The organism is Bacillota bacterium, from assembly GCA_018818595.1.
Lineage (GTDB): Bacteria > Bacillota_I > Bacilli_A > Izemoplasmatales > Hujiaoplasmataceae > JAHIRM01.
Map to the genome: position 1 here is coordinate 1 of JAHIRM010000003.1, position 57,671 is coordinate 57,671.

General features: G+C 30.8%; 52 protein-coding genes and 2 tRNA genes (1 of these 54 running past the window's edge). 51 read left to right on the forward strand and 3 right to left on the reverse strand.

Annotated elements, in window-relative coordinates:
* The first annotated feature begins 64 nt into the window (after positions 1-64).
* Positions 65-140 (forward strand) — tRNA-Lys (locus tag KJ971_00395).
* 24 nt (positions 141-164) lie between these two features.
* Positions 165-248, forward strand: a tRNA-Leu gene (locus KJ971_00400).
* 66 nt (positions 249-314) lie between these two features.
* Here the strand turns inward: KJ971_00400 and yidD are convergent.
* A complete protein-coding gene (gene yidD, locus KJ971_00405; GenBank protein MBU1144301.1) occupies positions 315-605 on the reverse strand; it encodes a membrane protein insertion efficiency factor YidD in 291 nt (96 codons plus the stop codon).
* Between the two features lie 237 nt (positions 606-842).
* Between yidD and KJ971_00410 the strand changes: the two genes are divergently transcribed.
* From KJ971_00410 to pfkA, 5 genes are read left to right on the forward strand one after another with little or no spacing between them, the layout of a single operon-like run.
* Positions 843-1,775: an N-6 DNA methylase gene (locus KJ971_00410; protein ID MBU1144302.1), complete on the forward strand. Its 933-nt coding sequence runs from the start codon at positions 843-845 to the stop codon at positions 1,773-1,775.
* A 21-nt stretch (positions 1,776-1,796) separates the two neighbouring features.
* A complete protein-coding gene (locus KJ971_00415) occupies positions 1,797-2,987 on the forward strand; it encodes an acetate kinase (GenBank protein MBU1144303.1) in 1,191 nt (396 codons plus the stop codon).
* A gap of 56 nt (positions 2,988-3,043) precedes the next feature.
* Positions 3,044-4,402, forward strand: coding sequence for a hypothetical protein (locus KJ971_00420; protein MBU1144304.1), 1,359 nt, complete (start codon positions 3,044-3,046; stop codon positions 4,400-4,402).
* Between the two features lie 46 nt (positions 4,403-4,448).
* Complete coding sequence (locus tag KJ971_00425; GenBank protein MBU1144305.1) at positions 4,449-7,508, forward strand: DNA polymerase III subunit alpha; 3,060 nt, start codon at positions 4,449-4,451, stop codon at positions 7,506-7,508.
* A 6-nt stretch (positions 7,509-7,514) separates the two neighbouring features.
* On the forward strand, positions 7,515-8,465 hold the full coding sequence (gene pfkA, locus KJ971_00430; GenBank protein MBU1144306.1) for a 6-phosphofructokinase: 951 nt from the start codon (positions 7,515-7,517) through the stop codon (positions 8,463-8,465).
* Positions 8,466-8,495: 30 nt separating this feature from the next.
* Here the strand turns inward: pfkA and KJ971_00435 are convergent, their stop codons facing one another.
* Positions 8,496-10,130 carry a B12-binding domain-containing radical SAM protein gene (locus KJ971_00435; protein MBU1144307.1) on the reverse strand — a complete coding sequence of 545 codons (1,635 nt, stop codon included), beginning with the start codon at positions 10,128-10,130 and terminating at the stop codon, positions 8,496-8,498.
* Positions 10,131-10,217: 87 nt separating this feature from the next.
* On the opposite strand from KJ971_00435, the gene uvrB reads away from it, so the two are divergent.
* The 43 genes from uvrB to KJ971_00650 all read left to right on the forward strand — a co-directional run bounded on the left by uvrB (position 10,218) and on the right by KJ971_00650 (position 55,602).
* Positions 10,218-12,182, forward strand: a complete 1,965-nt coding sequence (uvrB, locus tag KJ971_00440; protein MBU1144308.1) for an excinuclease ABC subunit UvrB — start codon at positions 10,218-10,220, stop codon at positions 12,180-12,182.
* Positions 12,179-12,622: a VanZ family protein gene (locus KJ971_00445; protein MBU1144309.1), complete on the forward strand. Its 444-nt coding sequence runs from the start codon at positions 12,179-12,181 to the stop codon at positions 12,620-12,622. Before uvrB ends, KJ971_00445 begins: the two co-directional genes overlap by 4 nt.
* A gap of 240 nt (positions 12,623-12,862) precedes the next feature.
* Complete coding sequence (locus KJ971_00450) at positions 12,863-13,033, forward strand: hypothetical protein (GenBank protein MBU1144310.1); 171 nt, start codon at positions 12,863-12,865, stop codon at positions 13,031-13,033.
* An 18-nt stretch (positions 13,034-13,051) separates the two neighbouring features.
* Positions 13,052-13,399, forward strand: a complete 348-nt coding sequence (locus KJ971_00455; GenBank protein ID MBU1144311.1) for a hypothetical protein — start codon at positions 13,052-13,054, stop codon at positions 13,397-13,399.
* A 30-nt stretch (positions 13,400-13,429) separates the two neighbouring features.
* Positions 13,430-13,894 (forward strand): DUF2089 domain-containing protein, encoded by a 465-nt coding sequence (locus tag KJ971_00460; protein MBU1144312.1) that lies wholly within the window; start codon positions 13,430-13,432, stop codon positions 13,892-13,894.
* A gap of 13 nt (positions 13,895-13,907) precedes the next feature.
* The gene (locus tag KJ971_00465; protein MBU1144313.1) at positions 13,908-14,300 is read left to right on the forward strand and encodes a hypothetical protein; all 393 of its coding nucleotides are present in this window, start codon (positions 13,908-13,910) and stop codon (positions 14,298-14,300) included.
* A 170-nt stretch (positions 14,301-14,470) separates the two neighbouring features.
* On the forward strand, positions 14,471-15,685 hold the full coding sequence (locus KJ971_00470) for an L-serine ammonia-lyase, iron-sulfur-dependent, subunit alpha (protein MBU1144314.1): 1,215 nt from the start codon (positions 14,471-14,473) through the stop codon (positions 15,683-15,685).
* A gap of 3 nt (positions 15,686-15,688) precedes the next feature.
* A complete protein-coding gene (rlmD, locus tag KJ971_00475; protein MBU1144315.1) occupies positions 15,689-17,035 on the forward strand; it encodes a 23S rRNA (uracil(1939)-C(5))-methyltransferase RlmD in 1,347 nt (448 codons plus the stop codon).
* Between the two features lie 299 nt (positions 17,036-17,334).
* Positions 17,335-18,723: a tryptophanase gene (locus KJ971_00480; GenBank protein MBU1144316.1), complete on the forward strand. Its 1,389-nt coding sequence runs from the start codon at positions 17,335-17,337 to the stop codon at positions 18,721-18,723.
* A 36-nt stretch (positions 18,724-18,759) separates the two neighbouring features.
* Entirely contained in the window at positions 18,760-19,995 is a 1,236-nt protein-coding gene (gene arcA / locus KJ971_00485) for an arginine deiminase (GenBank protein ID MBU1144317.1), read from the forward strand.
* Positions 19,996-20,081: 86 nt separating this feature from the next.
* Positions 20,082-21,248 (forward strand): diguanylate cyclase, encoded by a 1,167-nt coding sequence (locus KJ971_00490; protein ID MBU1144318.1) that lies wholly within the window; start codon positions 20,082-20,084, stop codon positions 21,246-21,248.
* 156 nt (positions 21,249-21,404) lie between these two features.
* Positions 21,405-21,800 (forward strand): peptide-methionine (R)-S-oxide reductase MsrB, encoded by a 396-nt coding sequence (gene msrB, locus KJ971_00495; GenBank protein ID MBU1144319.1) that lies wholly within the window; start codon positions 21,405-21,407, stop codon positions 21,798-21,800.
* Positions 21,797-22,285, forward strand: a complete 489-nt coding sequence (locus KJ971_00500) for a hypothetical protein (GenBank protein MBU1144320.1) — start codon at positions 21,797-21,799, stop codon at positions 22,283-22,285. Before msrB ends, KJ971_00500 begins: the two co-directional genes overlap by 4 nt.
* A gap of 114 nt (positions 22,286-22,399) precedes the next feature.
* Positions 22,400-23,080: an ABC transporter ATP-binding protein gene (locus KJ971_00505; protein MBU1144321.1), complete on the forward strand. Its 681-nt coding sequence runs from the start codon at positions 22,400-22,402 to the stop codon at positions 23,078-23,080.
* Positions 23,061-25,523, forward strand: coding sequence for an ABC transporter permease (locus tag KJ971_00510; GenBank protein MBU1144322.1), 2,463 nt, complete (start codon positions 23,061-23,063; stop codon positions 25,521-25,523). Before KJ971_00505 ends, KJ971_00510 begins: the two co-directional genes overlap by 20 nt.
* A gap of 10 nt (positions 25,524-25,533) precedes the next feature.
* Positions 25,534-27,783, forward strand: a complete 2,250-nt coding sequence (locus KJ971_00515) for a hypothetical protein (protein MBU1144323.1) — start codon at positions 25,534-25,536, stop codon at positions 27,781-27,783.
* A 159-nt stretch (positions 27,784-27,942) separates the two neighbouring features.
* Positions 27,943-29,043 (forward strand): plasmid pRiA4b ORF-3 family protein, encoded by a 1,101-nt coding sequence (locus KJ971_00520; protein ID MBU1144324.1) that lies wholly within the window; start codon positions 27,943-27,945, stop codon positions 29,041-29,043.
* Positions 29,044-29,193: 150 nt separating this feature from the next.
* The gene (locus KJ971_00525; GenBank protein ID MBU1144325.1) at positions 29,194-30,327 is read left to right on the forward strand and encodes a 1-acyl-sn-glycerol-3-phosphate acyltransferase; all 1,134 of its coding nucleotides are present in this window, start codon (positions 29,194-29,196) and stop codon (positions 30,325-30,327) included.
* A complete protein-coding gene (locus KJ971_00530) occupies positions 30,327-31,697 on the forward strand; it encodes a hypothetical protein (GenBank protein MBU1144326.1) in 1,371 nt (456 codons plus the stop codon). Before KJ971_00525 ends, KJ971_00530 begins: the two co-directional genes overlap by 1 nt.
* Before the next feature lie 140 nt (positions 31,698-31,837).
* Positions 31,838-32,857 (forward strand): DUF2804 domain-containing protein, encoded by a 1,020-nt coding sequence (locus KJ971_00535; GenBank protein ID MBU1144327.1) that lies wholly within the window; start codon positions 31,838-31,840, stop codon positions 32,855-32,857.
* An 11-nt stretch (positions 32,858-32,868) separates the two neighbouring features.
* Entirely contained in the window at positions 32,869-33,189 is a 321-nt protein-coding gene (locus KJ971_00540) for a DUF1292 domain-containing protein (GenBank protein MBU1144328.1), read from the forward strand.
* A gap of 89 nt (positions 33,190-33,278) precedes the next feature.
* Positions 33,279-33,656: a hypothetical protein gene (locus tag KJ971_00545; GenBank protein MBU1144329.1), complete on the forward strand. Its 378-nt coding sequence runs from the start codon at positions 33,279-33,281 to the stop codon at positions 33,654-33,656.
* 109 nt (positions 33,657-33,765) lie between these two features.
* A complete protein-coding gene (locus tag KJ971_00550; protein ID MBU1144330.1) occupies positions 33,766-34,608 on the forward strand; it encodes an undecaprenyl-diphosphate phosphatase in 843 nt (280 codons plus the stop codon).
* Positions 34,609-34,715: 107 nt separating this feature from the next.
* On the forward strand, positions 34,716-35,579 hold the full coding sequence (locus KJ971_00555) for an undecaprenyl-diphosphate phosphatase (GenBank protein ID MBU1144331.1): 864 nt from the start codon (positions 34,716-34,718) through the stop codon (positions 35,577-35,579).
* Between the two features lie 98 nt (positions 35,580-35,677).
* The gene (locus tag KJ971_00560) at positions 35,678-36,421 is read left to right on the forward strand and encodes a hypothetical protein (GenBank protein ID MBU1144332.1); all 744 of its coding nucleotides are present in this window, start codon (positions 35,678-35,680) and stop codon (positions 36,419-36,421) included.
* A complete protein-coding gene (locus tag KJ971_00565) occupies positions 36,422-37,111 on the forward strand; it encodes a CpsD/CapB family tyrosine-protein kinase (protein ID MBU1144333.1) in 690 nt (229 codons plus the stop codon).
* A 17-nt stretch (positions 37,112-37,128) separates the two neighbouring features.
* The gene (locus tag KJ971_00570) at positions 37,129-37,818 is read left to right on the forward strand and encodes a hypothetical protein (GenBank protein MBU1144334.1); all 690 of its coding nucleotides are present in this window, start codon (positions 37,129-37,131) and stop codon (positions 37,816-37,818) included.
* Positions 37,819-38,099: 281 nt separating this feature from the next.
* Positions 38,100-38,795: a response regulator transcription factor gene (locus KJ971_00575; GenBank protein MBU1144335.1), complete on the forward strand. Its 696-nt coding sequence runs from the start codon at positions 38,100-38,102 to the stop codon at positions 38,793-38,795.
* Positions 38,773-40,335: a HAMP domain-containing histidine kinase gene (locus KJ971_00580; GenBank protein ID MBU1144336.1), complete on the forward strand. Its 1,563-nt coding sequence runs from the start codon at positions 38,773-38,775 to the stop codon at positions 40,333-40,335. The genes KJ971_00575 and KJ971_00580 overlap by 23 nt, the downstream gene beginning before the upstream one ends.
* Positions 40,336-40,487: 152 nt before the next feature.
* Positions 40,488-42,356 (forward strand): polysaccharide biosynthesis protein, encoded by a 1,869-nt coding sequence (locus tag KJ971_00585; protein ID MBU1144337.1) that lies wholly within the window; start codon positions 40,488-40,490, stop codon positions 42,354-42,356.
* Positions 42,357-42,420: 64 nt separating this feature from the next.
* Entirely contained in the window at positions 42,421-43,785 is a 1,365-nt protein-coding gene (gene rlmD, locus KJ971_00590) for a 23S rRNA (uracil(1939)-C(5))-methyltransferase RlmD (protein MBU1144338.1), read from the forward strand.
* A 13-nt stretch (positions 43,786-43,798) separates the two neighbouring features.
* The gene (locus KJ971_00595; GenBank protein ID MBU1144339.1) at positions 43,799-45,460 is read left to right on the forward strand and encodes a formate--tetrahydrofolate ligase; all 1,662 of its coding nucleotides are present in this window, start codon (positions 43,799-43,801) and stop codon (positions 45,458-45,460) included.
* A 10-nt stretch (positions 45,461-45,470) separates the two neighbouring features.
* Positions 45,471-45,896, forward strand: a complete 426-nt coding sequence (locus KJ971_00600; GenBank protein ID MBU1144340.1) for a hypothetical protein — start codon at positions 45,471-45,473, stop codon at positions 45,894-45,896.
* A gap of 9 nt (positions 45,897-45,905) precedes the next feature.
* The gene (locus tag KJ971_00605) at positions 45,906-46,490 is read left to right on the forward strand and encodes an HD domain-containing protein (GenBank protein ID MBU1144341.1); all 585 of its coding nucleotides are present in this window, start codon (positions 45,906-45,908) and stop codon (positions 46,488-46,490) included.
* Between the two features lie 86 nt (positions 46,491-46,576).
* Positions 46,577-47,977 (forward strand): MATE family efflux transporter, encoded by a 1,401-nt coding sequence (locus KJ971_00610; GenBank protein ID MBU1144342.1) that lies wholly within the window; start codon positions 46,577-46,579, stop codon positions 47,975-47,977.
* A 179-nt stretch (positions 47,978-48,156) separates the two neighbouring features.
* Positions 48,157-49,077 (forward strand): alpha/beta hydrolase, encoded by a 921-nt coding sequence (locus tag KJ971_00615; protein ID MBU1144343.1) that lies wholly within the window; start codon positions 48,157-48,159, stop codon positions 49,075-49,077.
* Between the two features lie 16 nt (positions 49,078-49,093).
* Entirely contained in the window at positions 49,094-50,527 is a 1,434-nt protein-coding gene (locus tag KJ971_00620) for an NAD(P)/FAD-dependent oxidoreductase (protein ID MBU1144344.1), read from the forward strand.
* A 14-nt stretch (positions 50,528-50,541) separates the two neighbouring features.
* Positions 50,542-51,798: an FAD-dependent oxidoreductase gene (locus KJ971_00625; protein ID MBU1144345.1), complete on the forward strand. Its 1,257-nt coding sequence runs from the start codon at positions 50,542-50,544 to the stop codon at positions 51,796-51,798.
* A 44-nt stretch (positions 51,799-51,842) separates the two neighbouring features.
* A complete protein-coding gene (locus KJ971_00630; GenBank protein ID MBU1144346.1) occupies positions 51,843-52,184 on the forward strand; it encodes a DUF1667 domain-containing protein in 342 nt (113 codons plus the stop codon).
* Positions 52,174-52,623, forward strand: coding sequence for a methylated-DNA--[protein]-cysteine S-methyltransferase (locus KJ971_00635; GenBank protein MBU1144347.1), 450 nt, complete (start codon positions 52,174-52,176; stop codon positions 52,621-52,623). The genes KJ971_00630 and KJ971_00635 overlap by 11 nt, the downstream gene beginning before the upstream one ends.
* A 140-nt stretch (positions 52,624-52,763) precedes the next feature.
* The gene (locus KJ971_00640; protein ID MBU1144348.1) at positions 52,764-53,000 is read left to right on the forward strand and encodes a ferrous iron transport protein A; all 237 of its coding nucleotides are present in this window, start codon (positions 52,764-52,766) and stop codon (positions 52,998-53,000) included.
* Positions 52,997-55,165 (forward strand): ferrous iron transport protein B, encoded by a 2,169-nt coding sequence (gene feoB / locus KJ971_00645; GenBank protein ID MBU1144349.1) that lies wholly within the window; start codon positions 52,997-52,999, stop codon positions 55,163-55,165. Before KJ971_00640 ends, feoB begins: the two co-directional genes overlap by 4 nt.
* Positions 55,166-55,221: 56 nt before the next feature.
* Positions 55,222-55,602 carry a metal-dependent transcriptional regulator gene (locus KJ971_00650; protein MBU1144350.1) on the forward strand — a complete coding sequence of 127 codons (381 nt, stop codon included), beginning with the start codon at positions 55,222-55,224 and terminating at the stop codon, positions 55,600-55,602.
* A gap of 15 nt (positions 55,603-55,617) precedes the next feature.
* Here KJ971_00650 and KJ971_00655 read toward each other — a convergent pair whose 3' ends face one another.
* Positions 55,618-56,595: a LacI family transcriptional regulator gene (locus KJ971_00655; GenBank protein MBU1144351.1), complete on the reverse strand. Its 978-nt coding sequence runs from the start codon at positions 56,593-56,595 to the stop codon at positions 55,618-55,620.
* A gap of 247 nt (positions 56,596-56,842) precedes the next feature.
* Between KJ971_00655 and KJ971_00660 the strand changes: the two genes are divergently transcribed.
* Positions 56,843-57,671: the 5' portion of an alpha-amylase gene (locus tag KJ971_00660; GenBank protein MBU1144352.1), read on the forward strand. It continues 461 nt past the right edge of the window; 829 of the gene's 1,290 nt are visible here — the first part of the coding sequence; the start codon lies at positions 56,843-56,845; the stop codon falls past the right edge of the window.

The following is a 57,671-nucleotide window of genomic DNA, read 5'->3' on the forward strand; positions in this document are numbered from 1 at the left end:
AAGGCATCGGACTTTGACTCCGAGATCGGTAGTTCAAATCTACCTAGCCCAGCCAGTTTTTTTTGACCCGCTAGCTCAGCTGGTAGAGCATTTGACTTTTAATCAAAGGGTCAGGCGTTCGAATCGCCTGCGGGTCACCATTTTTTTATTTATCATTATTTACTGCGGGTATGGCGAAATTGGCAGACGCGCTAGACTTAGGATCTAGTTCCCAGTGAGTGCAGGTTCAAGTCCTGTTACCCGCACCAAACATTCGTTTTGATAAGTAAAAAAAATAAATCAGTCAGAATTTCTGACTGATTTTTCTTTTTAAGTTAACTATCTTTATGTTTTTCATTTTCTTCTTTTAATGCGGCTTCTTTTTCCTCTTTGAGTTGTCTTTTAAGTTCCTTCTTATATTTAGGAATAGGATCATAGCCTCCTTTTGATAAAGGATTACAGCGAAGAATTCTCCAAATAGTTAAAAAAGTAGCTGAAAAGATATTATAATTTTGAAAAGCATCGATTGCATAGTTCGAACAAGAAGGACGATACCTACAAGTTGGATTTTTATTTGAAGTGGCGTTTTGATAGCTTTTAATTAATTTTATGATTAATTTTTTCATATTTCTCACCGATATTATTGTACCAGTAAAACAAAAAAATCACAATGATAATGGAATAATAAGTTTCATTTGACACAAATGATTTTTCTTACAATATGAATAAATATTCATGTTGTGATAAGAATCAAATACTATTTCGATATGTAAGGATTATTCAAACAATAGCTTTATTGAAAACAGGCATAATTTTGTTGTTAAAATAAAGCAAATGTGTTAGAATAATTAAATGGTGAGATTATGTTAAATCAAACAAATATTGAATTAATTTATGAAGTTATCGATGAATCAAGTATGATTTTTTTTGAGACAATAAACACAACCTATTTAGCGGGAATTGTTTTTACATGCGAAAACATTTTATCTCAAGAAATTTTACAAGATATAAACGAAGATGCAAAATTAAAATTATTCGCTTTAATACATAAAATTTATTCGATTGATTTTAAAAAAGAAGAAGTTCGAAAAGCGCTTCAACTTAGTATTTTAAAAGGATTAAAACATTCAAATAGAAACAATCAAGACATAACACCTGATACAATAGGAATCTTTATCGCTTATCTAGTTGATAAGTTATATCATAACCAAACATTAAAACTTATATTTGATCCTTTAATTGGTACAGGGAATTTACTTACCTGTATTGGGAATCACATCGAAGCTGAAGTAGAATTAATTGGAGTTGAACACAACGAAGAAAGTTATAAATTAGCAAGAGCTTTGTTTGATATGATGGACTACAAAGATAATTTATTTTTTCAAGACACACTTACTTTTAATAATATAGCTTCTGATTTAATTGTGACAGATTTTCCTACATTAGATAAAATTAATGAACCATATTTTCCTTATGAAGTCATTAAACATCATTATCATAATTTAAGGAATGATGGCTATTTTATCGGTATTATTCCGAATGATTTTTTTACCGTTTCAGGAAGTGTTGCTTTTAAAGAATCGATTATCGACATGTGGAAAGTTCTTGGGTTAATTCAGTTGCCAATATCCATGTTTAAAGGAATTGGTAAAAGCGTTTTAATTCTTCAAAAATGCACGAAAGAAGAGTTGAAAAATGATGTAGTTTTATTAGCAGAAATTCCTTCTTTTGAAGATCAAGAAGGTGTACAAATAGCAATAAAAAAAATAAATAAATGGTTTGAAGAAAGAACCTAATAAGGCAGGAGAATACAAAGAATGTTAAAAATTATCGCAGTAAATGCAGGAAGTTCATCCCTTAAATTTCAACTTTTAGAAATGCCTTCTGAAAAAATAATTACAAGTGGGATTGTCGAAAGAATTGGAATGAAAGATTCCGTTTTTTCCATTAAGTTAAATGGAGAAAAAATTGAAGAAATTAAAGATATTGAGGATCATAGTGAAGCTGTAAAAATGTTATTGGAGCGCTTAATCGACTTCAACATTATTTCTTCTTTTGATGAAATCAATGGGATAGGACACAGAGTGGTTCATGGCGCGAGCGTCATAACTGATTCTTGCATTATTACTGAAAAGGAAATAGAAATACTTGAAAGCATTATCGATTTAGGCCCTCTACACTTGGTTCCAAATTTAACAGGGATTAAAGCATTTAAGAAAATTTTGCCAGATGTAAAACAAGTTGCTGTTTTTGATACGGCTTTTCATCAAACAATGCCAGAAGAAGCTTTCTTATATGCAGTTCCTTATGATTGGTATGAACATTATCAAGTTAGAAAATACGGTTTTCATGGAACTTCGCATAAATATGTTTCGATTAGAGCAGCTGAATTACTTGGAAAGAAACCAGAAGATGTGAATGTTATTGTAGCTCACATCGGAAATGGCGCGTCTATCTGTGCTGTAAAAGCTGGAAAATCAGTCGATACTTCAATGGGATTCACTCCACTTGAAGGAATTCCAATGGGGACAAGATCGGGAAATATTGATCCTGCTATTATTGAATACATGATGAATAAAAAACATAAATCCGTAAAAGAGATTACGAATATTTTAAATAAATTTTCAGGATATATCGGAGTTTCTGGACTTTCATCTGATTCTAGAGATTTAGTAAAAGCCAGTGAAGAAGGGAATCATAGAGCTTCTTTAGCTATTAACATTCAAGCGAAAAGAATCGCAGACTACATTGCAAGTTACTATGTATACATGGGCGGAGCAGATGCCATAATCTTTACGGCAGGAATTGGTGAAAACGCACCGACAACCAGAGAAAACATTATAGATAGATTAAGTGTTTTAGGAGTTAAAATCGATCTAATCAAAAACAATTGTAGAGGCGTTGAAAAACTTGTTTCAACTGATGATTCTAAAGTTAAAGTATTTGTAATTCCAACCAATGAAGAAGTAATGATTGCAAGAGACACCGTAAAACTCATTTCTTTATAAACAGAAAACAAACCTCCAAGGCGTAGTATTTTAAAAAGGCTTAGGAGGTTTTTTATATGAAAAAAATAGGACTTATTTCTTTTCTTGCTTTTTGTTTCTTTCATTTCAATTGGATAAACGCCGAATCCATTGATATTCCTATCTTAACTCCAAATTCAGGATTCACTTACACCATTAATGGAGCCATTCAAAAAGAAGAGTATTTATATATCTATGGATTTCAAAGAGAAACTGAAAGAGACGATGTGAACGGACTTTTAATTGTCTATAACACGACGACGTCCACAGAAGAACATATTGTATTATATGAAATGGGCTATATAGAATCCTTTGAACTTGGAATCGTTTTTTCAAATGATTCAATTGGAATTATCAATAAAAATTATGGAATTTTGTATCCTTATCAAACTTATCGATATCGTTCAACTGAAATACTTCGATTTGACTTAGATGGAAATTTACTTGAAAAAGTCATTCTATATGATGAATTTTCCAATTATAATATTATCGAAAATCAATTTGTACTAACAACAATATTTAATGAGCACATCTGTGTAAACGAACAACTTGAAGTGAATGATTTAATCCCTCCAAATTACAATCAAATAGGAGAATTTAGATATCTATATGAAGGAGTGATTGTTGTAAATGACGCGTTTGTAAGTGAAATATTAATTGATACCCCTGGTATATACCACATTGAATTGAGAAATCTTGATTTTTCATTTGACATATCGCTTGAGCCCCTCATAGAAGGGGTCATTGATTATTCAGAATATAATGAAGACGTCATTATTCATTCATTAGGTGAATTGTGGCTTAATAACGAACTATATAATTCAGGGGATACAATATCTTCTCCGGGGAATTATCAATTAGAAGTGAAAGGAGTCAATGGATTTACAAAACAAATTCATTTTAGTATTCATCCTCAAGTTCTTCCTGTTTTTGAAGGATATCAAGAATCACAATCTATTCGTATTTATACGAATGCCGTATATGTAGAAATTAATGAAAAAATATATACTGGAGAACTTTTGACTGTTCCGGGAGACTATCTTTTAAAACTTTTCGGAGTTGAAAACTATGAAAAACAGATTCATTTTGAAATTCTACCTAGTTTATCCGGAATTGAAGATGGGATAAGTTATGAAGAAAATGTTTTGATTCAAGTAAACGGAGAAGCTTATATTAATGGCGAATATATTTTAAATTCGTATTTTGTGGATTCTCCTGGAGAGTATGAAGTGATACTTATGTATAAAGAAGAAACGTATCAAATGTATCATTTTTCAGTTTTTGAATCTCAAGAAGATTCTATAGAAGAAGAAAATGTACAACCGTTTAATGAACTTCAATATTTATTAGGTGGGTTAATTCTTTTAGGATTGTTTCTGATTTTCCGCAAGAAATAAGATTTCATTAAGTTTATAGATGTGATATAATCAAATTGGTGATAATGTGATAAATTTTAACTTATTTATTCAAACAGGATACTCGTTTAATGGTAGTTTAATTGACATTGAAAAGCTTGTTTTAAAATCAAAAGAACTTGGATATCTTACGCTAGGAATTGGAGATGTCAATAACCTTTACGGCGCAGTAAAGTTCTATCAGCTTTGCAAAAAGTCAGGAATTAAGCCACTCATTGGTATGCAAATTTATCTTAAAAATAACGAGTTAGTTCAAACTCCATTTTTACTTTATGCCAAAAATCAACAAGGATATTTAAATCTAATTAAAATAAGCACTTATTTAGGAACAATAGATAAAGTAATTCCGTTAGAAGAACTCCAAAAATATCAACATGGCTTAATCATCATTTCCATGACTTCACAAGGTGATATATATCAAGCCTTGTTATCAAATGATTTAGGAAAAGCAAATGATTTGGTTCGAAATTACGAAAAAATATTTGATGATTATTTTTTAGGGCTTGATTTAAATAATTTTACAATAGAAATGAAAATCGCACCAGAATTAAAAAACCTAGGAAAAATGATTGTCATAAATCAAGTCAATTATCTTGAAAAAGAAGATCGTTACGCAGCTACAATTTTGAAAAGCATTTTAAAAGAACAACATCAAATTCAAGATGGTTTGTTTGTTAATGAAGAAAGCATATTTGATTTAAAATCACTAGATGTTTTGACACAAATGTATCAAGATTATTCTAAAGCCATTCAAAACACATATGACTTAATCGATTCCATTGATTTTAATTTTGATTTTACAAAACGACATCTTCCAAAATTTCTTGTTCCTAATAACCATGAGGCACACCATTATTTAAAGGCACTTGCAGAAAATGGGTTAAAGAGAAGACTTCAAACAAAAAAATCCACAAAATATGGCTTTATAACTTATCAAGAACGTTTAAATTATGAACTAAATGTAATTCATCAAATGAATTATGATGATTATTTCTTAATCGTATGGGATTTTGTTTTGTATGCGAAAAAAAATCATATTTTAGTAGGACCAGGAAGAGGTTCTGCTGCAGGATCTCTTGTTTCTTATGTGTTAGGGATTGTTGACGTCGATCCACTAGAATTTGATTTATACTTTGAACGCTTTTTAAATCCAGAACGTATCACAATGCCTGATATTGACATGGACTTTCCGGATGATAAAAGAGACGAAGTCATCAGATATGTTGTTAATAAGTATGGAAAAGATCATGTTACTTCCATTATTACGTTTGGGACATTTCAAGGAAAAAGCGCGCTAAGAGACACAGCAAGAATACTAAACATTAGCGACACGATCGTAAGCGAAGTAACCACTTATGTTGGTGAAAGCGATAATTCTATTTTTGAATTTATCAAAGATCAACCACAAAAATATAGTTATTTAATGGAAATCCCAGAAGTGAACCAACTCTTTCAAGTAGCGACAAAACTAGTAGGATTACCACGTCACATTTCTACTCACGCTGCAGGAATTATCATAACGGATCAAGAAATTACAAATTATGTTCCGGTACAAAATGGATTAATGGATATGTACCAAACCCAATTTGAAGCCTCAGATCTAGAAGAACTGGGATTACTTAAAATTGATTTTTTAGGTCTTAGAAACTTAACTACAATTGACAAAGTATTAGATTTAATTTTTAAAGAATCTGGAGAAGTACTCGATATCTATAAAATACCGATGGACGACCAGTTGACTTTTCAATTATTAAAGAACGTCAATACGTTAGGAATCTTTCAATTAGAATCAAAAGGAATGATGAGTTTACTTCGTCAAATGCAAATTGAAAATTTTGAAGATATTTCAACTTGCATAGCGCTTTTTAGACCAGGACCAATGGAAAATATTCCTACTTTCTTAAAAAGAAGATTGCATCAAGAAGAAGTGCATTATCCTCATCCGGACTTAGAATCTATTTTAAAATCCACTCAAGGAATTATCGTTTATCAAGAACAAATTATGAAAATCGCGAATTCTTTTGCAGGATATTCTCTTGGAGAAGCCGATGTATTAAGAAGAGCGGTCAGCAAGAAAAAAGAATCCATTTTAATTGAAGAAAGAGATAAATTTATACGTAAATCCAAAGAAAAGAATCAATCAGAAGTGATAAGCAATGAAATTTATGATTATATTGTTAAGTTCGCAAATTACGGATTTAATAAAAGTCATTCCGTTGTCTATAGCCTAATTGCTTACTGGATGGCTTATTTAAAAGCTAATTATCCTACCTATTTTATGGCAGTATTGTTAGACGCATCCATCGGGTCTCAAACTGCTACAGCGGATTATATTCGAGACTGTCGGAAATTAGGCATTAAAGTCTATCCTCCAAGAATTAATGAATCTGAGAAACGATATAAGTTAGAAAACAACCACTTGCGATTTCCGTATTTAGGCATACGAAACATAGGGACAATTATTGGTGCCCGTCTTGAAGAAATGAAAGAAGTAAGACCGTTTAATAGTTTTATTGATTTTATGTCTCGAGCAAAAGATATTAATATAAGGGTTATTGAATCAATGATTTTAATTGGAATGTTTGACGAATTCCCTCAAACAAAAAAAACTTTGATTGAAAACATAAAACAAATTTCTGGGTTCTTAAGTTTGGGATTAGTCGCAAAAGAAGAAGATTTTGTATACATTGAGTTTTTAGAATATGATTATGAATATCTTCAAAAACAAGAAAAAGAATTAATCGGGATTAATTTGAGTTATCACGCAATCAATCAATACATTGATTTGTTGGAAAAAGAACAAATTCCTTTAGTGAGCGATATCATCGATCAAACTATAGGTCACATCGAATTTGCGGGGGTTATTCGTAAGATAAAACCAATTAAAACTAAAAAAGGAGATTTAATGGCCTTTTTATGGATTGAAGACCAATTTTCAGAAATTGAAGGAGTATTATTTCCTGAAGATTATGAACAATGCAAAAAGGATTTAATTATTAATGATGCGTTACTGATTCAAGGTACTTTAGATATGAGAAACAAAGGCAAACAAGTAATTATCAAACAAATCAAAAAAATAGGAAGGTGAAAAATTATGAATATTGGAGTATTAACATCAGGTGGAGATGCGCCTGGTATGAACGCCGCCATTAGAGCGGTTGTTAGAACTGCAATTCATTGTGGAATGGGTGCTTATGGCATATATGATGGCTATAAAGGGTTAGTTGAAGGCAAAATAAAAAAATTAGAACGAAACGATGTTGGACAAATACTGAATCGGGGAGGCACCATATTGGGATCTTCTAGATTAAATGAGTTTAAAGAATATTCAGTTCGTGAAATAGCCGTTAATAATTTAAAACAAAACGGAATTGATGCGTTAGTAGTCATTGGTGGAGATGGTACATACAGAGGTGCCATGGCTTTAACAGAAATGGGAATAAATTGCATTGCTTTACCTGGAACCATTGATAATGACATTGCATCAACAGAATATACCATTGGATTTTTTACGGCATTAGATACTGCAATTGGAGCAATCGATAAATTAAGAGATACATCCTTTTCTCACCAAAGATGTACAGTGGTAGAAGTCATGGGAAGAGATTGTGGCGATTTAGCCATTTTTTCAGGAATTGCATGTGGCGCAGAAATTGTAATTACAAAAGAAACAGGATTTAACAAAGAAGACGTTCTAAAACAAGTACATTATGCCAAATCAATTGGGAAAAGGCATTTAATTATCGTAGCAGCTGAAAATATAACGGATGTAGGTGTTTTAGCAAGAGATATTCAAGCAAGTTCGGATTATGAATCTAGAGCGACCGTTTTAGGTCACATCCAAAGAGGTGGAACACCTAGTGCGTTTGATCGTGTTCTTGCAAGTAAAATGGGCTCCTTTGCAGTTGAATTATTAGAAAAGGGTCTTGGTGGGAAAGCTGTTTTCTCAAAAGGAATCGAAATTGATTATTGTGATATTTTTGATGCATTAAGTAAAGAAAAGAAAATAACAGACTTATATTCTTATCTACCAAAATTAAATTAAAAAGAACTCAAATTGAGCTCTTTTTTTATCTTAAAACATAAAATGTAAGGTTTGATTTGGAAAATATACAAAAAGCAAATATTGATTAAGAAAAGTTGTAACAATCCCATATTTATACAAATCATCTATCTTAATAGTTTGATTTTTAGAAAAGAAATCTCGAATTAATTGGTTTTTGTTAATCTTTGATTGATTCCACCAAATTTGTGGTTTAATGCGAAAGTGATTTAAATAATCAAATTTTAAATTTGCTAAAACAGTTTCGCTTTCTTCTAAATAAAATTTTAAAATAAAAAGATAAAACCATTTAAACAAATCACTTAATTGATATCGATGAAGATTATAATTATTTTGCTTATAGTACGTCCCGAGTTGTAAGAAAAAAGCAAAAGAAGAAGGAAGGCAATTCGTTAAAGATTTAATAGTATGGTTCATAAAGCCTTTGTTCCAATAGAGTTCAAGCATAGATTCTACAATATGTATTTTGTTTAAATCTTCTTTGGTTAATTCATGAGTTTTGGTGATTTCATAAGGGGCAAAAAAATCAAATTCATACCCGTATTGCAAGGCTTCTTTTCTAATTTTAGTTCCTCTAAGCATTTTTAAAAAACCTAATTGGAGTTCTTTTGCATAAAGAGAAAAGACTTCATTAAATGTTTTTTCAAAACAAACTAGATTTTCATAAGGCAATCCTGCAATTAAATCAAGATGCAAGTCAATAATAGCCCCTTTTTGTATCAAAGAAATTGTATCAAATAATTTTAAAGTATCTTGATGTCTATCCACTGCCAAATTTGACAATAGATTTGTAGACTGAATACCAATTTCAAAGCGAATTAAATTTTTTGGAGCATTCGAATTGATATATTCAATTAGTTCTTTTGGTAAGATATCTCCTGTTATTTCGAATTGAAAACTAGTGTTTGGGAGTGAATGCTTTATAATGAAATCAAAGATTTCTTTAGCATAGATTGGATTGGTATTAAAAGTTCGATCTAAAAACTTAAATGTTTTTGCTCCTTTTTCAATTAGATATTCGATATCATTTTTTACTCGCTCAATATTAAAAAAACGAACTTTATTATCAAGAGAAGCTAAACAGTAAGAACAGTGAAAAGGACAACCTCTTGATGTTTCGATATATTGAATTTTGTTAGGAATGGATGAAACATCTTCTTCAAAATAATATGGAGTTTTAAGGGAATTTAAATCTTTAATTAACTCTTGTCTGTTATGAATAATTTTGCCGCTTTCTTTATAAACAAGATTGGGAACATCCCTTAGTGGCAAGTGATTTTCAAGAGCTAATACGTACTCGTTGAAGGCGATTTCTCCTTCTTGAGAAATAATAGCATCTACTAAAAAATGTTCTAAAAAATAATCGGGGTCATAACTGACTTCAGGGCCACCCCACAATATGATGCAATCACTGTTTTGTTTTAATTTTTGTGTTAATGTTTGAATGATTTCAATATTCCAAATATAAGCACTAAATGCGATAACATCAAAAGTCTCATTTAAAATTTTTTGGTACATAACCTCAAGAGAATCTTTAATAGTAAATTCTATAATTGTTGAATAAGAAGAGCAGTTCGCTTTTAAATAACGAACCGCAAGATTTGTGTGTATATATTTTGAATCAATTGAAACGAAAAGGATTTTCATCTTATCACCAATTCTATTTTAACAGATAACAACATTTTAACCAATTTAAATTTAGATTATGGTATACTTTTAAGTGTGGTGATATAGATGGATCGATTTAAATTAGTCTCAGATTATTCCCCCACAGGAGACCAACCCAAAGCAATAGTAGAGCTCGTTCGAAATTTAAATTTAGGCGTAAAAGAACAGGTTCTATTGGGTGCGACTGGCACGGGAAAAACATATACAATTAGTCAGGTAATTGAACAAGTCAATCGACCTGTTTTAGTGCTCGCTCACAACAAAACATTAGCAGGGCAATTGTATTCAGAATTTAAAAACTTTTTTCCTGAAAATAGAGTAGAATACTTTATTTCTTATTATGATTATTATCAGCCAGAAGCTTATATGCCTGGAGCGGATTTATACATTGAAAAGGACTCTCAAATCAATGATGAGATTGATGAAATGAGACATGCAGCAACCTCTTCTTTATTAGAAAGAAGAGATGTCATTGTTGTTGCATCGGTTTCTTGTATTTATGGAATTGGAGATCCAGAAGAATATAAAAAAGGAATGGCAACTTTAAGAGTAGGAGATTCTTCAGGAAGAGATGCACTTTTAAATAAACTTGTAAATATTTTGTATGTCAGAAACGACATTGACTTTGTAAGAGGTAGTTTTCGGGTTAGAGGAGACGTGGTAGAAATTTTACCTCCTTATGAAAAAACAAATGGAATACGAGTTGAGTTTGATTTTGATAAAATTTCAAGAATTCGTGAATTTAACATCGTTACAGGAGAAATCTATCAAGATTTTACAGTCTTGTCTTTGTTTCCAGCATCACACTTTCTGACGGATAAAACCAAATTAGATGAAGCAATTGCGCGTATTAAAGCTGAATTAATAGAAAGAACTAAATATTTTAAAGAACAAAACCATCTTCTTGAAGCAGAAAGAATTACCCAAAGGACTATGTATGATTTAGAAATGCTAAAAGAAATGGGTTCATGTAGTGGAGTCGAAAATTATTCAAGGCATCTTTCGTTAAGAAACGAAGGAGAGACTCCGTCAGTCTTAATTGATTTTTTTCCAGATGATTTTTTACTCATTGTCGACGAATCTCATGTGACGCTTCCGCAAGTTAGGGGAATGTATAATGGAGATCGTTCTAGAAAACAGACTTTGGTCGAATATGGGTTTAGATTACCGAGCGCTCTGGATAATCGCCCATTGAATTTTGAAGAATTTTTAAATAAAATTAATCAAGTTATTTATGTATCCGCAACTCCGGGTGATTTTGAAACCGAAAGAGCCGAAAAAATCATAGAACAAATCATTCGACCAACAGGATTAATTGACCCAGAAGTCATTGTAAGATCTTCTTTAAATCAAATAGATGATTTGATTGGTGAAATAGAAAGCACTATTTTGAGAAAAGAAAGAATATTAATTACAACCTTAACAATAAAGATGAGTGAAGATTTGACCGAATATCTCAAAAATCTAGGATACAAAGTAGCTTATCTTCATTCGGAAATTAAAACACTCGAAAGAATGGAAATTATTCGGAATTTAAGGTTGGGAGTTTTTGATATTCTAGTTGGAATTAATCTTTTAAGAGAAGGTTTGGATTTACCTGAAGTTTCTTTTATTGCTATTTTAGACGCTGACAAAGAAGGCTTTTTGAGAAGCGCAAGAGCCTTGGTTCAAATCATTGGTAGGGCGGCAAGAAATGTAAATGGAAAAGTCGTTTTATATGCAGATCGAATTACGGACTCTATGAATTATGCAATAAATGAAACAAATCGTAGAAGAAGTATACAAGAAGAATATAATGAAAAATATCATATAGAACCAAAAACAATCCTAAAACCAATACACGAATCGATTTCGCTTAAAGTTGATGAAAAATCAAAAGACATTGATTATAAACATCTTTCAAAAAAAGAAATTGAAAAAAGTATATCCATCTTAGAAAAACAAATGCTTTTAGCGGCTAAAGAATTAGACTTTGAACGCGCAGCAGAACTAAGAGATATTATTTTTGACTTAAGAGGGCATATAAAGTGAAGTACTTATCGCTTTTACTTTCAATCGTTTTAACAATGTTTGTATTTTCGATGTCTTTCGTTTCTGGAGAAGAATCTACCTCTCTAAGCTTATCGATAACCACAAAAATGTACGATTTCTTTCTTTCCGTTTTTCCGAATAGTTTGCTTGACATTGATACACTTCATTTAGTTATTCGGAAGTTAGCTCATTTTACAGAATTTTTTCTCTTAGGCATCACTTGGAGTATAACCTTTATATTTTTTCGCATTTCAATTTGGAAATTAATTATTTTTGGATTATTTATTGCACTTTTTGATGAATTCATTCAATTCTTTAGTGAAAATAGAGGGCCGAGCATAATTGACTCCTTAATCTTTGATTTTCCAGGGTTTGTGCTTGGAAGCCTAATTTTTCAGCTAATATCAAAAAAAAATACAAAAGAAACGTCTCATTTATGAGACGTTTTAAATTATTTTAAAATTATTTTAAAAAAACACTTGCTTTTTTATTAAAAAGTTAATATAATTAAGGTGCAAGTTAAAAAAGTTAATATTTTACTTGAAAATCAACAGATTAAATGAAATCATAATTAAGAAAGCGAAATAAAAAGTTTTATAGCACTTTAAAAAAACTAGTAACCCAAAACAAAGAAGAATAATTAAAATTACCTAGACATCCATTTAAAAAGGAGTGATAATATGAAACGCACAAAATTCAATCATCTAGTTATCCCAGAATATCTTGTCTTTAATCAAGACTATGCAATTGAAAAATTTCAAAGCATCGATAATGACAGATTGCATTATGAAAAAATTAGATATGCAAATTTAAATTACTTAGATATTAACGCTATTCAAAAAAATTGTTAAGAATGTTGAGGAAGAATAATGGTAAACAATGTATTGTTTCAATTGCGTGAAAATGAAATAAGCCCTAAAGAGGCTTATAAAGAATTGTATCCAAAAGGAACTAAGACAAAAATGAGGCGAGCTCATTTTGTGAAACTAAAAATACGCATTCCAGAAGAAAAAGGAGTTAATCGTTTTTTGGGAGTTTTGTTTTTACTGCCACTTCCTTTATTTCTTGTTAAATTTGGATTGCGATTAGCAAAAAACATTGATGAAGATACACTTCCTATGCCAAAAGATGAATTGCTTCGGATGATATCTTATCGAGGAATTAAACTGTCTGTAAATGCCAAATCTGGCGAAAAAATAATTATTAAAACTATATAAAAATCAGAGGAGAAATGAGTAATGGAAAAAATGGACAAATTAAAGTTTAAAAGAGAAGGATTAAACATTTTCAAAGAAGTAACAAAAGCTAAAGCATCATACCCCGTAATTTCTGAGTGCCCTGTATGCCATAATGATTTTGTAGTAGAGAGATTACACTGCGAAAATTGTGGCTCGGCTTTAGAAGGCAAGTTTACACTTTCCAAATTTAATTACTTAGATACAGATAAACTTTATTTCATTGAAATATTCGTGAAAAATCGCGGAAATATTAAAGCCATTGAAAAAGAGATGGATCTAAGTTACCCAACCATCAAAAAAATGTTGGATGATGTTATTTTAGAATTAGGCTATTCACCTGATGCAAGTGCGCCAGAAGAACCAGTAGTAGAAGAAAAAGGACCTAAGATGTCAAAGTTTGAAATTTTAGAAAAAATTAATAGCGGAGAATTAAGCGTAGAAGCTGCCTCTGCATTGCTAAAGAAAATTAAATAAGGAGGATAAAACAATGGGAAAAGATGAACTAAAACAAGAAAGAATGAAAATATTAGAATTGCTTACGAAAGGAATTATTACTCCTGAGGATGCAGAAAAGTTACTCTCTGCAATTGGAGATGCAAAAGAACAAGAGCAAGAAGTAATCACAACTCAAAAAAAGAATCAATTTAGAATGTTAAAAGTATATGTAGATTCAGCTGATGGAGACGAAGTTCGAATTGAATTACCAATTGAATTTGCTAAGTTATTAAAAAGCAAAAAATTCAATTTAGGATCAGTGGAACTAAACGATATGGACATTGATGTAGATATGTTAATCCAAATGATTAATAGTGGTGCAATTGGTGAAATTGTAAATGTAAAATCTGCAGATGGAGATATCGTAAGAATTTTAGTTGAATAGGAATATTTCTTATAACTCTTTCTAAATCACAGAAATGAATTAAGTAATTATTTGAATCAAAAAGACTTGTGTAAATAACGCAAGTCTTTTTTGATTTCGCAAAACGACTCTTATATTTTTCCACTAAATATGGTATAATAATTACAAGCGGTTTTTTTGTGGAGGAATGTATGAATTCAATAAAGGAACTGTATAAGATTGGATACGGACCTTCTAGCTCGCATACGATGGGGCCTCAAAAAGCTTGTTTACAATTTAAAGAAAAACATCCTGATGCAAGTACTTTTAAAGTCATATTATATGGCTCACTTGCATTAACTGGAAAAGGTCACTTAACCGATTACGTTATTAAAAAAACTTTAAATGACGTCGAAGTCGTTTTTGATGAATCCTTTCATCAAAGTCACCCGAATACACTAGAAATTTATGGGTATTCTAAAACGGGAAAAACATATTTTTCTAGAGTTTTTAGCGTTGGTGGGGGATCGGTTTTAATTGAAGGTGAAGAAGATTATATTTCAAAAGAAGTATATCCTCATCAAACCTTTGATGAAATAAAAAAACACTGCCAAGAATTTAATTTGACATTATATGAATACGTTGAGAAATTTGAAGGACCAGACATTTGGAACTTTCTTCATACGATTTATCAAGTGATGAATGATTCCATTGATAGAGGTCTTCGAAATGAAGGTATTTTACCAGGCGTTTTAGGAATTCGTCGTAAAGCAAAACAATTATTAAACAAGGTATTTGAAAATGAGCCTTCTGAAATAACAGAAAGTAGATTAGTGAGCGCTTATGCTTACGCCGTTGCAGAAGAAAACGCAAGCGGAAATCTTGTTGTTACAGCCCCGACTTGTGGATCTTCAGGAGTTCTGCCTTCAGTACTTCGATATATGAAAGAAAAACATCACTTTAAGAAAGAAACATGCATTAAAGCTTTAGCGACTGCCGGTTTAATTGGTAATTTAATTAAACACAACGCTTCTATAAGCGGCGCAATTGCGGGATGCCAAGCAGAAATCGGAAGTGCATCAGCTATGGCGGCTTCTATGCATGCTCAATTATTTAATTTATCAATTAATCAAATAGAATATGCTGCAGAAATTTCTTTAGAACATCATTTAGGATTGACTTGTGATCCCGTTCTAGGGTATGTGCAAATTCCTTGTATTGAAAGAAACGCAGTTGGTGCTTTAAGAGCTATCGATGCTTGCGGATTAGCGTTTTTCCTATCAAAATCAAGAAAAATTTCATTAGATATGGTTATTGAAACCATGTATTTAACTGGAAAAGACATTCATACAAAATACCGAGAAACGGGTATTGGCGGATTAGCATTATTGTACACAAAAATCAAAGGCGAGGAAGGAACGAATTAATTTATGGAAGATTTAACACCAACCACAATTGTAAAAGCCATTGATTTAACACATGATGCGCTAGGAGTATGCAAATTAGAAGACGGATATACCGTATTTGTGGAAGATTTATTAAAAGGCGAAAGAGCAGAAATTTTAGTCACAGAACGAAGAAAAAATTATGGGTTTGGCAAGGTAATTGAAAGGCTTGAACGAAGCCCTTATCGGGTAGCGCCTAAATGCAAGCATTTTTATGAATGCGGTGGGTGTGGATTAATGCACATGGATTATGATGTTCAACTAAGTTTTAAAAAATATCGTGTTGAAGCAGCTTTAAAACATGTTGGACTCGAAGAAACAGAAGTTAAAGAAATGTCAGGGATGATTAATCCTTATTTTTATCGCAATAAAGTTGAAATAAAGTTTAGACAATCTGAAAAAGGAATAGAAGCGGGATTTTTTAAAGCTAAATCACATCATTTGGTAAATTTAGAAGAATGTTATATCATGTCAAAAAAATCTTTTGAACTATTAACGCTACTTAAAAATGTTTGTAATGAACTTTCTATTTTTGCATATGACGATGTATCTAAAATTGGGATTCTTAAGTCTGCTGTTATTCGTGAGTCGGCTTTAAATAAGGAGATTGTTTTATTATTACACTTAGCAAAAGATACAATTTCTTATCAAGATATGTTTGTAAAAAAATTAATCACTAAAATTCCTGAGATTGTTGGAATCGCTTATACAGTGACAAAAGATGAGTCGCCACTTTCTACAGATAAAATAAATGTATTATATGGAAAAGATTTTTTAACGGATCAAATAAACGAAATCACTTATGAAATTGGATATCGTTCTTTTTTCCAAACTAATACGTATCAAGCTGAAAAATTATATATAAAAGCACTAGAATATGCCGGACTTACAGGAAAAAATAAAGTAATCGATGCATATTGTGGTATTGGAGCTATTGGCTTAAATGCAGCTAAAAATTCATATAAAATTTTTGGAATTGATGTTGTAAAACAAGCAATCGCAGATGCGAGAAAAAATGCAGAAAAAAACAATATTCAAAATGCTTTTTTTGAAGTTGGAGATGCCGAAACGGTTATTACAAAATGGAAAAAGTTTAATTTTGACGTAATATTTATTGATCCTCCAAGAAAAGGATGCGACAAAAAATTCCTTGATATGATTTTATCCATGAAGATACCAAAAGTAGTTTATGTATCTTGTGACCAAGCAACCCTTGGAAGAGATCTGCGTTTCTTAGTTAATGGTGGATATACTGTAAAAGAGATTACACCATTTGATATGTTTCCACAAACCATACATGTTGAGTCGGTAACTTTACTTGAATTAAAGTAACCAGTTATTGGCTATGAGAAAATCTTCATGTTTAAAAGCAGAAGACGATTAAATGCATTTTTAAAATTAAATCAAATTAAAATTTGATAAAAACATCTATTTAAATTTAAGAAATTTATGTTTTTATACATAATCAATTTTAAAGCGAAATATAACCGTTTTTGTCTTTGGGTGTGAGATCATTTTCTAATTCTCAACTCGATTCAGTATCGGTTGTTTTCGTTTGTTGACTTCCATACCCCTATGTCAGAAAGCGCTAGATGATTCTAGCTAAAAAAATATAGATTAGAAAGGATGAAATGATGCAAAAGAGTTATGCTATTCCTCCATATAAGATTAAAATGGTGGAACCGATTCATTTGATTACACACGAAAAAAGAAAAATCAAATTAAAAGAGGCTGGTTACAATCCCTTTCAACTTCGAAGTGAAGATATTTTTATTGATCTTCTTACAGATTCTGGAACAGGCGCAATGAGCCATTTTCAATGGGCAGCATTAATGCAAGGAGATGAATCCTATGCGGGATCATCTAGTTACTATCGTCTAGAGAAAGTAGTAAAAGAAATTACGGGCTATAAGTATATTATGCCTGCTCACCAAGGCAGAGGGGCAGAACAAGTAGTGATACCCGAATTAATAAAACATCCGGGCATGTATTTTATTAGTAATATTCACTTTGATACGACAAGGGCACACGTTGAAATGGCGGGAGCTAGAGCCATTGATTGTGTTTGTAAAGAGTGTTTTGACTTAGAACATTATGCTCCTTTTAAAGGTAATTTTGATATAGTAAAATTGGAACAAATTATTGAAAAATATCAAGCCCAAAATATTGCTGGCATTATTATGACTATCACAAATAACTCCGCAGGAGGACAACCAGTAAGTATCTCAAATATGAAACAAGTTTCAGAAATAGCTTCTCATTATCGCATTCCAGTTATAATTGATGGGGCCAGATATGCAGAAAACTCTTATTTTATAAAACAAAGAGAAGAAGGATATCAAGATACTAAAATTATAGATATCGCCAAAGAAACATTTGCATTAGCTGACATTTTTTTAATGAGCGCTAAAAAGGATGGACTCGTTAATATTGGCGGATTAATTGCAATTAAATCTAATGAAGAATTATTCAAAAGATGTCAAACTAGAATTGTTCTTATGGAAGGATTTCCAACTTATGGTGGCTTAGCAGGAAGAGACATGGATGCGTTAGCGGTTGGATTAGAAGAGGCCTTAGAAGAAGATTATTTGGCTTACCGCATTGATGAAGTCAAATACTTAGGAGACAAATTACTTTCTGCAGGAATTCCTATTCAATATCCTACTGGAGGACATGCGGTTTTTGTGGATTGTGGAAAAATGTGCCCACAAATACCTTATCATCAATTTCCAGCTCACGCTGTTTGTAATGAATTATATTTAGAAGGCGGAATACGCGCTGTTGAAATCGGATCTTTGCTTTTAGGAAGAAATCCGGATTCGCTGAAAAATATGAAAGCAGATATCGAATTTTTGAGACTTACAATACCAAGAAGAACCTATACATTTCAACACTTAGATTATGTTGCAGAATGTTTGATAAAAGTATATCTTAGGCGAGATACTATCAAAGGTGTTGAATTTATTTATGAATCACCAATTTTAAGACATTTTACCGCTAGATTTAAGCCCATTCAATAACGTTAATTAAATTGTATATTTAAGGAGGAATATTTTATGAGTGTTTTACAAGTAAATTCTGAAATAGGGAATCTAAAAAAAGTACTTCTGCATCGACCAGGAGGAGAACTTGAAAACTTAACTCCTAAGTGGTTAGAACAACTGCTTTTTGATGATATTCCTTGGTTAGATTTAGCAAAGAAAGAACATGACCAATTCGCTGAAGTATTCAGAAAAAATGGAGTAGAAGTTCTGTATCTTTCTGATTTGGTTTCAGAAGCTCTCGATTCATCTGAAAGCATTAAAAATCAATTTATTGAACAATTTATTGAAGAGGCACATGTAACAAGTGATACTTTAAAAATTGTTTTATCAGATTATTTACACGCATGTACAACAACAAAAAAAATGGTCGAAAAAACGATGTCTGGTATTCGAAAATCTGAAGTACCTAATTTTACAAAAAGAACGTTAACAGACTATATAAGAGATTATCCGTTTGTGACAGATCCAATGCCAAATTTATATTTCACTAGAGACCCATTTTCAGTTATCGGAAACGGAGTTTCAATCAGTAAAATGTATACATTTACAAGAAGTAGAGAAACCATATACGGAGAATTCATCTTTAAATATCATCCCATTTATGGAAACGATACGATTCCACTTTATTACAACCGAACATATTTGTCTTCTATTGAAGGCGGAGATATTGTCGTGCTGAATGATAAAATATTAGCAGTTGGAGTAAGCCAAAGAACACATCCTGCAGCTATTGAGAAATTAGCAAAAAATCTATTTTATAATTATAAAACCACGTTCGAGACAATTCTTGCTTTTGATATTCCAAAAAGCAGATCTTTTATGCATCTTGACACTATTTTTACTCAAGTAGATTATGGTAAATTTTTAATTCATAACGAATTAAGACACGATATTAAAGTATTTGAATTAACTAGAAGTAAAACACATAAAAATAAATTAACTGTATTACCAATTGAAGGTAAAATTGATATGATTTTAGAAAAATATCTAAATCAAAAAATTACCTTAATTCCTTGTGGTGGCGACGATGTTGTGTCTTCTGATAGAGAACAATGGAATGATGGAGCAAATACCATAGTTATTCGACCAGGAGAAGTCATTGTTTATGAAAGAAATCACATCACAAACGATTTGTTAACCAAGCACGGTATCAAAGTCCACCCCATTCTTTCAGGGGAATTATCGAGGGGTAGAGGCGGACCAAGGTGTATGAGCATGCCTCTTTATCGAGAAAATATTCAAGAATAATCAGATTCATTTTTCAGCAAAGGATTGACTTGTTTTATTCATTAGGTATAATGAAAGACATATACTTTAAAAAAAGGAGCTAAACAATGCTTTCATCCATTAAAAATAGATTTGTGATAATATTAATTATATTTAGTTTTAGTGCAATTGTTTGCTCGATTCCGGGATATATTTTATACGCAAATATAAAAACGCTTATTGTAGAAGAATTGGGTAGAAATGCCGAAAATGTAGCTATTTCAGTGGCGGAATTAGTGGAGCAAGATATTGATTCCTATCAAGAACTATTCGAAATTGAAGACTATTCAGAAGGAACTTACGACGAAGTATATTATCAAAAAATGTTAACCATTTTTTATAACTTAAGAACACAAACTGGTGCAGATTATATCTATACTGAAAAAATGATTGATGATGCTACCATTGTTTATCTTATCGATGGAGAAGATCAAGAAAGTGAGTTTTTTTCACCAATTGGATCGGAAGATGTAATGTATGAATTAGAACGCCAAGCTTTTGTCGAAGGAATCCCTGTAGCAACTAGTATTGAAACTTACCCAGTGTGGGGAGAGTGTTTATCAGGATTTGCCCCTATTATTAATCATGAAACCGATGAGATTATTGGAGTAGTTGGTGTCGATTTTTCTTTATCTTATGTACAAGGATTGATTACTTCTGTGCGAATTGTGATTGCAATAGGACTTATGTGTTTGACAGGCTTAGCAACCTATGTATTATACCAGTTAGTCAATATTCGTTCTGAAGCATTGGATAAAGATTACTTAACAAGTCTTTATAGCAAACGTTACCAAGACTTAAAGCTTAGAAAAGCATTAAGAGAAGCAAAATTTAGAAATAATCCTTTATCTCTTGTGATGCTTGATGTAGATTACTTTAAAGAAATAAACGATAACTATGGCCACAATACGGGAGATAAAGTTCTTAAAGCTGTTGCTGAGGTTATCCTTTATAATACTAGAAATATCGACATCTGCTCAAGATATGGCGGAGATGAATTTTTAATTATTTTTCCTAATACAACACCAAAAGAGGCAGAGGCTATTAGTGAGAAAATCAAACAAAACATTTTAAAAATTTCTCTTCCCGAAGAGCTTGAAATGCAAATTTCAGTGAGCATTGGACTTTCTGAATGGAATCGAGTATGCGATGCGGAGGAATTAATTATACAAGCCGATAAAGCAATGTATGTTTCAAAAAACACTGGAAAAAATAAAATTACAATTTATAAATAATCAGGAAAGCAATTGAAATTCAATTGCTTTTTTTATGGTGTAATTTCACCAAGCATCTATCACTCTTGAAGAACGTTCATATGGTATACTATTTTTAAAGCGGTGAGAGAAGTGACAATCAAAAGTAAGAATGATTTAAAAATAAAATTAACAAAAATGCAATATGAAGTGACACAAAACAAAGCAACTGAACCACCTTTTGACAATCTATATTGGAATAACAAACATTCAGGAATATATTTAGATGTAATTTCAAAAACTCCATTGTTTTCAACGCTAGACCAATTTGATTCAATGTGTGGATGGCCAAGTTTTTCCAAGTCACTTGGAAAAGTAGAACTTAAGAAAGACGTAAGTCATCATCTACTTCGAATTGAAGTAACAAGCGAGGACTCTCATTCTCATTTGGGACATCTTTTTGATGACGGGCCAAAAGAAACAGGTGGAGTGAGATATTGTATTAATTCTGCATCTTTAGAATTTGTTCCTTTGGAAAAATTAATAGGGTCAGAATACGAAGAATATCTGTCTTTGTTTGAAAGGGAGAAATGATGTTAAAACTTATACTAAATATGCAAAAACAAAAACGGTTTATTGTACAAGGGATGATTATTGCAAGCTTTTTTTTAACACTTTATTTTTTATTAGATTATTTAAATGGTGGATATCTGTTAATGGTAGAAGAATATGGGACTTACTTGGTGGTAATTAATATTTTACTAAACATTATAATGTCTTTTTTAAGTGCTTTTATGATGAATTTAAGTTCAGCTTTGGTTAAATTTACAGGCAAAGAAGGAAAAGGAACTTTTTTAAGTAGTGTTGCAGTTTTTTTTGGAATCATGACTTATGGATGTACTCCATGTGTAATAGCATTTTTTGCAACAATTGGCATCACCTTATCAGTGGCCGCTTTACCGCTGGCTGGGCTTCCGTATAAATTTATTTCTTTTGGAATATTGTTAATAGGTATGCTTTGGTTATTTCATGAGATCAATCACTCTAAGTGTAAATTGCCAAATCCTAAATCAGAATAACGACTAATTGTCGTTTTTCTTTTAGGTATATTGAATCTGTTTTTTTAAAATGGTATAATAATCATAACTTATCGACATCACAATAAAAACAGATTTTTAAAAGGCGGAAAAAGAATGGTCTTAATTCAAACGAAAGATGTTGTAAAAGATTATAATAGCAGTCAAGTGGTAACTCACGTCCTAAAAAAAATTAATATAGAAATTATGCAAGATGATTTCTGTGGAATTGTAGGCCCATCTGGATCTGGGAAAACCACGTTATTATATGTGCTTAGTGGTTTAGAAAAAGCAACTTCTGGAAATGTATTCTTATTTGATAGAGACCTAACTTCTTTTAAAGAATCTGAAATGCAAAACTTGAGAAAAAATGACATCGGATTTGTATTTCAATTTTATAATTTATTGCCCAATCTTACTGTTTACGAAAATATTTTATTGTCCAGAATCATAGCTAAAAAAGAAGATAATTCTGAAATCGAAGAAGTTTTAGAGTTGGTTGGAATGAGTAAATTTGCGCATTATTACCCTAATCAATTATCCGGAGGAATGCAACAAAGAGTAGCAATTGCCAGAGCAATTGTCAATCAACCAAAGCTCATTTTCGCAGATGAACCAACAGGAAATTTGGATCAAAAAAATGGGTTAGAGATAATGAAAATATTACAGGACTTAAACACCATGAAACATATAACGATTGTTATGGTTACTCATAACGAAGATAATCTTTCTTTTTGTAACAGAAAGATACAGTTATTGGATGGGGTTGTAGAAAAAGATGAACTCATTTCCTTATAAAATTAGATTTGCTTATAAAAACATTATTAAGAATAAAGGAAATTCTTTTGTAATTTTTCTTTCTCTTAGCATTTTAATGACATTATTTATTTTATCATTTAGTATGTTTTCCGCTTTAAAACAAGTTTTGTATTATGAAGGGCAACAGGTATACCAACAATTTGATTTGGTAATGACTTATGATGAAAATTCTTCAGCTAGAATCATCAATAAAAGGACCATTGAAGAAGAATACCAAGATTATTTTAAATCCATTTGTGTTTTTTTTAATTTTTATACTTTAGTTGAAACAGATCAATCTCTTTTTTATACCGAAGTATTATCCTCTACAGAATACGAACTAGAACGTTTAATTGATAAGGACGTTCCAACTCTAGGAGAAAGAGAAGTCATTATTACAAAATCATCTCAAGAGAACAATCTTTTAGAAATTGGCGATACATTACAGCTTTCAATTAATGGAATGCTATTTGATTACCAGGTAAGTCAGATTATCGATGATTTTGGAGTTTTTTCAGGAGAAAAAATATTTTTAAGAAAAGACACTATTTTAGAAGATATTTATGGAATGACTATTTTTAATAATTTTGGAAACACTGTATATTTTGATGTAAAAGATGATCAATCCATTGATGAAATCATTTCTCTTTTCGAACAAAATGAAGATTTTGCTGATTATTATCTATTTAAAACCATTGATGAAACTGAAATTATTAGAGAAGCAACATATAACGCAACTCTTTTCGCGGGTGTTGGGTTATTAATGATTATCGCGTTTGTAATGGTTTTACATTCTTTATTACCTTTGTTATTTAAAGATTATTCGAAACAGTTAGGAGTCATCGATTCTCTTGGAGGAGACAAATTTTTTCTTATTGAAATTTGGTCAATACAGTTAATCATCTATTTAATTGTTTCTTCAATAGTTGGCATCATTTCAGTGCTTTTTTTATTAAATCAAGGAGCTTTAATTTATGGTATTACTCATTCCATTTATTTAGATGGTTTGATGACAATTCTCGCAATTTTAATCATAACGATTCTTGTGTTTTTGGACATGTTATTCTTTATTAAAAAAATGAATAAGAAAACCATTGTTGAATTAAGCACGGATTATCGATATGAAAAGCAAACATTTTACTATTTTTTCACTCTTTTTATCTTTTCCTTTTTAGCAATATTAATTTTCATTCACCCTTTTAAAGAAGAATTCAATGCTTTTTTTACAACAATCATATCCATTTTGTGTTTTATAAATTTATTTAGTATTACATTGAATTTGATTTCAAAACAGAATAGACTAAAGAAAAAGACTCTATTTTCTTTATTCTCTTTAAAACATTTGCACGATAACAAATACATTCACAACTCGATGAAAGTATTATTTGTTGCATTTCAAGTTATTTTAACGACACTGGCAGTAAGAAGTTATATAGTAAATGAAATTGAGGTTGTTAAAAATCAGCTTCAAGTAGATTATGCTGTTTTAAATATTTTTAATTATAACGAATCAATGAAAACTGAAATTGAAACAGCTTATGTAGTAGAATCGGTTGATGAAGCAATCATCTTTCAAGAAACGGTTTTAACTTTCGATACCGGAAATACAAATAATAGAAAAAATGTTCACTTTTTTGTTTCAATGGAATATAATAAATTTGAAAACTATTTTGTTTTTCATTTAAAGAACGAAATTGAAGAACAATATCTTAACAATACTTTGCCATACATTGTACTTCCTGAAAATTTACATTATATTTATGGAGCAAATCTTGGCGATGTTATTTATGTAGATATTTCAAGCGAATTATCAAATATAGCTTTTGTGGTTGGAGGGTTTTTTGAGACAAATTACGACAATGTAGTTTATTCAAATTTGTTCGAAAGTGAATTGTATCAAGGAATTGTAAGCAGTAATACAATATTAATAAATTCAAATCAAGAAGGAATATATGAAGAATTAATCAGAGATTACTCAGCAAAAATGTATTATATTCTCGATATGGATATTTTGATTTCAAGTATTTCTGGGATAGTTCTTAATGTAAACAATTTATTTGAATTTCTAAGTACTATTATTGTTTTGTGCTTTATTGTCGTAATTATAAACAATATTACTTTGATGTTTTATACTATGAAATCTGATTTCGCCAAGTTAAAATCATTGGGATTGGATTCGGTTCGAATTGCAAAGAATTTGTTTTTAGAAGGGTTAATATTATTCGTCATTGTAATTGCTTTTGCGAGCATTGAAGCGATAATATTAATTCCTAATCTTCCAAAAGTTATGATAATATTTGGGTATTATAAATCTATTATTCCAAGTTTTTCATTATTTTTAATTTCCATAGGAATTGTATTTATTGTTTATTGTTTGAGTTATTTTATTTATTTTTTAAGGATTAAAAGATTACAAATTATAGAAGAAATTAAAAAATATTAAGGAGAAAAAAATGAAGAAAAAAATGATGTTTATGCTTTTATTAATGTTTTCCGTTTTTGGATTTATTGGTTGTACATCAGGAGGATCTGATGTAGATATCGATTACACTGAATTTTATGGCATTCCAACGAATTTGACCATTACTAATACAATATTAACATGGGATGAAGTAGTTGGTGCAAAAGGATACATCGTATATGTGGATGGAGTTAAGGCCGCGACTGTTAGCACAAATCGATATGATTTTACTTCACGTATTGGAGATAAATTTATTTTTCAAGTTCAAACTGAAGCTCCAAGAGGATATCAAGATTCTCCGTTAAGTGCAAGCATTGCTTACGTGGTGCATCGAGCTACTGAAATAAACGCAATTTCTGCTTTGATGGAAGATTCATTAGGCGGACTCATCGAAATACCAGATGGCGTTGCGGAAGCTTTGGTCGATAAAGGAATGATTTCAGACGATTTTGAAGATATGCAAACGGCTCTAACTGCTTTTTTAGAAGCGGTTGGTGACTCTGGCAATGATATTACATTAATTAATTCAGCTTTTACAGATTTAGTTGATTCAGGAATTAACATAGAAGCTCTTCTTAGTGGAATGTTATTATTTATGCCTAATCTTATGCAAAGTAAAATTGATTTACTTGAATCTGATATTGAATATTATCAAGGGATGATTGCCTACTTTGGAGGCGATGAATATTATGAAAATTTAATGGATGAAGCTAATGTTGAATTAGATATGTATAACAATCTATTGGATTCAATAGAAGAATCTAGTGAAGAAATAGTAGTATCGTTATTACATGTTGTAAATTATTTTCTTTCTATTCATGAACAAATCAGCGAAAATCTGGTTAGTCAAATTGTTGATTTATCGAATGTGGATAATCCAAATTTATTAGTAACTAATGAAGTCATTTTAGTAAAAGAAGAAATCGTAAGTTTGATGCTAGATAACTTACCATCCATGGAAGACATGGTGCTTTTATATGAAATGGCTGGAATATTTGGAGAAATTTTAGCTGATGGAACGGCGCCTACACAATATATAATGCAAAGCGCTGCACAAACGATTTTATCTTTGGAAGCATTCGCAAAATTCATTGATACATTCGATGACGATTTTGTAGATGAAATGAAGTCTCTTTCACAATCAGAGACCGCAGAAATGTTCCAAGCTGAAATGATGATTTTAGCAATTAAATATTTTGATCGTTTCCAAAATGATAATGAGGGGCTCATTGAAGAGATTAGAAATGTATATAGCCTTGAACAACAAGAAGCTATGTTTGATTCCTATATTGACTATATTATTGAGTCCGCTTCAGATACGTTGGTTCCTGCGCTTGCATTGGATTATTCCAATATTCTATTTACAAATTTTAAAGATGTTTCCGAGTATACATATGATTTAATGGACCCTGTTTTAAAATGGTTTGTGAAATCAGATGGAGAAGTATTAAGACAATCTGTTATCCTATCTTCTTACATTGTTGACGATTTCTTTGCTTTCCCTTACTCAAACACAGCATTAGATATTACTTATGATAATTATACGGATTACTATTTAGCGAAAATGGAGACACAACGAAATGTCGTTCAATATATTACGGAAATGATATATATTGTTTTGGGCGAAACAACTGACGCTGATACATTAGCAATCACTGAATTGATTTTATCGGTCATACCATTTGATTCGCTTTTAGATACGGGAGAGTTATCTACTTCACAAAGAGATACTTTGAAAACAGCAATTGAAACTACGGCTTTGGATGAAGCCGTGACACTCGTTGATTTATTAACCGCATTATTAAAATACGAAGATGACAATGATTTATTTGAAGATTTAAATCAAGTTCAAGAGAATATTGCAAATTACTATATGGATGAATATGGAAGTGATTACTTAGAATATGACTCATATGAATCAGATGATTATTCAAGTTATGCTTTAGCAATTCTGTTTGCAAAGAATTTTGATTCTTTTATGAATTCTACAAATAAAAATAGAGTGAATGAATTAGTTACTGCTGTATTTGCTATTGCTAAAACTGCAGAATACAGAGATATTTCCGGAATGACTTTAAGTGAAATTGAAGTAATCGAAACTGCATTAGTAACTGATTTTCTAGATTATTTAATTGATAATTCTGACGTAGTTAAAGGGTACAATGTAAATTCGTTAACCAATGCTCAAAAAGCCATTTTAGATGATTATGTTGATGTTCTTAATTCAGGACCGCTATCATAAAGATTAATAATCATAATTTAAAAAGCAGACCATATTTCTTGGCTGCTTTTTTTTGAAAACTCCTCAAATTTTTCCTGTAAATTACAAAAAATGACTTGATTTATTTAAGAAAAAATGGTTTGATGTATGTGATAAACACCAGAGGAAGGAATCTGCATTATGAGAATTGGGTGCACAAAAAAACTAGTAAATCAACTAAATATTCAAACGAGTGATTTTTTTGAAGAAAATCCCTTTTTTTCATGGCATGCAAATATCATTAAAGTGAACGGAAAGAATTCAATTCTGTTGTTAAATAATCAAACAAAATATGCGATTTTACTTTATCAAGTATATGGAAAGGATTTTAAAAAATTAACTTTTCTTATTCAAAATGCAATTCGAGCAGCTTGGAAAAGAGAGGGAGTAAAAAATGAAATTATTAATCAGTATTTAATTCTTGCAAAAGAAATTATTTATACTCCTTCATCTAGCAGATCAGTTTTATCTTCGATGCATCAAGTGAAGTGGATCGCTGAAAATCTTGAATTTGATATGAATGTAAATACCATTGAACAAGTAAGTTTTAGTCTTGAGGCTGCCTATTATATGGTAAAATTTGGAAACAATCATTTTTTTCCTCATGATTTGCTTTATACGGAATTATTAATTATGACTAATCTTAAAGACAGTGTGGAAATTACATCATCAGTTTTTAGGGAAGCTTTTGAGATGAAGGTTTCATTAATCTATAAAAAGAAAAACATTTGGCGAAAATTAGTTGTTCCTTCCTATATTAATTTTGAACAATTGCACTTTATTCTTCAAGTAGCTTTCGGATGGGAAAATAGAAATGATCACAGCTTTTTAATTTTTGATCAAAATGCTGTTATTGCTGTTATAACGGCAGAAGGAATTTCCATACAAGATACTAGAGATGAAAAAGATACCTATCATCATTTAATAGATTACAAAACAGGTATTAAAGAGTATTTTTCTTTGTTTGAAGAAATTCAATATATGTATGATTTTGAAATTGATTTTGTTCACATTATTCAAATTGAAAAAACTGTTCAAGACATGGATTATGTTTTTCCCTTCTGCAAGGATGGATTTGGAACTACGCCCGAAGAAGAAAATGATATGAGCCAAGAACTTTCTTTTAATTTAGATAAGTTAGTTGAAGGTCATAAAAATCGAATTAATTCTACCAGAATGTTTAATAAAGATATTATTAATAAAAGACTGAAAGAAACCTTTAAAGAAGTAAGACGATTTTAATAGGTATAAAAAACTTTCTTCTTTTTGAAAGGATTTTGATTTTATAACACAAAAACGAAAAATTTAACTAAATTCTTATAAAAAAAACAAAAAACTAAAAAAAAATATAAATAAACTATGATATAATCGATATCAAGGCGAGTGATGAAGATGAATGTAAAAGAGTCAATTTTACACGTATTACTAAGAGCGTATTATTATTCAAAGTTTCGGTTTGTTATCAATTATATTAATTTTAACCCTAAAAGAGTTGATCCATATATTTTAATAGGTAATCATGTAAGTTTGCATGATGGGCTCTACACTTCCATACACTTAAAAAAATATCCTTATCCAGTTATAAATGTTTTTATGTACACTAGTTGGTTTATGAGATTTTTACTCACAAAAATCCTTTATTCCATTCCAAAGCGCAAAGGACAAAGCGATATATCGACTGTTAAAAGTATGATGAATGTGATTTATAATCATAATCGCGGGGTAATGCTTTTTCCAGAAGGGAATTCATCTTTCTTTGGGAAAGAAAGCGACTTTCCTTACAGTACAGTTAAGTTCTTAAAAAAGATGAAATTAGATATCGTTGTATGTAAAGCAAACGGAGGATACCTCTCCGCTCCAAGATGGGGAAAGAAAGTTGTTAATAAAGGTAAGATTGAATTAAACTTTTATACATTATTTAAAGGCAAAGAGTTAGAAACGTTAAGCCTTGATGAAATATACCTAGCAGTTAAAGAAGCTCTAAAATTTAATGATTTTGATTGGAACAGAAAAAACAAATATATTTATAATTCCAAATCAAAAGCAGAAGGATTAGAGTCTTATATTTATGTGTGTCCTAATTGCTTAAATCATCAAACAATCTATACAAAAGAAAATAAAATCTATTGTAATCATTGTGGCGAAATTGCGCACTTTAATCAATATGGATTGATTGAAGGACTCAAATTTGACAATTTAGTTGAGTGGAGTTCCCTTCAAAAATCAATTATTCCAACAATTGTAGAATCTTCTGTCAAGTCAAAAGGCAATCTATTTGAAGTGAATTTAGATACTTATAAAAACAAAAAACTTGGAAAAGTAGTAGTAGTTTTAGAAAACCAAATTTTGTTTATTCAAAACGAAAAGATACATTTAGAATTTAATGTAGAATCAATCAATGGATTGGTTTTGACAAAAAAAACGAATTTATCATTTGATTACGAGAATAAAACTTATTATATTTCTTTAAAAGACCCAATGCTATTTTTAGATATGATTAATCATCTCAAAGGAGGAGAATTTTAATGGAAAAGTGGGACATTATCATTTATTTTTTACTGATTGGTATTTTATTATTTGTAGGAAAAGTATTGAAAACAAAATTTAAAGCATTAAATCGAATAGTACTTCCAACCGCACTACTTGGAGGATTGATAGGACTTTTATTTTCAAATGAAATAATTTCTCGTTTAGGGCTAGGAATTACAACTTATACGATTGATGTTGTAACGATGCAAGCAATTGTATATCATGCATTAGCTCTTGGGTTTATTTCGCTTACGTTAAGACAAGGAGAAAGCAAGAGCAAACGAAAAGTTTGGTCTACTGGAATGATTATCACTAGTACATACGCTCTTCAAGGCTTTTTAGGGATATTGCTTGTATTATTATTCTTTAGTGATAAATTTGTAGGAGCAGGCATGTTACTTCCTCTTGGATTTGGTCAAGGGCCTGGGCTAGCAATGAGTTTTGGATCTATGTGGAACACCATGCTAGAAGGACAAGGAATTGCTTTAGGGGCCTCATATGCCTTCTTAGGATTCGTCTTTGGAGGAACCATAGGAGTTGTTGCAATTAACGTATTGTCAAGAAGAAAAGGCGAAAAAAAGCCTGGTCATTATGAAGACTCATCTCTTCAAACAACAACAATTCAAATTGATACCGTACGTGAAGTAAGTGTACTTGATGGGTTAACAATTCAAATTGTTATTATTTCGATTATATATGGTTTGGTATGGCTCACCCTCTTTTTACTACAAAAGGTATTGGTTAATCTAGGTAGCATAGGAGGCACTATTTTTGGACTTCTCGAAGGCTTTAATTTTATCATAGGTATCGCATATGCATTAATTTACAAGATTATTTTAAAAGTAGTACAGAAAAAAGGAAAGAATATCAATTTTATGAAAAACGATTATGTTCTTTCTAACATCAGTTCTCTATGTTTTAATTATATGATTGCTGGAGCTGTATTAACAATTACAATTGATTTCTTAAAAGATTATGGAATATTGCTTGGAGTTGTTTCTTTGGTTGGTGGAATTTCTACTTTATTTTATATTCGGTATATTACAAAAAAAGTATATGCAGAATATAAAGATGAATATTTCGTTGGATTATTTGGAATGTTAACCGGAGTTGCTTCTACCGGAATTGCTTTGCTGAAAGGATTGGATCGCAATTTAGAATCTCCAGTAGCGGAAGAAATGGTTCTAGGTTCAGGAACTGCAATCACAATTGCGCTACCTTTATTTGGATTTTTAATGTTACCTTCTCTAGGGTATCAGAAATCGTATGAAACACTTTTTGAATACATTGCTTTGTTTGGTTGTTTGCTTTATGTTGTTGTTATATTTCTTATTTTGCATTTTAGAGCAAAGAAAAAACCTTCGTAATCTTTATTAAAAGTCTTCACAACTAAATAAAAAATAAAAAGAAAAGATAAGATAAAGTTAACTAATCTTTTCTTTTTTATAGAATATTACTTGAATTCGACGTATAATAAAGATTGTAATATATTGGGGGTGAAAACAACATGCAACACGTTATTACAGAAAAGCAAAATTTACTTAATGAATTAGGACATTTAAATAATCCAGGATATGCACTAAGCCCTTTGTTTGTTTATAATAGAAAAGACATAAAGGCATCTATATGGAGAGTAAAAGAATGGGATTATTATGCAACATTAACACAAGATTTTGGTGTTTCATTTACGGTAGCGGATTTAGGTTATTCTGCGTTAGTAAGCGCAGTATTCTTAGATTTTAAATCAAAGAAAGTATGGAGTAAGATTAAAACTCTTTGGTTTCCGTTTGGGAAGATGAATCTTCCAACTACTTCCGAGAATGGCAACGTTCAATATCACAATCAAGGGTTTGATTTTGATTTTATCAAAGAAAAAGATCAAAGAATTATTAAAGTAAAAATTAGTAATTTCTTACCTCAAAAAGATTTTGAAGCAGAGCTTTTCATTAAAGATTTACATGATGACTCTATGGTAATAGCTACACCTTGGAAAGAAAACATCAAAGCTTTTTACTATAATCAAAAAATCAATTGTATGCCAACTATTGGAAAAGTTAAAATCGGAAATGAAATATTTGATTTTAAAGAAGATGCCAGTTTCTCAGTATTAGATTGGGGAAGAGGTGTTTGGACTTATAAAAATACGTGGTATTGGTCTAACGCTTCTGGTATTATTGATGGTCACCGATTTGGGTTTAATTTAGGTTACGGGTTTGGGGATACTTCAAAAGCTTCAGAAAACATGTTGTTTTACGATGGAAAAGCACACAAACTTGATCGAGTATCTTTTGTAGTAGATAACAAAGATTTCATGAAACCTTGGAAATTCAGTTCTAATGATGGTAGATTAGAATTAATAATGGAACCAATTGTCGATCGAAAAGATGCTTTAAATTATGGCATTATTAAAAATATTGGAGATCAAGTATTTGGAATTTTTTCTGGGACAGTAAAATTAGATGATGGAACAATAATTGAAGTAAAGAAATTATTAGGGTTTGCTGAAAAAATCACAAACCATTATTAGGAGAAAAAACAATGACAGATAAAGAGATTTATGAAATTATTTTAGATGAAACAAAAATGGATAACATTATTATGGTGGATGATGAAAACAAAACATTTGAAATGGCACAAATTGGAGTTATCCCAATGCATGGAGTAATCTATGCCGTTTTAGATTTATTAAAAATTGATGGAATTGAAATGGCAGAAGATGATCAAGGAATTGTCTTGTTGGAATTAGATTTCGATGAAGAGACAAATGAATATTTTGTTTCTACAGTTGAAGACGATGATTTGTTTGATGAAGTACTTGATGCTTTCGAAGAATTGCCAATTGAAGAAATTGAAATATAGTAGATTTTTGGTCGATATGCTTTATCTTTTTAATGTAGTATGATATCATAAAATCAAATTAAAAAATAAATTTAAAGGAGCGTTATGTTATGAACATATATTACTGTAAACATTGCAAGAGAATTTGTTATACATATCCAGTTGATAGCACATTGGTTTGTTGTGGTGATGAAATGACCTTGCTTCAACCAAAGTCTAAAGATCAAGGAAATGAAAAACATTTGCCAGTTGTCGAAAGAATTTCAAAAAATGTAATTAAAGTTACAGTTGGAAGCGTCCTTCATCCTATGCTCGCAGAACATTACATTCAATGGATATTTATTGCACAAGAAGATACCTACCAAATAAAAACTTTTGTTCCAGGAGAACTTCCTGAGACAACATTTCATGTTTTGCCAGATCAAGACATTAAAGTGTTTGAATTTTGCAATCTCCATGGTTTGTGGATGACCGAAGTTAAAAAATAATTTTCTTTATTATTTAAAGCTGATTTATGCAAAAAATCAGCTTTTTCTTTTTCGCTGTTGAAAAACAAACCCACTTATAGTAAAATTCTATAAAAGGGGTTGAATTGATGTGAACTTACTTGAAGCAATTAAATATATTATTTTAGGACTTATTCAAGGAATTACTGAAGTGTTGCCCATTTCTTCAAGCGGACATGTAGAAATTGCTAAGGCACTAATCAGCTTGAATGCTGATGAAGGATTACTTTTTCTTATTATTGTCAATTCAGGCTCCTTAATTACATTTTTGGCAATTTATTATAAAAAAGTTATTCAAATGGTGAAAGACTTTTTTCTTTTTGTTTTTAAGAAGAATTCAAGAGAAGTAACTCGAAATGGATTTTTGAGTGCGATTAAACTCTTGATAGCTTGTATTCCTGCTGCGATTGTTGGATTTTTGTTTAAAGATTTGATTAATCAATGGTTAATACAATATAATGTTTTATTGTCAGGAGTAGGCTTATTGTTTACAGGAACAATTTTATTATTGGTTAGCACCAAAAAAATCCGGAAGGGATTTACTCAAATTACTTTTGTTGACGCCTTCTTTATTGGTATTGCTCAATCAGTTGCTTTACTTCCGGGCATTTCAAGATCGGGAATGACAACTTCGACTGGTATAAAACGAGGCGTAGGAATCGATTCGGCATTAGATTTTTCTTTTATGATGTATATTCCGATTTCTATTGGATCCACCCTTATATATTTAAAAGATATATTACAAGAAGGAATTATTATAACCGGCACTGAATATTATTTTTATTACTTTCTAGCCTTTTTAACGGCCGTTATCTCGACGTATATTGCATTTAAACTAGTATTTAATATTTTTAAATCAGGGAAATTAAAATATTTTGGGATATATTGTTTGCTAATTGGTATGATTTCCATTATTATATTTATTGCTAGATAAATTATTAATTAATTGAGTTTATTAAAATTTCGTTTTTAAAGATATAGACTTATAGATACTTCTCATTTATTAATTAATGAAAAGCATCATAAAGGTAGGTGACTATATTGTCATTTTTAGAATTACTTAAATACATTTTTTTAGGGTTGATTCAGGGGCTTACAGAAGTATTGCCAATTTCTTCAAGCGGGCATGTAGAAATTGCTAAAGCATTTTTACAAATTAACGCTGATGAAGGAATTCTCTTTTTAACTTTAGTTAATTTAGGGTCATTAATAGCTATTGTATATCATTTTCGCAAATTAATTATTTCTGTGATTTCTGAAACATGGAACTTTATTTTTTTCCCTTCCTTGCGGGAACAAAGTAAAGAAGGGTTTTATTATGGCATGAAAATTTTGGTAGCGGCTATACCAACAGCGATTATAGGACTCCTGTTTAAAAATTCTATTGAACAATTTTATACACAATATATTATGTTTGTTGTAGCGATTGGTTTATTAATTACTTCAACCCTTCTATATATTGTCAGAAATTCTCCTAATAAACATGTGGATCAGAATCTTTCATTTAAAGATTCAATCATTATTGGGCTAGTTCAACCTTTTTCGATTTTTCCAGGACTTTCAAGAAGCGGAATAACAACTTCTACCGGGTTATTAAGAAAAGTATCAATGGATACCGCTTTATCTTTTTCGTTTATGTTATATATTCCGGTATCATTTGGGTCCTTTTTAATCTTCTTTTTTCAATGGATATTAAATCCAACAGAATTTAATTTAGGATTTGACATCACAAATAAATATCAATATGTATACTATGGATTTGCTTTTCTTGCTAGTTTAATTGCAACAAGACTTTCTTTAAAATATATTTTTTCATGGTTTAGACAAGGAAAACTTATTTGGTTTTCAGTCTATACGATGTTTTTAGGTATATTTGCTTTGATTTTTGCCGTGATTACGTACTAAATGATTTTTTGGTGTGTGATTGTTTTTCTTGGAGAATTGGTGTAAAATAATAAAGATGTTATAAGAATCTTATTGCATAAAGATGGGAGAATATAGATATGGATGAAATGAATCAACAAGAAATGGTTGTAGAAGAAGGAATTACTCTTTCAGAGCTATTAAAAATCGTTTGGAACAATATTGTGCTAATTTTCCTTGTAACATTATGGGTTACTGTTATTGGAATTGTATACACTTTTGTTGTTGTTACGCCTAAATATACTGCTCAAACTTCAATTATGGTACAAGTAGATGTATCTTCAACATCAACTTCAGAGCAATCTGCAATTTATGTTGCTCAAAATTTAATTGCTACATACAAAGAATTTGTTGTGTCAGATCGAGTTTTAAATACGGTTGTTTCTGATATTGCTGATTTAGGTACAAACTATAGTATTTCTTCTTTAAAAAATAGTATCACAGTTTCAAGTTCAACGAGTGTTTTAATTATCTATATAGAAGTTGAAAATGAATCAGCAATTCTTGCAACTGAGATTGCAAACCAACTTGTTGAAAACAGTATAGAAATCGCAAACGATCCAGAAAATGCATATGTATTACTACAAAACAAACTTAAAGTTTTAGATAGCGCAGTTGAACCTAATTATCCAAGTTCTCCTAATAAAATGTTAAATGTGGTTATAAGCGTTCTTTTGGGAGGAATTCTTTCTCTTGGAATTGTATTTGTAAAAGAATTATTTAACAATAAATTCCAAAGCGCTTCTGATTTAGAAAAATACTTGAAAATTAATGTAATTGCAGCTGTTCCAGGAACAATCAAAGAAAGAAAGTTGGTGGATTAGATGGAATTTTTTGAATATAGAAACGTTGTGATAGAATCACCGAATTCCATGGAAGCCGAAGCTTACAGAAAACTACAATTAAACATCTCAATTACATCTCTTGATAAAAAAATGCAAGTTATCCAATGTACTTCCGCGACTCCTGAAGATGGAAAAACAACAACCTCTATAAATCTTGCTGCCGTTTACGCTGAAAAAGGAAAGAAAGTTATTATTTTAGATTTCGACTTAAGAAGGCCAAAAATACATAGAGCTTTTCATCAAGTAAATGACAAAGGATTATTTGATTATATTACGAATGATATGGACTATCATGAATTAATTATTCATGATGATTCAAATATTGATTTATTCTTAACTGGAAAACATATTTCTTATCCTCATATAATTTTAGAATCTCAAAAAGTTGCAAATTTAGTAAACAGCTTGAGAAATGAATACGATTATATTATTATCGATACGCCTCCGGTTTTATCAGTTACTGATGCAATGATAGTAAGTAAAATTGTAGATGGCGTGATATATGTTGTAGCATATAATAAAACAAAAAAAGAAGATGCAAAAGAAGGATTAAATCAATTAAGACAAAATAACGTTTATGTTATTGGCGGAGTTTTAGCTAATATTGATGTTCGTAAGACCAAAGGGTATCATGGATATCATTATTATTACGGATCAGAAAACCAATAAAGGAAGGGGATTATAGTATGATTGATATTCATACACATATTTTGCCCTACATTGATGATGGTTCTAAAGATTTGGAATCATCAATAAATTTAATAAAAGAATCGGTTAACTTTGGTGTAACCGATTTGTTTTTAACTCCACATTATATGAAAACAAGAGATTATTTGTCCACATATGAGCAAAATCGTGAAGTATTTCTTAAACTTAAAGAAATAGTAAATGAGCTTTCAATACCTATTCAGTTACATCTTGGTAATGAGATATATTACACAATTGAATCCATTAAAAATCTAAGAGATAAAACAGTAATTCCTCTTGGAAAGACAAAAATGGTTTTAATTGAATTTTCTACAATTGAAGAAGAAGATATAGCTGAGGCAATCCATAATATAAAAGCTCTTGGATATTGTCCAATTATTGCTCACGCCGAACGATATTCCTATTTAAAATCTCTTTCTGATTATGAAATCATTAAGAAAATGGGCGGACTCATTCAAATTAATGCGGGATCTGTTATTGGTCAATCCGGTTTGACAATTAAGAAATTTATACATAAATTAATCAAGAATAATTTAATTGATTTTGTTGCATCTGATATTCATACATTTAGAAAAAACTATCTTAAAGAAGCCTACGATTATGTTCAAAAAAAATACGGTACCATTGTGGCAGAAAAGTTATTTAATAATAGAATTATGCTTACATAAACACTTTTTTTTACGAAAGTGTTTTTCTTTTTATCTATTTTTTTAATTTTTTATAAAACAACACAAATTCAACATATTGTTTGAGTATAATAACATTGTAAAACTCAAGAGAATCTTTTCAACTCACTTTTCTCCCCCTATTAAAATGTGTTATTATCTTGAAATTTTACCCAGGTGTGAGTAATCACACCTAAAGCACTTTACAAGTGAAAACTTTTTAGTATAGAAATTAAAAAAAGGCTTATATAGTCTTTTATTTTCGAAGGATGTGTGATGTATTTATGAAGAGTATACATGTTTTAGTTGCAGATGATGAATTTAGAATTCGCAAATTGTTGGTAGAATTTCTCCAAAGAGAAGGGTACAAAGTCATTGAAGCAGAGGATGGGGAACAAGCAATTGATCTTCTTTTCGATTCGAAAACTAAAATTGATTTAGTAATTTTGGATGTAATGATGCCAAAATATGACGGATGGTTTGTTTTAGAGAGAATCAGAGAATTTTCCACCGTACCAGTTGTAATGCTTACCGCAAGAAGTGATGAATACGATCAATTAAAAGGATTTAAACTTGGTGCGGATGATTATGTTACAAAACCTTTTTCTCCTAGCGTTTTAATGGCTAGGATTAATAAAATCTTAAAAAAAGAAAAACTAGATGTTGAAGAATTCCGTTTTGGAGTCATTTACATGTCTTTATCTTCAAGAGAAGTTTTTGTAAATAACGCAAAAGTAGATTTAACTCCAAAAGAATTTGAACTTTTAAAATATTTTATTGATAACAAAGGAATAGCTCTCTCAAGAGATAAAATTTTAAATGCCGTTTGGAATTATGATTATTTTGGGGATTTAAGAACTGTTGATACCCATATCAAACAATTAAGATCAAAACTTTCGAATTATGGATATTATATTTCTACAGTTAGAAGTATTGGATATCGGTTAGATATCGAAAATGAAAACATCGATTCGGAGTAGGCTATTTTTAATTACTTATGGCATTATTTTATCATTTATCTTTGGATTAATTATTCTTAATAACACTTACCTTGAAAGCTATTATATTAACTCTAGAGAAAAAACTTTAATTGTAGCTTTTAATGAAGTGAAAGAGGTGGATTTGACTAGTTCTAATTTGCCTGCTTTGGTTTTAGACATTGAAAGTAATTACAATTTAAGCATTCATATTTTAAAAGAAGTAGATGTTTCGCTTAATGAAAGCGTTCCAAATAATGGATTTGGAACGCTCCCTCCGCCCTATGAACGACTCTACGGTAATCAGTTTTCCATCCATGATGGAATGATTGCAAACATTATGTTAGATTTTAGTCAACAAGTAGATGGAACAGCTGAAATATTAGTCGATCCCATACAAGTAAGTAGTGATGATTCATATTTTGCATATATGGAAGAAATCATTCCTAATCAAAATGGAGATAATCTAGATTTTCAAATGCTTGGATTGTTTGTTTCCTACGAAGGAACAGATGGATTAAACATATACTATATTCTTACAGTCACATTTCAATCTATCCAAGATAGTATCGATGTTTTTAATTCCTTTACGATAATTGTAGGGTTTATATTTATGATATTATCTGGATTCATTATGTATTTTGCAAGTTACCGGTTTACTACCCCGATTTTGCAGATTAATCAAGTCGCTCAAGATTTAGCTAATTTAGATTTTAGTAAGCGAGTGGAAAATGTATCAAATGATGAAATTGGTGATTTAGGAAAAAGCATTAATAAAATGAGTGCTCAACTTGAAGCGTCTATCATTGATTTAAAATCAGCGAATGAAAAGCTTTCAAAAGATATTCAATTGAAAACTCAAATTGAAAATATGAGAAAAGAATTTATTGCCAGCGCTTCTCACGAGTTAAAAACTCCAATTTCATTGATTTTAGGATATTCTGAAGCTCTTAAACTTCCAAGTTTAAATCAAGAAACGATTGATGACTATCTTAATATCATCATTGATGAATCAAATAAAATGAATAAATTAGTTATGGCTCTTCTAAAAATTAGTCAATTGGAAAGCGGGTTTACAGAACTTGTTCCAAGTAAATTTTCAATCAAAGATTTAGTGGATGAAACGATACGATTATATTCGATAAAATTTGATGAACAAAACATAAAAGTCCAAATTAATGTGTCCGATGTTTTAATTGAAACAGACTACGACCAACTTCAAACTGTATTGTCCAATTTTATTGGAAATGCATTACATCATATAGATGATTCGCGCATCATTAAAATATTTTCATCTACAGATAATTCAGCTATAGTTACCATCAATGTATTTAACTCAGGAACTCATATACCAGATTCTGAATTAGAACACATTTGGGATAGTTTCTATAAAGTAGATAAAGCGAGAACGAGAAGCTATGGTGGACAAGGATTGGGACTAAGCATTGTTAGAACAACTTTACAAAACTTAGGACTTAATTTTGGAGTTAAAAATATAGAAGATGGAGTTTTATTTTACTTCACTGCGAACATAATAAAATAATAAAAAGAATCAAGTAAACGCTTGATTCTTTTTTATTGAAAAAAATTTCATTGTAGATTTATTTTATTTTATTAGTTTAGCTTTATTGAATTATCTCTTAAATTGTGATAAAATTCAATTACCAAATAATAAACTCAATGGGGGATTTTGTAATGAAAAGAGAGATTTCTATGCCAATCGGAGAATATATGAAAAAGATGCGCGTATATCAATTCATGTTGATTGATTTTTTCGGAATAGGCGCGACATATGTTTTTATTATTTTGGTATTGAAATTCACTGGAGTAGAAGGATTTGATTATCGACAAGCCCTCATTATATTACCGTTTATCATTGTATTTAAAATTATTGTATACTGTTTGCTTAAATTATATAAACTTGTTTTAGATAATGTAGGATTAGATGAAGTATTTCGGATTTTTGTTGGAGTAACTCTTACAAATCTCATTGTAGCAATTTTTTTTCTATCCATTGCTGACTTCCAATTTATTCCTGAAATATATTTGGTATTTACCACAGTATTTGAATCGCTTGTATTAACGATTCCTCGAATATCAAAACGAATTTTGAAATTCTTTTTAAGAAATCATTTAAAATTAGGTGGAAAAAGAACTTTATTAATCGGAGCTGGGGCAGGAGGAAAACTTGTATTAGGCGAAATAAGAGATAATCCACAGTTGAACAATACTCCCATTGCTTTTGTAGATGATGATCCAATGAAAATCGGGAAATTGATGTCAGGATACAAAATATATGGACCTATTTCAAAAGTTCCAGATTTAATTGATGAACTTAAAATAGAAGAAGTTGTTATAACCATTGCAAATATTGATTCAGCACGTTTTCAAGAAATTGTTCAAATTGTCGCTTCTAAGCCTGTGAAAATTAAACGAATCCCTAAATTTAAAGATTTAAAAAAAGATGCCCCAAAAGCTTTGCTTGAAGTAAATGTACAAGATTTATTGTCAAGAGATGTTATAGAATTAGATGATAAAGAAATTTATCAATTCATTCAAAATAAAAAAGTTTTAATAACTGGAGCAGGAGGATCGATAGGGTCTGAACTTGTAAGGCAAATTGTTAATTATCAACCTGCAGAAGTTATTATGGTTGATATTTACGAAAATGGAGTTTATGATTTGCAAATGGAACTCAATCACAAATTTTATTACCCCTCTACCGAACAAGTGAAAAGAAAAGTATTAATTGGTTCTGTATATAATTATGAACGAATGAATTCGATATTTGAACAATATAAACCAGATCTTGTTTTTCATGCGGCCGCTTATAAACACGTTCCTTTAATGGAAGATTCCGCAGTAGAATCCGTGAGGACAAACATCTTAGGAACCTATAATATTTGTAAACTAGCATCCATTCATCACGTTGAAAAAATGGTCCTTGTCTCAAGTGATAAAGCGGTAAGGCCAACAAACGTGATGGGAGCAACAAAACGTTTTGCTGAAATGATTTTGCAACATTTTAATCGCAATTCAGAGACAAATTACTCAGCAGTACGATTTGGAAATGTATTAGGTAGTAATGGATCAGTTGTTCCTTTGTTTAAAAAACAAATTGAACACGGAGGACCTCTTACAGTAACTGATAGAAATATTATTCGTTATTTTATGACCATACCGGAAGCCGTTGGATTAATTCTTCAATCTGGAGCGTTTGCTCAAGGAGGAGAAATATTTATTTTAGATATGGGAGAACCTGTAAGAATTATCGAATTAGCAGAAAAAATGATTCTTCTCACTGGATTAAGACCATACATAGATATAGATATTCAAATTACCGGACTTCGCCCAGGAGAAAAGCTGTTTGAAGAGCTACTTGTTGATAAAGACTTTGGTCACATACATACTTCAAATAAAAAGATTTTTATTGAAGCCATTCAAGATTTTAAAGAAATTGAAGCAGAAATTGCAAGTGTGTATGATACTTTTGAAAAACTAGAAAATATAGAAATTAAAGAATTGGTACAGAAATTAGTTCCAACCTATACAATCAAGAAGTAAAAGCATGGCAACCTCATGCTTTTTTTTCTTTTTTCTGTTATAATTAAAGTGGTGGTGATTATTGATGTACACATTAATTCTTGGAGATAAAATTAAATTAGAAATTCGAAAACAAGGAATCAATGGAGAAGGGATTGGCTATTATAATAAATTAGCCATTTTTGTTCCTGGAGCCATTTTGAAAGAAAAAGTAAACTGTGAGATTATTGAAATCCACGATGGGTACTCGATTGCTCGTTTGGATTCTATTGAAAGACCTTCAACAAGAAGAATAACACCGCCTTGTAAATATTTTGACAAATGTGGTGGATGTCAAATGCAACACATTGAATATCATGAACAATTAAAAATTAAACAAAGTATTTTAATACAATCTTTACGAAGATATACTTCTGTTAATGAAAATGAAATCGAAATTAAAAAAACATTAGGAATGAAAGAGTCGTTTAATTATCGAAACAAATCCCAAATGCCTTTTAAAAATACAAATTTTGGATTAGCGCTTGGACTATATGAAGCAAATTCAAATCAATTTGTTTATGTTGACGAATGTATGGTTCAACACGCTGAAGTCAATAAGATAAATAAAATTGTATTATCAATTCTGATAAAACATAAAGTTATGGCATATGATTCGATTAACAAAGAAGGTATTTTACTAAATCTAGTTACTAGATATTTGGAATCAACCCATTCTGCAAGCGTTACTTTTATTGTGACAAAATATGATGAAATCTTAGAGGTGATTGCAAAAGATGTTATCACACAGCTTCCTTATGTCAAATCAATCACCTATAGTATCAATCGAAAAAGCAATCCATTAATGTTTGGTAAAAGTTTAAAAGTTCTTCAAGGAGACAGCTATATTGTTGACCATTTCGCAGATTTAGAAATCAAAATATCTCCTGATGCATTTCATCAATTAAACTCAAAACAAATGACAATTCTTTACGATGAAGTATTAAAAGCGGCAAACTTAACAGGAAATGAAGTGGTAATTGACTGTTATTCTGGGATAGGTATTACAACATTGCAATTAGCAAAAGCGGCAAAAATTGTATATGGAATAGATTATTCCGCATCTTCAGTTCGTGATGCAATAGATAATGCAAAGAAAAATAAAATTCAAAATGTTGAATTTTTTACAGAACACGTAGAAGGGGCTTTGCCCAGACTTTTATTGAATGGAGTAGTTCCAGATGTGGTTATTTTTGATCCTCCTCGCACAGGATTGGATCAATCGATGATAAAAGAATTACTCAAAGCGAAAATCAAGAAAATGATTTATGTATCTTGTAATCCATCTACTTTAGCAAAAAACTTAAATGATTTTTCTAGTGTCTACAATATCGAATACATTCAACCTATTGATATGTTTCCACATACCGCAAGTGTTGAATCTTTAACTTTATTAACATTTAAAAAATAACAGGGAGTAAAACATGAAATCAGATCTCGAAATTGCTCAAAGCACAAAAATGAAAAAAATTTCTATGATTGCATCTTCTATTGGATTGTCTTCAAAAGATATAGAACAATATGGATCATTTAAAGCAAAAATCAAAATGGAGGCTATTCAATCTTCTAAATTTCATAAAGAAGGGAAAATTATTCTTGTAAGTGCCATCAATCCAACTCCTGCAGGAGAAGGGAAATCAACAACTACAATTGGCCTTGGAGACGCTTTGAGGAAATTGGGCTATCAATCCATGATTGCATTAAGAGAACCTTCTCTTGGACCCGTTATGGGGGTTAAAGGAGGAGCTGCGGGCGGTGGCTATGCTCAAGTTGTTCCGATGGAAGACATTAATTTACATTTTACAGGAGATATACATGCCATAACGTCTGCTAATAATTTAATTAGTGCAGTGATTGATAATCATATGTATCATGGTAACCGTTTAAATATTAACCCTGAAAAAATAATTTGGAAAAGAGCGATGGATATGAATGATCGTGCTCTTCGAAAAATTCAAGTGGGATTATCCAGTAAAAAAGAAAAACCTAGAATGGATGCATTTGATATTTCCGTTGCTTCCGAAGTGATGGCAGTGTTATGTTTATCAAAAGACATTGATGATTTAAAATCAAGAATTGGAAAGATGATTGTTGGATATGATATGGAAGACCGCCCACTAACGGTTAATGATTTAAAAGTGGGAGGAGCCGTTACTATGCTTCTAAAAGATGCAATCAAACCTAATTTAGTTCAAACCCTAGAACATACACCTGTTTTAATTCATGGAGGACCATTTGCCAATATCGCTCATGGGTGTAACTCGATAATCGCTACAAGTTTTTGTCGTAGTGCTAGCGATTACGTTGTCACGGAAGCTGGATTTGGAGCCGATTTAGGAATGGAAAAATTTTTAGATATCAAAGCGAGAAATATGGATGTTATGCCATCTCTTGTCGTGTTAGTAGTTAGCATTCGTGCTTTAAAATTGCATGGAGGCATTGACAAAACCTTAATGAAAGAAGAAAATGTACTTGCACTTGAAAAAGGCATTGAAAATCTCGAAAAACATATTGATAGCACAAAACAATTCCATTTGCCTTATGTTTTAGCATTAAATAAATTCGAATCTGATACAAAAGCAGAAGTAGATTTTCTTTTAAATTGGGCAAATAGTAATCATCATCCCATTGCTTTATCTGAAGTTTTTGCAAAAGGAAGTCTTGGAGGAGTGGAATTAGCTAAAAAAGTGATAGAATTAACAAACACACCTCAAAAAGTGAAAGTATTATATAATTTAAATACATCAATTGAAGAAAAAATTAATATAATCGCAAAAAAAATATATGGAGCAAGTTCTGTAGAGTTTTCCGAAGCTGCTCTGTCACAAATTGAAGAATATAATAAACTTGGGTGGAATAACTTGCCTATTTGTATGGCGAAAACACCATTATCTCTTTCTGATAACCCTAAATTGTTAGGAAGACCTAAAGATTTTAAAATAACAGTACGTGAATTTAAACCATCTATTGGAGCGGGATTCTTAGTAGCTTTAACAGGTGATGTTATGACAATGCCGGGCTTACCAAAACTTGGTGCTTATGAAAATATGGATGTAATTGATAATAAAATAATAGGTTTATTTTAGGAGGAATAAAATGAAATCAAGTGAAAAAGACTTTCCAAGTAAATTAAGAGATTTAGGATTATCCGTAATTAAGAAAGCAAAAAAAGGAATTGAACACGTTAAAACTGGTTTTGAAAATGTAGTATTAGAAGAGCATTTAAAAAGACGTTTTAATTTAGAAAATCCTTATAAGTTTCTTGTGACAGAAAAAGAAAAAAAGGCTACTCTAGTGGAAGGGTTGCTTCCAAAAAACGCTAAAAGATATGAAGAAGATGATTTATTTGTTTTTTATGGATCCCTTGAAGAAAACGGATTTAAAACAGGAGATATTGTTAAAGATTTGAGTATTAATGCTGAGTTTGTAATCAAAAAAATACTCGAAGTCAAAGTTCCAGTTGAATATGAAAATAAATCATATGAAGTGATAGGAACCGCAGTTGTTTGTGATGCTTTGTAGGATTTTACAATGAAAAAAGAAGAATTTGCCGAAATATTTCGTCAATATATTAAGCGAGAAGGTTCAGAAGAATTACTAAAATATTTAAATTCGGATCAAAGTGATTTTTTTATTGCACCAGCTTCCACCAAATATCACCTATCTTATGAAGGTGGATTAGTCGAACATTCTATAAATGTATACCGTGCTTTAAAAAAATATTTAAGTCGTCCGGATATAAAAAAAGATTATGGACTCGTAGTAAGTGACGAATCAATAGCGATTACTGCGCTATTACATGATATCTGTAAGGTAAATGTTTATCAAAAAGGGTTTAGAAATGTAAAAGATAGCACAGGCAAATGGATACAAATTCCTATCTATGAGTATAAAGATGAATTGCCTTATGGACATGGCGAAAAGTCTGTATATATTATTTCTGGATTTATGAAATTATCAAGAGAAGAAGCGTTTGCCATTCGTTATCATATGGGATTTTCTGATACGGAAGACAAACAAAATGTATCTCAAGCTTTTACACTTTTTCCATTAGCGTTTGCTTTATCTCAAGCAGATATGGAAGCTACTTTTTTGATGGAAAAACCAAAAGAATAAAACAAAGAAACTTCATTTATGAAGTTTCTTTTTTTAAACAAAAATACAAAAAATATGATATAATTTATCTCACAGTGGTGATAAATATGAGTAAGATATTTGATCTAACAGAAGGATCAATTTTTAAAAAATTAGTTTTAATTGCTTTGCCGGTGCTATTAACATCAATTTCACAAATGGCTTATAATTTAACCGATATGTTTTGGATAGGGCGAGTTGATGAAATTGGTCTTCTGGAAACGGATGCGATTTCTGCAATTGGCACAGCCGGATATATGACTTGGTTTGCATTTGGGCTCATTTTAATTGCTAAAATTGGTACTAGTGTCAAAGTAGCTCATTCTGTCGGAGAAAAGAATTTTGAGAAAGTAAATAAATTTGCTTCCAACGGATTGTTATTGGAATTGACAATAGGAATTGTTTTTTCTCTCATTTTGTTTGTTTTTAAGAGTCAAATTATTTCGATTTTCAATATACAATCCGAACAAGTAGTTGCTTATGCGATTAATTACTTATCCATTGTGGGTGGATTATTGATTTTTCAATTTGTTTCAAGTGGATTTGCAGCAATCAATGAAGGACTCGGAAAAACAAAAGTCAATTTTAGAATTATGTCTATTGGATTGGTATTAAACATGATTTTAGACCCTTTGTTAATTCTATATTTTAGACTTGGTGTCACAGGAGCTGCTTTGGCTACCGTGATAGCACAAGCGGTTACTATGGGAGTCTTCTTTTTAATTTACAAATTAAACAAACCTAGAATGTATCATTTTCATATAAAATCTTTTGATTTTGCAACGATGAAAGAGATTATCCGAATTGGGTTACCCGCAGGAATTCAAAGCATTATTTTTACTTCTATTTCTATTGTTATCGCTAGAATGGTCTTTGTATATGGAAAAGACGTAATGGCAGCCCAGAGAATCGGAAGTCAAATAGAACAATTTACATGGATGATTGCTGGAGGTTTTCAAACAGCGCTCACCGTTTTTGTAGGTCAAAATTTTGGTGCTCAGCAATTTGTTAGAATAAAAAAAGGAATGGGATATATCTCTTTGCTATTAATTCCTTATGCATTCTTAATTTCGCTTTTACTTTTCTTTCAAGCCGAATTTTTAATGCGAATCTTTTTAGACGACACGTTAACCGTCGAATATGGTATTCGATATTTAAAAATCATTAGTATCGCCCAGATATTTATGATGCTAGAAGGAATAGGTGCTGGATTGTTTAATGGTGTTGGAAAAACAAAAATTCCATCTATTTCGGGAATTTCAGGAAACTTAGTTAGAATTCCTTTGGCGATTATATTAGCGAAAACCATGTTTGAAGAAGGAATTTGGTGGGCATTAAATGTTTCAGATATTTTAAAAGGATCCTTTTTATTATTTGGATCGATTGTTTTACTTTATAACATTCAAAAGACAAAAAACAATAAAAATAAATTATTAGCTACAAATTTAGAGACTCCAAATATTGATTAAAATATTCTAAATTTATTTAGGATAAAATGATGTCAATAATCAAGATATTATGAAGGAATGGGTCGTTATTTGTGACTTATTCCTTTTTCTTACATATCTTATATAGAGATATAAAAAAATATGATAAAATAAAGACGCAGATTATTTTTCTTTATATTTGAAGGAGAGGAATACTATATATGGATTGGCTCTATATTTTGATGGCATTAATTTTTATTTTAACTCAAATGGCAGGATTTTTAATTGCTAAATCAATATTTAAACCTATAAGACGTTCTTTACTTGAAACAAGACTTATGGAAAATGAAAAGAACCCTGGATTAATGGAAGAGTACGATACTTGGGCAAAAAGTGAATATAAAATTCATTCAAGGTTTGGATATGACTTACAGGCCTATTATATAAAACCAATAGAACTTACAAATCGATTTGTAATACTTGCTCACGGGTATACTTATACACATCATGGCTGCGTAAAATATGCCAAAATGATGAGAGACTTAGGATTTAATGTTGTGCTGTATGATGAAAGATATCATGGAGAATCTGGAGGGAAGAACTGTACTTTAGGATTCTATGAAAAAGATGATTTATATGATGTGATTTCTGATACCTTTGAAAGATATGGAGAAAATCTATTTCTTGGAACTTACGGAGAATCAATGGGAGCCGCTACCGTTTTGTTGGAACAAGCTTTTGATAAACGAATAAAGTTTGTTGTTTCAGATTGTGCATTTTCTGATTTAGAAGATTTAATAAAGTATCTTATCAAGAGAAAAGTTAAGTATGCAAATCGCCTTTTATTATGTGTCAGTAATTTCTATTTTAAGCTTTTCACGAAAGCAACTTTTAAAAAAGTTTGCCCTAAATCATCTTTAAGTCAAGCGTCAGTACCTATTTTGTTTGTACACGGAAAAGAAGACGAATTTATTCCGCCAGTGCATAGTCAGATTTTGTATGAAATATGTCCTTCTCCAAAAGCAATTTACATTGGTGAAAATAGAGCAAAACATGCTGAAACAGCTTCTAAAAACCCTAAAGAGTATCAAAAAATTCTTGAAAATTTTTTATTTGAATATGTTTTAAACTCAAAAGACTAATTAAGAAGGTGACAAGATGTATGATGTGATTATCATCGGTGCCGGTGTTATTGGGACCAATATTGCAAAAGAATTATCATATTATGATTTAAAATTAGCTGTGATAGAAAAAAATAATGATGTTTGCGAAGAAACCTCAAAAGCTAATAGCGGTATTGTTCATAGCGGATATGATGCTACTCCGAACACCCTCAAAGCCAAGTACAATGTACTTGGAAATAAAATGATGGCTTCAACTTGTAAAGAATTAGATGTTCCGTTTATTCAAAACGGCTCTTTAATCATAGGCTTTTCCGAAGAAGATCTCTTAGCTTTACAAAGCCTTCAACTTCAAGGAATTGAAAACGGTGTTGAAGGATTAAAAATACTTAATAAAGATGAAATATTTAAAATGGAACCACAACTGCATCCGGAAGTATTATATGCGCTTTATGCACCAACGGGAGGAATAGTTGATCCCTTTCAATTGACAATCGCTCCGGCAGAAGTTGCTTTTCAAAATAAAACTGAATTCTTTTTTAATACGTTTGTTGAAGGAATATCAAATCTTTCAGATTTTTTTGAAATTCAAACCAATCAAGGAAAAATGTATTCCAAAAGCATTGTAAATGCTGCAGGTATTCATAGCGATACGATTAATAATTATGTGAGTCAACACAAACTTGATATTCGTCCAAGAAAGGGCGAGTATTGCCTTTTTGATAAAGAAGTAGGAAATATTGTTCATTCAACGATATTTCAACTTCCTTCAAGCAAAGGAAAGGGTGTTTTAGTGACTCCAACCGCAGAAGGAAATTTACTGATTGGGCCTAGTTCTATCTTCGTTGAAGGAAAAGAAGATACAGCAACTACTCTTGAAGGCGTTCAATATATTCTTGAAAAAGCTTCTAGTTCGATTAAGTCAATTCCTTTTTCAAAAGTAATTACAGGATTTGCTGGACTAAGAGCTTCAGAAATTGGAAAAGATTTTGTCATAGGTGAATCACCAGATGTAAAAAACTTTTATAATGCTGCAGGAATTGAATCTCCCGGACTTACGGCAGCTCCTGCAATCGCACTTGATTTGGCTTTAGAAATTTCTTTAAAATTACATGCAAAAAAGAAAGAACATTTTATTTCTACAAGAAAAGCTTTTCCTCGTTTTGAAAGTCAAACTATGGCTGAAAAAAAACGCTTAATTGAAGAATTTCCAGAATATGGGAAAATTATTTGTAGGTGTGAATTAGTCACATTAGCGGAAATTAAAAATGCAATTCATCGCCCATTAGGTGCCAAAACAGTAGATGCAGTAAAAAGACGTACAAGAGCCGGAAGTGGTAGATGTCAAGGTGGGTTCTGTTCTCCTAGAGTTCTTGAAATATTAGCAAAAGAACTACATAAGGATGTAAGAGAAATTTCAAAATTTAACGAAAAATCAACATTTCTTGTAGGGCTAGACAAGGAACTATAGAAGGTGAAAATACAATGAAAAAAGACATAGTTATTATTGGCGGAGGTCCAGCTGGACTTGCGGCAGCCATCGGTGCATACGAAGAAGGAAATAAAGATATACTAATACTAGAAAGAGAAAACGATCTTGGAGGTATTTTAAATCAATGCATTCATAATGGATTTGGACTCCAAAGATTTAAAGAAGAATTAACTGGTCCAGAGTATGCAATTAGATATATTGAAAAAGTAAAGGAATTAGGTATTGAATATAAACTAGAAACAATGGTAATCGAAATCTCAAAGGAAAAAATAATTTTTGCAATTAATGAAAAAGACGGATTATTAGAAATTCATGCCAAGTCCATTATTCTTGCTATGGGTTGTAGAGAACGACCAAGAGGGGCTTTAAATATTCCTGGATTTCGTCCATCCGGAATTTATTCTGCAGGAACAGCACAGCGCTTCGTGAACATGGAAGGATACATGCCAGGAAAAGAAGTTGTTATTTTAGGATCTGGAGACATTGGATTAATTATGGCCAGAAGAATGACTCTAGAAGGTGCTAAAGTACAAATGGTATGCGAAATTATGCCTTATTCAGGAGGATTAAAAAGAAACATTGTTCAATGTTTAGATGATTACAATATTCCTTTGAAGTTAAGCCATACCGTTACCAAAATTCATGGGAAAGAAAGAGTAGAAGGAGTTACGATTTGTAAAGTAGATGAAAATTTAAAACCTATTTTAGAAACGGAAGAATTCGTAAGTTGCGACACTTTACTACTATCTGTAGGCTTGGTTCCAGAAAATGAACTATCTTTAAAAGCAGGGGTATTAATAAATCCAAAGACTTCAGGGCCTTTTGTTTCAGAGAGTTTTGAAACTTCAATTCCAGGTGTTTTTGCATGTGGAAATGTGTTACATGTTCATGATTTAGTGGATTACGTAAGTGAAGAAGCACAAATTGCTGGAACAAATGCCACAAAATATGTAAAAAACGAATTAAAGCATAAACACGCAATAAAAGTCATTGCGAGCGATGGAATTCGTTATACCGTTCCAGTCTCGATAGATTTAGTAAATATAGTTAAAATGGTGACGATTCGATTTAGAGTGTCTAATGTTTTTAAAGATCAATACATTTCAGTCTATTTTGATAATCAAAGACAATCACATCTAAAAAAAAGAATACTCACCCCTGGGGAAATGGAACAAGTTATATTACCTCTTAAGTGGTTTGATTCATTTCCGGAATTAGAAACGATTACAATTAAAGTTGAAAAGGAGTGATCTTCTTGAAAATAACTAAAAATATAACTTGCATAGGATGTCCTATGGGATGTTCTTTAGAAGTAGAAATCATAGGAGAAGATGTTGTTAAGATTACAGGTGCTATGTGTAGAAAAGGTGAAGATTACGCCAAAAAAGAAGTAATAAATCCGACAAGAATTATCACTTCAATCGTTCCAGTAATCAATGGCGTTGAAGATATGGTTTCAATCAAAACAAGCAAAGACATTCCTAAAGATAAAATTAAAGAATGTATGATGCAATTAAAAGGAATTAAAATGACGGCTCCAATAAAAGTTGGAGATATCGTTTTAAAAAACGTGTGTGGAACGAACGTAGATTTTATTGCTACTAAAAATGTAGAGGTAAAAAAGAATGAATCATAATCGGTTCACCTCAAAAATTGGAGAAATCGGCATAATTGACGATGGAAAAAATATTGTTGAAATCCAATTACATTCACAACTGGATTTTTCTATAAACAAATCTAATTTGTTTTTAGAAGCTAAAAAACAAATTGAACATTTTCTTGATCATAAACTCAAAGTTTTTACATTACCATATCTGATTCAAGGCTCTGATTTTGAAAAGAGGGTATTACAAGCTATGAGTACAATTCCTTATGGAGAAACTATTTCTTATAAAGAATTAGCAATAATATCGAAACATCCTCTATCCTACCGTGCTGTTGGCTCTGTATGTAGAAAAAACAAACTTCCTTTACTTCTTCCATGTCATCGTGTCATTAAGCATAATAAAGAATTAGGAAACTTTGCTGGTGGAATAGAATTAAAAAAACAATTAATTGATTTAGAAAAGAGCTGAAAAAATGTTACAGCTCTTTTTTTATTGATTATATTTGACAATTATTGCAAATGCTCATATAATGTTAGTACAGGCTAACTTGTTAACTTTTATTTTTTAAGAAAATAGTTAGACTACGCTAACAATTTGGAGGGATACTTATGACGTTAAAAGATGTTCTACCTGGCAAAACCTGTGTAGTGAAAAATATATATGCTAATAATCTAAGAAAAAGAATTATTGATATGGGTTTAATTACTGGGACAAAAATATTCGTAAAGAAATTAGCTCCTCTTGGTGATCCAATGGAAATCGTTATACGTGGTTATGTTTTAACTCTTAGAAAATCTGAGGCAAAAACAATTGAAGTTGATTTAGTTGAGGGATTGTCTTTATGATAAAGATTGCTTTAGTAGGAAATCCAAACTGTGGAAAAACAACTGTTTTTAATGAATTAACCGGGTTGAATCAATCGGTGGGTAATTGGCCAGGAGTAACCGTTGAAAAAAAATCAGGGAAATTAATTTACTTAGATTTTGAAGCGCAAATCGTTGATCTTCCAGGAATCTATTCTTTATCTACCATATCGTTGGAAGAAGAAATAGCATCTTTATATGTTCAAAATATGAAAATGGATCTTATTGTCAATATTGTAGATGCATCAAACTTAGAAAGGAATTTATTTTTAACTTATCAATTACTTGACACAAAAATTCCGATGATTGTTGTTTTAAACTGCATGGATATCGTAGAAAGAAAATTAGATAATATTAATATTAAAGAATTAGAAAACAAAATAGGTGTTCCGGTTATTCCAATTACAGCTAGTAAAAAACATGGAATTAATGAACTTAAATTATTTATTTCTAAACTTAATGTATCTCAAATAAAACAGTCTCAAAGATATTCACAAACAATTGAAGAATCAATTACAGAATTCGAAAAAATCCTTAAAGATCGTTTTTTAGCCATAAGGTTTTTCGAAGACGATTTTAAAGGAATTGAAAAACAAAATTTATCCATTATGGAAGTAGAAGAACTTAAACGTAAGCGAATCCTTGAAATACAAAAATATGATATTGATTTTGACATGGTTCTTCCAAACTATCGTTATAATCAAATCACGAATGTGTGTTCAAAAGTTTTAATAAAAGGGGATGTTTCAAAAACATCTGTAACAGATAAAATTGACAGAATCTTAACCAATAAGTGGTTGGGACTTCCGTTATTTGCACTAATAATGCTATTAGTGTTTTTTCTTGCTTTTGGTCCTATTGGAACGTTTATAACGAATCAATTTGTTTGGTTGATGAACCAATTTTTTGTATTAATCAATAGAGTTGTAGTATCTTTTGGAATGGCTACATGGGTTTCCAGTCTTTTGACAAACGGAATTTTTGGAGGATTGGCAGCTGTTGTAGGATTTCTACCTCAGTTAACAATTTTATTTTTATTTTTAGCGATTTTAGAAGATTCTGGATACATGTCAAGAGCTGCCTTTATTATGGATAGAGCTTTGAAAAAATTTGGTTTATCTGGAAAATCGTTTATTCCTATGTTAATTGGATTTGGATGCAGTGTTCCTGCAGTGGCATCAACAAGAACATTAGATAAAGCAGAAGACAGAAAAATTACTACAATGATTATCCCTTTCATTTCTTGTGGAGCGAAAGCACCAATTTATGGAGTGTTTGCAGGTGCGTTATTTTTTGGAGCATCGTATCTTGTGGTTTTTTCTATGTATTTTTTAGGGATAATTGTTGCAATACTTTCTGCAATATTATTTAAAAAAACAATTTTGAAAGGCGCAAGCGCAAATTACATTATGGAACTTCCTGAGTATCGTATGCCTACTTTAAAAAACACGTGGTTGCATACATGGGAGCGTGCTAAAGGATTTTTGATTAAAGCTGGAACAATCCTTTTAGGAGCGTTTATTATCATTTGGTTTATGAGTTACTTTGGTTTTGTGGATGGAATATTTCGGTTATTAGATCAATCAGAAATGCAATATAGTATTTTAGGTATTATTGGTAAATTTTTATTACCGCTTTTTAAACCACTTGGATTTATGGATTGGCAAGCTACAGTTGCAATCCTTACTGGATTTGTTGCAAAAGAGTCCGTTGTTGGAACGTTAGGAATTCTATATGGAGTTTCAGGAAATGTCATAGAAAATGGAACATTATTATATGGTAATATTCAAGCAGCGTTTTCTCCTTTACAAGCCTACTCTTTTATGGCCTTCGCTTTACTCGCAACTCCTTGCATTGCCGCAGTATCGGCAATGAAAAGAGAACTTGGTTCATGGAAGTGGTTAACGTTTGCGATATTGTATGAATTAGTAATCGCCTATTTAGTTTCACTCTCCATTTATCAAATAGGATCTTTAGGTTTAGGAACAGCACTTTCCATTCTTTTTGGAATTGGTGTATTTTCCATCGTTATTTATTCCATCAAACGTTTTATTTCTCAAAATGGTAAAGCTTGTGTCAATTGTTCTAGCTGTAAAATAAAAAATTCATGTAATTTGCCAAAAAATGAGAAATCAAACATTAAATAAAAATTCTTTATGATATACTATATTTGAAAAGAGGGGTTATGATGGATAAAAAAACAATGCATTATAGCGAATCGTTAGAAGATTATTTAGAAACCATTTTTATGCTTGGAGGAAATCATGTTCGTTCCGTAGATATTGCCAATCATTTAGAAGTTTCTAAAGCGAGCGTCAATCGGGCAGTAAATACTTTAATGAATAACCAACTTGTGACCAAAGAACTTTATGGGGATATTTCTTTAACAAGTAAAGGATTAGAAACATCTCAAAAAGTACTTCAAAAACATAAAATAATCAAGCGTTTTTTAGTGGATATCCTTGGAGTCAAAGAAGCAGTCGCAAACGAAGAAGCATGTGGCATAGAACACAATATTAGTGATGATACAGCTGATAAACTGGAAAATTTGGTTCTATTAAATCAAAAAAAAATCCCCGATTAAATTCGGGGTTTTCATTTATTTAGTAGTTTCTCTTTCAATTAAAGTAACATCAATTTGTTGATGGAATTTATCGATTGACTCATTGTTCATTAATTTCATTAACGATTCTACTGCATAATGACCTATTTTCTCTGATGATTGAGCGATGGTGGTCAATTTTGGTGAAAAGATTCTGGATAATTCAATATTATCAAAGCCAATAACTTGAACATCATCTGGAACGGTTCTTCCTGCTTTTTTCAAGCATTGGATGACATTTAATGCAATGATATCTGAATCACAGAAGATTCCATCACAATCTAAATTAGAATTAATGACATTTTGAATATCTTCTTGACTTGGATTTTTAAAATCCAAATCAAAACTAAAGTTATATATTTTATGTTTTTCAAGAACAGATTTAAATCCGATTGTTCGGTCTCTTACTGGCATTAATACAGAAGGACCTCTAAAATGAATGATTTTTTTACAGCCAACAGATATTAGTTTTTCAGCAGCTAATTTTCCTCCAAGAACGTTATTACTTGTAACCGAAGGAACATCATCGGTTAATTTATGATCAATGGCAATAATTGGAATATTTAAACTTTTATAATCTTGTATACGAGTTGTATTGGAGATTAAAATAATTCCATCAATATTATATTGTTGAAATACTTTTAAATATTTTGTTTCTCGTTCCTTGTTGTCTTGAGAATTACAAATCATTAGACGATAATTATGGTTAATAGTAATATCTTCAATGATCTCTAAAAGTTCAGCAAAATAATAAGAAGTCAAATGAGGAACAATGATGCCGATAATTCTTGATTGTTTTTTGAAAAGAGATCTTGCTAATTCGTTTGGAATGTATTGTAATTCATTAATAGCATCTAACACCAATTCTTTTGTTGATACGTTTACATATCCTTTATTGTTGATAACTCTTGAAACAGTAGCTACGCTTACATGAGCCAATTTTGCCACGTCTTTAATAGTTGCCAATAAATTCACATCCTTTAAACTCTTGGGTTATATTCTAATTATACCTAAAAAGAAAGTAAAATAAAAGAAAATTCTGTAACTATTTACATGTTTTACATTTCACACATTTTCAACATGTAACAAACATTACACAAATGAATCTTTTGAATTCATTTAAAATCCGAAAATGCAAAGGAATTCATAGACTTTTTTCATAATTTATAGTAAACTTTTTATGATAGATATTGAAGTGAGTATATCATTTATGGAGGATATTATGAATAAAACAAAAATTGAACTAAGAAATTCTGTGGTTTATCAAGTTTTTGTGAGAAATCACACCCTTGAAGGAACCTTTCAAGCTCTGATTTTAGATTTAGACAGAATTCAATCATTAGGGGTTGATATCATATATCTTCTTCCCATTCATCCGATTGGAGAAAAGAATCGAAAAGGAACCATTGGATGTCCTTATTCCATTCAAAATTATAAAGAAATTCATCCTGAATTAGGTACAATGGAGGATTTCAAACAATTAATAGAAGAAATCCATAATCGAAAAATGAAACTTATGATGGATATTGTTTATAATCATACTTCCAGAGATTCAAAATTGCTAAAAGAACATCCCGACTGGTTTTATAAAAACGAAAAAGGTGAATTCGCAAACCGCATCGGAGAATGGTGGGATGTTACTGATTTTGATTTTACTGAAGATAAATCTTTATGGCGTGAATTAGCTGAAAATCTTGTATTTTATGCGGAACTTGGAGTAGATGGATTTCGCGCAGATGTAGCTAGTTTGGTTCCACTGGATTTTTGGAATTATGCAAGAAAAGTTGTTTCAAGAGTTAATAAAAAAGTGATTTGGTTAAGTGAATCTGTTCATGGAAGTTTTCTAAAATACATCAGAGATTGCGGTTATGATTGTTCATCTGAATCTGAAATATATCAAGTGTTCGACATAGCATATGATTATGATGTGCAACCTTTTTTTGAAGCTTACCTAAAAAACGAAAGACCGTTTAAAGAATATCTTGAAGCCATTTCTAGACAAGAAGAAATTTATCCAGCGAACTATGTAAAATTAAAGAATCTAGAAAATC

Excerpts from the sequence above, each read along its gene's own strand:
- KJ971_00650 (MBU1144350.1), top strand. The coding sequence starts at position 55,222 with ATGCATTATAGCGAATCGTTAGAAGATTATTTAGAAACCATTTTTATG.
- KJ971_00570 (MBU1144334.1), top strand. The coding sequence starts at position 37,129 with ATGATTGATATTCATACACATATTTTGCCCTACATTGATGATGGTTCT.
- KJ971_00575 (MBU1144335.1), top strand. The coding sequence starts at position 38,100 with ATGAAGAGTATACATGTTTTAGTTGCAGATGATGAATTTAGAATTCGC.
- KJ971_00420 (MBU1144304.1), top strand. The coding sequence starts at position 3,044 with ATGAAAAAAATAGGACTTATTTCTTTTCTTGCTTTTTGTTTCTTTCAT.
- KJ971_00595 (MBU1144339.1), top strand. The coding sequence starts at position 43,799 with ATGAAATCAGATCTCGAAATTGCTCAAAGCACAAAAATGAAAAAAATT.
- KJ971_00615 (MBU1144343.1), top strand. The coding sequence starts at position 48,157 with ATGGATTGGCTCTATATTTTGATGGCATTAATTTTTATTTTAACTCAA.
- uvrB (MBU1144308.1), top strand. The coding sequence starts at position 10,218 with ATGGATCGATTTAAATTAGTCTCAGATTATTCCCCCACAGGAGACCAA.
- KJ971_00605 (MBU1144341.1), top strand. The coding sequence starts at position 45,906 with ATGAAAAAAGAAGAATTTGCCGAAATATTTCGTCAATATATTAAGCGA.
- KJ971_00635 (MBU1144347.1), top strand. The coding sequence starts at position 52,174 with ATGAATCATAATCGGTTCACCTCAAAAATTGGAGAAATCGGCATAATT.
- KJ971_00625 (MBU1144345.1), top strand. The coding sequence starts at position 50,542 with ATGAAAAAAGACATAGTTATTATTGGCGGAGGTCCAGCTGGACTTGCG.
- KJ971_00500 (MBU1144320.1), top strand. The coding sequence starts at position 21,797 with ATGATGTTAAAACTTATACTAAATATGCAAAAACAAAAACGGTTTATT.
- KJ971_00460 (MBU1144312.1), top strand. The coding sequence starts at position 13,430 with ATGGACAAATTAAAGTTTAAAAGAGAAGGATTAAACATTTTCAAAGAA.
- KJ971_00410 (MBU1144302.1), top strand. The coding sequence starts at position 843 with ATGTTAAATCAAACAAATATTGAATTAATTTATGAAGTTATCGATGAA.
- KJ971_00470 (MBU1144314.1), top strand. The coding sequence starts at position 14,471 with ATGAATTCAATAAAGGAACTGTATAAGATTGGATACGGACCTTCTAGC.
- KJ971_00465 (MBU1144313.1), top strand. The coding sequence starts at position 13,908 with ATGGGAAAAGATGAACTAAAACAAGAAAGAATGAAAATATTAGAATTG.
- KJ971_00630 (MBU1144346.1), top strand. The coding sequence starts at position 51,843 with ATGGGATGTTCTTTAGAAGTAGAAATCATAGGAGAAGATGTTGTTAAG.
- KJ971_00480 (MBU1144316.1), top strand. The coding sequence starts at position 17,335 with ATGATGCAAAAGAGTTATGCTATTCCTCCATATAAGATTAAAATGGTG.
- KJ971_00490 (MBU1144318.1), top strand. The coding sequence starts at position 20,082 with ATGCTTTCATCCATTAAAAATAGATTTGTGATAATATTAATTATATTT.
- KJ971_00435 (MBU1144307.1), bottom strand. The coding sequence starts at position 10,130 with ATGAAAATCCTTTTCGTTTCAATTGATTCAAAATATATACACACAAAT.
- pfkA (MBU1144306.1), top strand. The coding sequence starts at position 7,515 with ATGAATATTGGAGTATTAACATCAGGTGGAGATGCGCCTGGTATGAAC.
- KJ971_00600 (MBU1144340.1), top strand. The coding sequence starts at position 45,471 with ATGAAATCAAGTGAAAAAGACTTTCCAAGTAAATTAAGAGATTTAGGA.
- KJ971_00545 (MBU1144329.1), top strand. The coding sequence starts at position 33,279 with ATGAACATATATTACTGTAAACATTGCAAGAGAATTTGTTATACATAT.
- KJ971_00525 (MBU1144325.1), top strand. The coding sequence starts at position 29,194 with ATGAATGTAAAAGAGTCAATTTTACACGTATTACTAAGAGCGTATTAT.
- KJ971_00640 (MBU1144348.1), top strand. The coding sequence starts at position 52,764 with ATGACGTTAAAAGATGTTCTACCTGGCAAAACCTGTGTAGTGAAAAAT.
- KJ971_00565 (MBU1144333.1), top strand. The coding sequence starts at position 36,422 with ATGGAATTTTTTGAATATAGAAACGTTGTGATAGAATCACCGAATTCC.
- KJ971_00620 (MBU1144344.1), top strand. The coding sequence starts at position 49,094 with ATGTATGATGTGATTATCATCGGTGCCGGTGTTATTGGGACCAATATT.
- KJ971_00540 (MBU1144328.1), top strand. The coding sequence starts at position 32,869 with ATGACAGATAAAGAGATTTATGAAATTATTTTAGATGAAACAAAAATG.
- rlmD (MBU1144338.1), top strand. The coding sequence starts at position 42,421 with ATGTACACATTAATTCTTGGAGATAAAATTAAATTAGAAATTCGAAAA.
- KJ971_00510 (MBU1144322.1), top strand. The coding sequence starts at position 23,061 with ATGAACTCATTTCCTTATAAAATTAGATTTGCTTATAAAAACATTATT.
- KJ971_00530 (MBU1144326.1), top strand. The coding sequence starts at position 30,327 with ATGGAAAAGTGGGACATTATCATTTATTTTTTACTGATTGGTATTTTA.
- KJ971_00520 (MBU1144324.1), top strand. The coding sequence starts at position 27,943 with ATGAGAATTGGGTGCACAAAAAAACTAGTAAATCAACTAAATATTCAA.
- KJ971_00415 (MBU1144303.1), top strand. The coding sequence starts at position 1,797 with ATGTTAAAAATTATCGCAGTAAATGCAGGAAGTTCATCCCTTAAATTT.
- KJ971_00450 (MBU1144310.1), top strand. The coding sequence starts at position 12,863 with ATGAAACGCACAAAATTCAATCATCTAGTTATCCCAGAATATCTTGTC.
- msrB (MBU1144319.1), top strand. The coding sequence starts at position 21,405 with ATGCAATATGAAGTGACACAAAACAAAGCAACTGAACCACCTTTTGAC.
- KJ971_00515 (MBU1144323.1), top strand. The coding sequence starts at position 25,534 with ATGAAGAAAAAAATGATGTTTATGCTTTTATTAATGTTTTCCGTTTTT.
- KJ971_00535 (MBU1144327.1), top strand. The coding sequence starts at position 31,838 with ATGCAACACGTTATTACAGAAAAGCAAAATTTACTTAATGAATTAGGA.
- KJ971_00580 (MBU1144336.1), top strand. The coding sequence starts at position 38,773 with ATGAAAACATCGATTCGGAGTAGGCTATTTTTAATTACTTATGGCATT.
- KJ971_00560 (MBU1144332.1), top strand. The coding sequence starts at position 35,678 with ATGGATGAAATGAATCAACAAGAAATGGTTGTAGAAGAAGGAATTACT.
- rlmD (MBU1144315.1), top strand. The coding sequence starts at position 15,689 with ATGGAAGATTTAACACCAACCACAATTGTAAAAGCCATTGATTTAACA.
- KJ971_00455 (MBU1144311.1), top strand. The coding sequence starts at position 13,052 with ATGGTAAACAATGTATTGTTTCAATTGCGTGAAAATGAAATAAGCCCT.
- feoB (MBU1144349.1), top strand. The coding sequence starts at position 52,997 with ATGATAAAGATTGCTTTAGTAGGAAATCCAAACTGTGGAAAAACAACT.
- yidD (MBU1144301.1), bottom strand. The coding sequence starts at position 605 with ATGAAAAAATTAATCATAAAATTAATTAAAAGCTATCAAAACGCCACT.
- KJ971_00610 (MBU1144342.1), top strand. The coding sequence starts at position 46,577 with ATGAGTAAGATATTTGATCTAACAGAAGGATCAATTTTTAAAAAATTA.
- KJ971_00505 (MBU1144321.1), top strand. The coding sequence starts at position 22,400 with ATGGTCTTAATTCAAACGAAAGATGTTGTAAAAGATTATAATAGCAGT.
- arcA (MBU1144317.1), top strand. The coding sequence starts at position 18,760 with ATGAGTGTTTTACAAGTAAATTCTGAAATAGGGAATCTAAAAAAAGTA.
- KJ971_00585 (MBU1144337.1), top strand. The coding sequence starts at position 40,488 with ATGAAAAGAGAGATTTCTATGCCAATCGGAGAATATATGAAAAAGATG.